This window comes from Bradyrhizobium sp. McL0615 (genome assembly GCF_049993905.1).
GTDB lineage: Bacteria > Pseudomonadota > Alphaproteobacteria > Rhizobiales > Xanthobacteraceae > Bradyrhizobium.
In genome coordinates, this window is record NZ_CP188254.1 from 8518164 (window position 1) to 8574609 (window position 56446).

51 protein-coding genes (1 of these 51 running past the window's edge) are annotated in these 56446 nt (G+C 62.3%); 19 read left to right on the plus strand and 32 right to left on the minus strand.

Going from position 1 to position 56446, the window contains the following annotated elements; genetic code table 11:
• Positions 1-39: 39 nt before the first annotated feature.
• Entirely contained in the window at positions 40-753 is a 714-nt protein-coding gene (gene radC, locus ACPPVP_RS41075) for a RadC family protein (RefSeq protein ID WP_426529516.1), read from the plus strand.
• Positions 754-791: 38 nt separating this feature from the next.
• Here radC and ACPPVP_RS41080 read toward each other — a convergent pair whose 3' ends face one another.
• Positions 792-1169, minus strand: a complete 378-nt coding sequence (locus ACPPVP_RS41080; RefSeq protein ID WP_426529518.1) for a hypothetical protein — start codon at positions 1167-1169, stop codon at positions 792-794.
• Between the two features lie 184 nt (positions 1170-1353).
• Between ACPPVP_RS41080 and ACPPVP_RS41085 the strand changes: the two genes are divergently transcribed.
• Positions 1354-1665, plus strand: a complete 312-nt coding sequence (locus ACPPVP_RS41085) for a putative quinol monooxygenase (RefSeq protein WP_426529520.1) — start codon at positions 1354-1356, stop codon at positions 1663-1665.
• Between the two features lie 215 nt (positions 1666-1880).
• On the opposite strand, the gene leuS is transcribed toward ACPPVP_RS41085, so the two are convergent.
• The 6 genes from leuS to ACPPVP_RS41115 form a co-directional block, all read right to left on the minus strand.
• Positions 1881-4400 carry a leucine--tRNA ligase gene (gene leuS, locus ACPPVP_RS41090; RefSeq protein ID WP_426529522.1) on the minus strand — a complete coding sequence of 840 codons (2520 nt, stop codon included), beginning with the start codon at positions 4398-4400 and terminating at the stop codon, positions 1881-1883.
• Between the two features lie 329 nt (positions 4401-4729).
• Positions 4730-6388, minus strand: coding sequence for a methyl-accepting chemotaxis protein (locus tag ACPPVP_RS41095; protein ID WP_426529524.1), 1659 nt, complete (start codon positions 6386-6388; stop codon positions 4730-4732).
• 31 nt (positions 6389-6419) lie between these two features.
• Entirely contained in the window at positions 6420-6740 is a 321-nt protein-coding gene (locus ACPPVP_RS41100) for a cupredoxin domain-containing protein (RefSeq protein WP_426529526.1), read from the minus strand.
• A gap of 29 nt (positions 6741-6769) precedes the next feature.
• Entirely contained in the window at positions 6770-7855 is a 1086-nt protein-coding gene (locus tag ACPPVP_RS41105; protein WP_426529528.1) for a cytochrome-c peroxidase, read from the minus strand.
• A gap of 222 nt (positions 7856-8077) precedes the next feature.
• Positions 8078-9355 (minus strand): RNA polymerase sigma factor, encoded by a 1278-nt coding sequence (locus ACPPVP_RS41110; protein WP_426538333.1) that lies wholly within the window; start codon positions 9353-9355, stop codon positions 8078-8080.
• Between the two features lie 31 nt (positions 9356-9386).
• The gene (locus tag ACPPVP_RS41115) at positions 9387-9827 is read right to left on the minus strand and encodes a YciI family protein (protein WP_426529530.1); all 441 of its coding nucleotides are present in this window, start codon (positions 9825-9827) and stop codon (positions 9387-9389) included.
• 165 nt (positions 9828-9992) lie between these two features.
• Here ACPPVP_RS41115 and ACPPVP_RS41120 point away from each other — a divergent pair, with 165 nt between their 5' ends.
• The gene (locus tag ACPPVP_RS41120) at positions 9993-10505 is read left to right on the plus strand and encodes a GDSL-type esterase/lipase family protein (protein WP_426529532.1); all 513 of its coding nucleotides are present in this window, start codon (positions 9993-9995) and stop codon (positions 10503-10505) included.
• 16 nt (positions 10506-10521) lie between these two features.
• Here the strand turns inward: ACPPVP_RS41120 and ACPPVP_RS41125 are convergent, their stop codons facing one another.
• From ACPPVP_RS41125 to ACPPVP_RS41145, 5 genes are read right to left on the minus strand one after another with little or no spacing between them, the layout of a single operon-like run.
• The gene (locus ACPPVP_RS41125; protein ID WP_426529534.1) at positions 10522-11223 is read right to left on the minus strand and encodes an AprI/Inh family metalloprotease inhibitor; all 702 of its coding nucleotides are present in this window, start codon (positions 11221-11223) and stop codon (positions 10522-10524) included.
• Entirely contained in the window at positions 11223-12212 is a 990-nt protein-coding gene (locus ACPPVP_RS41130; protein ID WP_426529537.1) for a 2-hydroxyacid dehydrogenase, read from the minus strand. Before ACPPVP_RS41130 ends, ACPPVP_RS41125 begins: the two co-directional genes overlap by 1 nt.
• Positions 12212-13000, minus strand: a complete 789-nt coding sequence (locus ACPPVP_RS41135) for an ABC transporter permease (protein ID WP_426529539.1) — start codon at positions 12998-13000, stop codon at positions 12212-12214. Before ACPPVP_RS41135 ends, ACPPVP_RS41130 begins: the two co-directional genes overlap by 1 nt.
• Positions 12997-13809 (minus strand): ABC transporter ATP-binding protein, encoded by an 813-nt coding sequence (locus ACPPVP_RS41140; protein ID WP_426529541.1) that lies wholly within the window; start codon positions 13807-13809, stop codon positions 12997-12999. The genes ACPPVP_RS41135 and ACPPVP_RS41140 overlap by 4 nt, the downstream gene beginning before the upstream one ends.
• A gap of 6 nt (positions 13810-13815) precedes the next feature.
• Positions 13816-14835, minus strand: coding sequence for an ABC transporter substrate-binding protein (locus tag ACPPVP_RS41145; RefSeq protein ID WP_426529543.1), 1020 nt, complete (start codon positions 14833-14835; stop codon positions 13816-13818).
• A gap of 147 nt (positions 14836-14982) precedes the next feature.
• Between ACPPVP_RS41145 and ACPPVP_RS41150 the strand changes: the two genes are divergently transcribed.
• From ACPPVP_RS41150 to ACPPVP_RS41165, 4 genes are all read left to right on the plus strand, one after another.
• Entirely contained in the window at positions 14983-15792 is an 810-nt protein-coding gene (locus tag ACPPVP_RS41150; protein WP_426529545.1) for a creatininase family protein, read from the plus strand.
• 152 nt (positions 15793-15944) lie between these two features.
• On the plus strand, positions 15945-16208 hold the full coding sequence (locus tag ACPPVP_RS41155; protein ID WP_426529547.1) for a hypothetical protein: 264 nt from the start codon (positions 15945-15947) through the stop codon (positions 16206-16208).
• Between the two features lie 560 nt (positions 16209-16768).
• Entirely contained in the window at positions 16769-18787 is a 2019-nt protein-coding gene (locus ACPPVP_RS41160; protein WP_426538335.1) for a carbohydrate porin, read from the plus strand.
• A 101-nt stretch (positions 18788-18888) separates the two neighbouring features.
• Positions 18889-19239, plus strand: a complete 351-nt coding sequence (locus tag ACPPVP_RS41165; RefSeq protein ID WP_426529549.1) for a DUF3147 family protein — start codon at positions 18889-18891, stop codon at positions 19237-19239.
• Here the strand turns inward: ACPPVP_RS41165 and ACPPVP_RS41170 are convergent.
• The 7 genes from ACPPVP_RS41170 to ACPPVP_RS41200 all read right to left on the minus strand — a co-directional run bounded on the left by ACPPVP_RS41170 (position 19159) and on the right by ACPPVP_RS41200 (position 29298).
• Positions 19159-22458 (minus strand): efflux RND transporter permease subunit, encoded by a 3300-nt coding sequence (locus ACPPVP_RS41170; protein WP_426529551.1) that lies wholly within the window; start codon positions 22456-22458, stop codon positions 19159-19161. The genes ACPPVP_RS41165 and ACPPVP_RS41170 overlap by 81 nt on opposite strands.
• Complete coding sequence (locus ACPPVP_RS41175; RefSeq protein WP_426529553.1) at positions 22458-23609, minus strand: efflux RND transporter periplasmic adaptor subunit; 1152 nt, start codon at positions 23607-23609, stop codon at positions 22458-22460. The genes ACPPVP_RS41170 and ACPPVP_RS41175 overlap by 1 nt, the downstream gene beginning before the upstream one ends.
• 118 nt (positions 23610-23727) lie before the next feature.
• Positions 23728-24126, minus strand: a complete 399-nt coding sequence (locus ACPPVP_RS41180; RefSeq protein ID WP_426529555.1) for a hypothetical protein — start codon at positions 24124-24126, stop codon at positions 23728-23730.
• 152 nt (positions 24127-24278) lie between these two features.
• The gene (locus tag ACPPVP_RS41185) at positions 24279-25562 is read right to left on the minus strand and encodes a hemolysin family protein (RefSeq protein WP_426529557.1); all 1284 of its coding nucleotides are present in this window, start codon (positions 25560-25562) and stop codon (positions 24279-24281) included.
• A gap of 99 nt (positions 25563-25661) precedes the next feature.
• Positions 25662-27293: an FMN-binding glutamate synthase family protein gene (locus tag ACPPVP_RS41190; RefSeq protein WP_426529559.1), complete on the minus strand. Its 1632-nt coding sequence runs from the start codon at positions 27291-27293 to the stop codon at positions 25662-25664.
• A gap of 170 nt (positions 27294-27463) precedes the next feature.
• The gene (locus tag ACPPVP_RS41195; RefSeq protein ID WP_426529561.1) at positions 27464-28336 is read right to left on the minus strand and encodes a patatin-like phospholipase family protein; all 873 of its coding nucleotides are present in this window, start codon (positions 28334-28336) and stop codon (positions 27464-27466) included.
• A gap of 188 nt (positions 28337-28524) precedes the next feature.
• Complete coding sequence (locus tag ACPPVP_RS41200) at positions 28525-29298, minus strand: ferredoxin--NADP reductase (protein ID WP_426529563.1); 774 nt, start codon at positions 29296-29298, stop codon at positions 28525-28527.
• 289 nt (positions 29299-29587) lie between these two features.
• Here ACPPVP_RS41200 and ACPPVP_RS41205 point away from each other — a divergent pair, with 289 nt between their 5' ends.
• Positions 29588-30586, plus strand: coding sequence for a hypothetical protein (locus ACPPVP_RS41205; RefSeq protein ID WP_426529565.1), 999 nt, complete (start codon positions 29588-29590; stop codon positions 30584-30586).
• Complete coding sequence (locus tag ACPPVP_RS41210; RefSeq protein ID WP_426529567.1) at positions 30586-31902, plus strand: bifunctional folylpolyglutamate synthase/dihydrofolate synthase; 1317 nt, start codon at positions 30586-30588, stop codon at positions 31900-31902. Before ACPPVP_RS41205 ends, ACPPVP_RS41210 begins: the two co-directional genes overlap by 1 nt.
• 202 nt (positions 31903-32104) lie before the next feature.
• Here the strand turns inward: ACPPVP_RS41210 and ACPPVP_RS41215 are convergent, their stop codons facing one another.
• Both ACPPVP_RS41215 and ACPPVP_RS41220 read right to left on the minus strand, forming a co-directional pair.
• Complete coding sequence (locus ACPPVP_RS41215; protein WP_426529569.1) at positions 32105-33028, minus strand: amino acid ABC transporter substrate-binding protein; 924 nt, start codon at positions 33026-33028, stop codon at positions 32105-32107.
• 12 nt (positions 33029-33040) lie between these two features.
• Entirely contained in the window at positions 33041-34330 is a 1290-nt protein-coding gene (locus ACPPVP_RS41220; protein WP_426529571.1) for a dicarboxylate/amino acid:cation symporter, read from the minus strand.
• Between the two features lie 211 nt (positions 34331-34541).
• On the opposite strand from ACPPVP_RS41220, the gene ACPPVP_RS41225 reads away from it, so the two are divergent.
• The 3 genes from ACPPVP_RS41225 (at position 34542) to ACPPVP_RS41235 (ending at position 39232) form a co-directional block, all read left to right on the plus strand.
• Positions 34542-35543 carry an NADP-dependent oxidoreductase gene (locus ACPPVP_RS41225; RefSeq protein WP_426529573.1) on the plus strand — a complete coding sequence of 334 codons (1002 nt, stop codon included), beginning with the start codon at positions 34542-34544 and terminating at the stop codon, positions 35541-35543.
• Positions 35544-35729: 186 nt separating this feature from the next.
• Positions 35730-37037, plus strand: a complete 1308-nt coding sequence (locus ACPPVP_RS41230) for a YcaO-like family protein (protein WP_426529575.1) — start codon at positions 35730-35732, stop codon at positions 37035-37037.
• A 191-nt stretch (positions 37038-37228) separates the two neighbouring features.
• Positions 37229-39232, plus strand: coding sequence for a BTAD domain-containing putative transcriptional regulator (locus ACPPVP_RS41235; protein WP_426529577.1), 2004 nt, complete (start codon positions 37229-37231; stop codon positions 39230-39232).
• 13 nt (positions 39233-39245) lie between these two features.
• Here ACPPVP_RS41235 and ACPPVP_RS41240 read toward each other — a convergent pair whose 3' ends face one another.
• From ACPPVP_RS41240 to ACPPVP_RS41265, 6 genes are all read right to left on the minus strand, one after another.
• Positions 39246-39656, minus strand: a complete 411-nt coding sequence (locus ACPPVP_RS41240; RefSeq protein ID WP_426529579.1) for a hypothetical protein — start codon at positions 39654-39656, stop codon at positions 39246-39248.
• A gap of 90 nt (positions 39657-39746) precedes the next feature.
• Complete coding sequence (locus ACPPVP_RS41245) at positions 39747-40157, minus strand: hypothetical protein (protein ID WP_426529581.1); 411 nt, start codon at positions 40155-40157, stop codon at positions 39747-39749.
• 54 nt (positions 40158-40211) lie between these two features.
• Positions 40212-41903, minus strand: coding sequence for a peroxidase family protein (locus ACPPVP_RS41250; protein WP_426529583.1), 1692 nt, complete (start codon positions 41901-41903; stop codon positions 40212-40214).
• A 64-nt stretch (positions 41904-41967) separates the two neighbouring features.
• Entirely contained in the window at positions 41968-42594 is a 627-nt protein-coding gene (locus ACPPVP_RS41255; RefSeq protein ID WP_426529585.1) for an adenylate/guanylate cyclase domain-containing protein, read from the minus strand.
• A 365-nt stretch (positions 42595-42959) separates the two neighbouring features.
• Complete coding sequence (locus ACPPVP_RS41260) at positions 42960-46127, minus strand: efflux RND transporter permease subunit (protein ID WP_426529587.1); 3168 nt, start codon at positions 46125-46127, stop codon at positions 42960-42962.
• Positions 46128-46136: 9 nt separating this feature from the next.
• Positions 46137-47243, minus strand: coding sequence for an efflux RND transporter periplasmic adaptor subunit (locus ACPPVP_RS41265; RefSeq protein ID WP_426529589.1), 1107 nt, complete (start codon positions 47241-47243; stop codon positions 46137-46139).
• Positions 47244-47537: 294 nt separating this feature from the next.
• Between ACPPVP_RS41265 and ACPPVP_RS41270 the strand changes: the two genes are divergently transcribed.
• A complete protein-coding gene (locus tag ACPPVP_RS41270) occupies positions 47538-48344 on the plus strand; it encodes a hypothetical protein (protein ID WP_426529591.1) in 807 nt (268 codons plus the stop codon).
• A gap of 42 nt (positions 48345-48386) precedes the next feature.
• On the opposite strand, the gene ACPPVP_RS41275 is transcribed toward ACPPVP_RS41270, so the two are convergent.
• A complete protein-coding gene (locus ACPPVP_RS41275) occupies positions 48387-48746 on the minus strand; it encodes a hypothetical protein (RefSeq protein WP_426529593.1) in 360 nt (119 codons plus the stop codon).
• A 153-nt stretch (positions 48747-48899) separates the two neighbouring features.
• On the opposite strand from ACPPVP_RS41275, the gene ACPPVP_RS41280 reads away from it, so the two are divergent.
• The 5 genes from ACPPVP_RS41280 to ACPPVP_RS41300 all read left to right on the plus strand — a co-directional run bounded on the left by ACPPVP_RS41280 (position 48900) and on the right by ACPPVP_RS41300 (position 52464).
• Entirely contained in the window at positions 48900-49124 is a 225-nt protein-coding gene (locus ACPPVP_RS41280) for a hypothetical protein (protein ID WP_426529595.1), read from the plus strand.
• A 17-nt stretch (positions 49125-49141) separates the two neighbouring features.
• A complete protein-coding gene (locus tag ACPPVP_RS41285) occupies positions 49142-49264 on the plus strand; it encodes a hypothetical protein (RefSeq protein WP_426529597.1) in 123 nt (40 codons plus the stop codon).
• Between the two features lie 14 nt (positions 49265-49278).
• Positions 49279-49488, plus strand: coding sequence for a hypothetical protein (locus tag ACPPVP_RS41290; RefSeq protein ID WP_426529599.1), 210 nt, complete (start codon positions 49279-49281; stop codon positions 49486-49488).
• A gap of 226 nt (positions 49489-49714) precedes the next feature.
• Positions 49715-50854, plus strand: a complete 1140-nt coding sequence (locus ACPPVP_RS41295; RefSeq protein ID WP_426529601.1) for an FAD-dependent monooxygenase — start codon at positions 49715-49717, stop codon at positions 50852-50854.
• Entirely contained in the window at positions 50851-52464 is a 1614-nt protein-coding gene (locus tag ACPPVP_RS41300) for a benzoate-CoA ligase family protein (protein WP_426529603.1), read from the plus strand. Before ACPPVP_RS41295 ends, ACPPVP_RS41300 begins: the two co-directional genes overlap by 4 nt.
• 176 nt (positions 52465-52640) lie before the next feature.
• On the opposite strand, the gene ACPPVP_RS41305 is transcribed toward ACPPVP_RS41300, so the two are convergent.
• A complete protein-coding gene (locus ACPPVP_RS41305) occupies positions 52641-53150 on the minus strand; it encodes a MarR family winged helix-turn-helix transcriptional regulator (RefSeq protein ID WP_426529605.1) in 510 nt (169 codons plus the stop codon).
• Complete coding sequence (gene maiA, locus ACPPVP_RS41310) at positions 53140-53772, minus strand: maleylacetoacetate isomerase (protein ID WP_426529607.1); 633 nt, start codon at positions 53770-53772, stop codon at positions 53140-53142. Before maiA ends, ACPPVP_RS41305 begins: the two co-directional genes overlap by 11 nt.
• Before the next feature lie 114 nt (positions 53773-53886).
• Between maiA and gtdA the strand changes: the two genes are divergently transcribed.
• On the plus strand, positions 53887-54927 hold the full coding sequence (gene gtdA, locus ACPPVP_RS41315; RefSeq protein ID WP_426529609.1) for a gentisate 1,2-dioxygenase: 1041 nt from the start codon (positions 53887-53889) through the stop codon (positions 54925-54927).
• A 236-nt stretch (positions 54928-55163) separates the two neighbouring features.
• Here the strand turns inward: gtdA and ACPPVP_RS41320 are convergent, their stop codons facing one another.
• Both ACPPVP_RS41320 and ACPPVP_RS41325 read right to left on the minus strand, forming a co-directional pair.
• The gene (locus ACPPVP_RS41320) at positions 55164-55982 is read right to left on the minus strand and encodes an ABC transporter permease (protein ID WP_426529611.1); all 819 of its coding nucleotides are present in this window, start codon (positions 55980-55982) and stop codon (positions 55164-55166) included.
• Positions 55975-56446 carry the 3' portion of an ABC transporter ATP-binding protein gene (locus ACPPVP_RS41325; RefSeq protein ID WP_426529613.1) on the minus strand. It continues 302 nt past the right edge of the window, so 472 of the gene's 774 nt are visible here — the last part of the coding sequence; its start codon lies off the right edge, out of view; it ends in the stop codon at positions 55975-55977. The genes ACPPVP_RS41320 and ACPPVP_RS41325 overlap by 8 nt, the downstream gene beginning before the upstream one ends.

Genomic DNA, 56446 nt, shown 5'->3' on the forward strand with positions numbered 1-56446 from the left:
GAGTTGCAAAAACGCGCAGCCGCGGCATGGTTACGACCGATGCCAGCCAAGACCGTTCTCTCCCCTGATCAGTCCAGCGAAACGCCGCATTATCACGGCCACCGCGAGCGCCTGCGCGAGCGCTTCTACACCGCCGGCCAGGAAGCGCTGAGCGATTACGAACTGCTGGAGATGGCGTTATTCCCGGCTCTGCCCCGGCGCGACACCAAGCCGCTGGCGAAAGCGCTGTTGAAAAAATTCGGCTCGTTCGCCGAAGTCATCCACGCGCCGGTTGCGCGGCTGCGCGAGGTCGAGGGCATCGGCGAGGCCTCGATCAACCAGATCAAATTGCTCGCGGCCGCTGCGAGTCGGGTGGCAAAGGGCGAGATCAGGCGCAAGATCGCGTTGTCGTCCTGGAACGACGTGATCGAGTATTGCCGCACCGGCATGGCCTTCGCCGACAAGGAGCAGTTTCGTCTGCTCTTCCTCGACAAACGCAACCAGCTGATCGCGGACGAAATCCAGCAGACCGGCACCGTCGACCACACCCCGGTCTATCCGCGCGAAGTGATCAAGCGCGCGCTCGAACTTTCCGCGACCGCGCTGGTCCTGGTGCACAACCACCCCTCCGGCGATCCGACGCCATCGCAGGCCGATATCCATATGACAAAGGCGATCGTCCAGATCGCGAACCCGCTCGGCATCTCCGTGCACGACCACATCATCGTCGGCAAGAACGGGCATACGAGTTTGAAGGGGCTGAAGCTGATCTAAACTTCATCCGCAATGTAACGATCGCTGGATCGCCCCCCTCACGGCTCGACCCATCGCCGCACGGCTTCAGCCGTGTCTGCCGGCGTGGTGTTGAAACAAATGCGGGTTTGCGGTGCGGCGAGGTGAACCAGATTGATGATCCGTTCGAATAGCTGCAGCCGCTCTCGCGGTTCGCGCAGGCCCGCGCCGATCACCACGCAGTCATATTGCTTTGCGCCCAGCGCCGCCGCAGCGACGGCTTCGGCCGTATCACCGAGATCAATCAGGCAGCTATCGGCCTCATATCCCATCGCGCGAAGTTTTTCGATCTGCGCATTGATGTAGCTCGTCACCAGTTCGCTCGTGAGCCCCGGGAAGGCGCTGAAGGCAACCAGGGAAGGCTCGATGCCGATCGCGAGCACGGTCGTTTTCGCCATGCGCCTGCTCCATTTCCGAAGTGGGAGATCGCTCTGGCCAACGCTTCGATGACCGGCGAAGTTCCAACATCACGGATACGACACTTCGTCACGCATCGAAACATTCATGTCATCGAAGCGGGCATGATGATGCTTCAGTCGCCGACCGGAAATCGAACCGGCGCCGGCTTCACAGGAGAGCATCATGGCAACCATCGACAATGCAAACCAGAACCTGATCGTCACCGCATTCTGGGAGGTCAATTCCGGAGAGGAAGGCGCGATCGCCGCACTTCTGAAAGACTTTCTGCCGCAAGCGCAGCGCGAGCCCGGCGTGAAGGCGTTCCAGATCCACCAGAACGTCGCCAGGCCGCGGGAGTTCTTCTTCTACGAGGTGTTCGCGGGCGAGGCCGCGTTTGCCGATCATCAGCAGACCGACCACTTCAAGAACATCATCGTCGGTCAGGCGATCCCAAAACTCGCCAAGCGCGAGCGGCAGCAGTTCCGCTTCATCTGAGGTCACAGAACCAGACCGACGATGCAGGGAGCCTGACCGTTATGCCGTAAGCTGGATTATGCCGCATGGCCGAGTTAGGCGGCTTTTGGCCATGTGGATTGGGAATCTTGATTTGGCTTTTTGGTGTGGTCGAACCAGGTGCCTGTCGCTCCTATCGTCAGGGTATTGGCGCCATACCGCGCGATTGCAGCAAAGCTCGCTCGACTTTGCTGCAATCAATTCTTCACGACAAAATTAATCAGGCGGTTTGGCACCACTACCTCCTTTACGATTTGCTTTCCATCAAGAAGGCTGGCCACACGTGGATCAGCGCGAACCATAAGAACGAGATCGGCGCCTGAGAGTCCTGACGCAGCGAGAACCTTGTGTCTCAGTTTTCCGTTGATCTGCACCACATACTCACGACGCTCATCGTCCGCCAATGCTGAATCGAATATAGGCCAGCGCTCATAGGCAAGCGACGTTTCGTGACCCAGCAAGCCCCATAATTCCTCGCAGATGTGCGGCGCGAAGGGAGCGAGCAGCAGCACAAAGACCTCCACGACGGAACGCGGCGTTCGGTCCAGCGCAGTGAGCGCGTTCGACATCTCCATGAGTTTGGAGATTGCCGTGTTGAACCGCATCGCCTCGATATCCTCGCCGACCGAGCGGATGGTTTTGTGCATGAGGTGCGTGACTTCGGCCGGTGGCTCGATCTCGCAGACCTGTTCATTCAGGCCATCCCTGTCATCCGCGACAACTCGCCAGACACGGTGAAGGAAACGACTGACACCGGCAACGCCGGACATTTGCCAAGGCTTGGCGACATCGAGTGGCCCGATGAACATCTCGTAAAGACGCATGGAATCGGCGCCGTAGATGTCGATCACCTCGTCCGGATTGACAACGTTGAACTTCGACTTCGACATCTTCTCGACTTGTTGGCTCACCGGCTTGTCGCCGGCAAACCACTGACCATCACGTTCGATCACCTCGTCAGGACGGTAATATTTCCCCGAACTGTCCTTATAGGAGTAGGCGAGGATCATGCCCTGATTGAACAGCTTCTGGAACGGCTCCTTCGTTGAGACGACACCGATGTCGTAGAGCACCTTGTGCCAAAAGCGTGCGTAGAGCAGGTGGAGAACGGCATGTTCCGCGCCACCGACATAGAGATCGACAGGCAACCAGTATTTTTCCCGCTCGGGGTCGATCGTCGCCGTGCGATTATCGGGATCGGCAAATCGCAGATAATACCAGCAAGAGCCTGCCCATTGGGGCATGGTGTTGGTCTCGCGCAGCGCTGCCAGGCCGGTGGCCGGATCGCTGGTGCGCACCCAATCCTTTGCCCGTGCCAGAGGAGGATCGCCTGCCTCTGTAGGCTTGTAGTCATTCAACTCCGGGGCCAGAAGTGGCAAGGAATCCTCCGGCAGGGGCACGATGGCGCCGTCCGATCGGTGCAGGATCGGGAAGGGCTCGCCCCAATATCGCTGTCGCGAGAACAGCCAGTCCCGCAAGCGGTATTGCATGCGGCTTTTCCCAATGCCGTGTTCTTCGAGCCAGGCGATAGCAGCCGTCTTCGCGGCCGGCGCCCCGAGGCCGGTCCAAGCACCGGAATTGACGAGCGTGCCGTCTCCTTCCCAGGCGTCTTTTTGGATATCGATTCCATTGGGAGCGTCGATGATGCCGACGATCGGCAAGCCGAAAGCCCGCGCGAAGGCGTGGTCTCGATCGTCATGCGCCGGTACGGCCATGATGGCACCGCTGCCATAGCCCATCAGCACGTAATCCGCGATCCAGACCGGGATCGGCGCACCGGTTGCTGGATTGATGGTGTAGGCCCCGGTAAACGTCCCGGTCTTTGCGCGCTCCTGCAACTTTTCGACGTCGCTGAGCGATGCGGCGCGGGCAAGATAGGCATCCACTGCACCACACTGGGCCGGGGTCGTGATGATGGACACCAGCGGATGCTCTGGCGACAAGACGATGAAGGTCGCGCCCCAGATTGTCTCGGGTCGCGTGGTATAAACTGACAGAAGCTCTCTGCTGCCATCAATAACGAAAGTGATCTCCGCTCCCTCCGATCGACCGATCCAGTTTCGCTGCATCGTCTTGATGCCCTCGGGCCAGTCCAGTTCGTCCAGATCCTCCAGCAGACGGTCAGCATAAGCAGTGATCTTCAGCACCCATTGACGCATAAGGCGTCGCTCGACGGGTTCACCTGTTTCCACATACTTGCCGTCCTTGACCTCTTCGTTGGCCAGAACCGTGCCTTGCGCCGGGCACCAGTTGACGGGCACCTCCGCCTGATAGGCAAGGCCGCGCTCGTAGAGTTTCAGGAAGATCCATTGCGTCCAGCGCACGAAGTCCGGGTCAGTAGTTGAGAGTTCGCGGCTCCAGTCATAGGAGAAGCCGAGGCGCTGCACCTGGCTTTTGAAGTTGGCGATGTTCTTCGATGTCGTGATCGTGGGGTGGACGCCGGTACGCACCGCATAGCGCTCCGCTGGCAGTCCGTAGGCGTCCCATCCCATCGGATGCAGAACATTGAAGCCTCGCATCCGCTTATAACGAGCAATGATATCGGTCGCGGTATAGCCTTCCGGGTGGCCGACATGCAGACCCTCGCCAGAGGGATAAGGGAACATGTCAAGCACATAAAATTTCGGCTTGGCGCGATCCTCGTTGGTCCTAAATGTCGCGTTTTCCTGCCAGTAACGCTGCCATTTAGGCTCAATGCGCTTCGGGTCGTAAGCCATTTCTGTCTCTATCCATTGATCTGGCCGAGGAGACAGCAACAAAAAACCCGCCTCATCGGCGGGTTGCTTCATCTAAAAAGCGCGCGCTAACCCACCACCGTCTAGTCGATGGTGCTTGGAAGCAGAGTGTGGGTAGAGCCGATAGTCATGACTACACAATTGCCATGATTTCGAATGGCTGTCCAGTTGTTGCGATATTCTTCGATCAGAACACGTCGACGGTTGTTCGCCTTATTATGCCGAACTGCCGCATGGCCAAAGGCCGCCATAACGCCGTCGCGGCGCAAAGCCTTTTGGCGGTGCACGGCGGAGCCGGGACACGAGTGGCGTCACGCCGCCACGTTCGACAGGAAGCGATCCACGGACGCCCGCAGATCGGCGGCCTGGTCCGACAGGTCGCGCGCGGTCGCCAGCACGAGGTCGGCGGAACGGTTGGTGTTCTCGGTCGCGGTGGCCGTACCCGCAATGCTCCGGGCGACGCTTTCCGTTCCGGCGGCGGCGTGGCCGATACTCCGCGATATTTCGCTCGCCGCCGCGTTCTGCTGGCTGACGGCGTCGGCAATCGAGGCCGTGAAGCGATCGATCTCATCCATGATCGAAGCAATGGCGCCGACATTGTCGACCGCCTGCTTCGTCGCCGATTGCACCTCGGCAATCTGCGAGGAAATATCCTCGGTCGCCTTGGCGGTCTGGGTGGCGAGCGCCTTGACTTCCGAGGCGACCACGGCAAATCCGCGGCCGGCCTCGCCGGCGCGCGCGGCTTCGATCGTGGCGTTGAGCGCGAGCAAATTGGTCTGGCCGGCAATGTTGCGGATGAAGCCCACGACCTCGTCGATATGCTGCGTCGAGCTGGCGAGGGCCCGTATCGTCTCGTTGGCCGTTCCGGCCATGCCGGAAGCGCGCTGCACGATCGTGGTGGCGTCGTTGACCTGCGTCTTGATCGCCTGCACGGAATCGCCGAGCTGGCTCGCGGCGGTCGCCACGGTCTGAACGTTGGCCGAGGTTTGGCCCGCGGTGGAAGCGGTCTCGACGGACTGCTTGCCGGCGGCGTGCGCGATGGAGGAAAGGGTCTGCGCGGTGTTGGTCAGTTCGCCCGTCATCCGGTCGGTGTTGGCGAGGGCTGCGGTGAACGTGGAACGGAAGGCTTCAATCTCGGCCTCGATGCGCTGCCGCCGGGTGACCTGTTGCGCATGGGTCTGGTCCTTCGAGGACATCACCGCGAGATCCTGATCGGCGCGGGCCTTCAGGCTCGCCTGCATGACGGCAAGCGATTTGAGGAGGCGGCCGAGCTCGTCACGCCGACGGACCGCGATGTCGTCAGCGAAATTGCCTGCCGCGACGCGTTCGGCGACACGCACCGCGGCCGAGATGGGCTTGCTGAGCGAATATGCAAAGGCGATGGCGAGAACCAATCCGATCAGTGCGGTGCCGATGGCGATTCCCAGCATGGTGGTGCGCGCCTCTGCGACGGACGCTTCCGCCTCGGTGCGAAAGTCGAAGCCATAGGCCGCCACCAGCTCCACGAGATCGTCGAGCGCCGCGACGGCCTCGTCGCCCTGCTGCATCAGCGAGAAGGTCGTGGGGATCTCGGTCAGGCCGCCCGGCATAGGCTTGAGGATTTTCAGTCCGGCGCCCGACCAGCCGCGAAGGCCGGCTTCAGCCTTCTCCCGTGCCGCCTTGACGGTTGCGCTCTGGACCCGGTCCCGGACCACGCTGAGATCTTCGGAAATGTTGCGAACCAGCTTCTCGAACCGGGCAACGGCTTCGGTCGTCGCCCCGTCGGTCAGGCTGCGCTGCATGATGAGACGCGCCTCGTTCAACCCGGCATGCGCCGAGCGCGCGTGGTTGATCCCCATCAAGGGGCCGTCATAGAGGCGCACCACCTGGTCGCCCGCGGTGGAAATGCCCCGAATGCCGTAGAATGCGAGCCCGCAGGCCAGCAGGATGACAACACTGAAGGCGCCGAAAATCTTGTAGCGAATAGACATCACAAATCTCCGGCAACGCGGTCTGGCGCGACTAGTCCGTAACCTTCACCATCATCTTCATCCGCGGATGGATGGCGCAGATCACCTGCACGTCGCCCGTTTCCTTGAACGTCACATCCGTCGACATGCCGGGCGCCTGCGAGCCGAGATTGAATTCGCTGCCCTTGGTGGCCGACATGATATTGTGGGGAATGCTGTCGTCGTTCACGAAGGTGAGCGCGTCGCCCTTCTTGATCGTGACGCTCTCGGAGGAGAACACCCGGCCCTGCTGATGGATCACCTGGTTGGCGGCGAGCGCACCAGCCGACAGGCCGGTGAGGATGACGAGAGCGAACAGAATGGTCTTGTGCATGGGATATCCTTGGATTGAGAGGGCTGGGATCAGCGCGGCAGGACTGGCACCGCGGTCGGACTGAGGTTGCTGGTCAGGGTTTTCATGAAGGCCACCAGATCGGATTTTTCCTGGGCGGTGAGCCCGAGTGGCTTCATCAGGTCGGAACGGCTCGGCCGGTCGACGCCGCCGCGATCGTAATGCTCAACCACCGCTTCCAGCGTGGCGAGCGATCCATCGTGCATAAAGGGGGTTCGGCGCGCGATTTCGCGCAAGCCGGGGGTCTTGAACGCGTGCTGCATCTTGATCACGCCGGGCATGAACTCGCCACGGCCGACATCCTTGCTCGGCAGCCCGATGTCCTGAAAGCCGTCATTGGTAAAATTCCAACCCTCATGGCAGGAAGAACAGAGCGCCTTGCCGTTGAAGATGGCAAAGCCGCGCTTGGCTTCCTCGGAAATCGCCTTTTCATTTCCCTCGATCCATGAATCGAACGGCGCACGCTCGGAGACCACGGTCCGTTCATAGGTCGCGATCGCCTTGGCAAGCGTCTTGGAGCTCATCGCTTCGTTCGGAAACGCCGTAGCGAACAGCGGCTTGTACTCACCGATGGAGGTAAGCCGTTCCATCAGTTGCTCGAGCGGCATGTTCATCTCGCCAGCGGCCTGGATCGGACCGAGCGCCTGCTCTTCGAGCGTCGCAAGCCGGCCGTCCCACATGAAGATCGCGCCCCACGCGGCATTGACGATGGTGGGCGAATGCCGGCCGAGCTTCGCCATGCCGTGACCGACACCGACCGCCAAGCCGTCACCCCAGCCGAAGCCCGGGCTGTGACAGCTCGCGCAGGATTGCGCCGACGTCACCGACAGCCGCGTGTCGAAATAAAGCTTCTTGCCGAGGGCGGCCTTTTCCGGCGTGTAGGGATTTTCTTTCGGGAACGGGATCGTTGCCGGCCGCTTGTACTGCGCCTTCATCGCATCGATCCCGGGTGCCGCCTTCGCACCGAGATCGATGCGGCGGGTTTCGCCGACGATGACCGCGCCGAGGCCGATGCTGGCAAAGCCGATCGCGCCAAAGCTGGCAGCAGCAACGGCTGTTGCAAACAGGGTTGATCGACGGGGGAAGAATGCCGACATGCCGCGTCCTCGAATGATGTGCCAATGGCCGCCTGAAAAACGCGGCACGAGGGCGAAAGCGCAATTCCGCAAGTGTTGGCATGACGATAATCGTCAATGGTTAATCACTGTGTTCGGAATGAGCACTCGAGATTCCGTAGTTCTACGAATCGCAGAAACACGGGCTTTTTTCAGTGGATCCAGCAATCATGGCGTGCGCAAGACGCGCTGCTCATTCAGAAATCAACGCGCGATTTCGCTGCGTCGGGCTGCTTCAACAACGCGCCGTTGCAGCAGCTCATGCTCGCGCTTGTTGCCCGCCAATCGTGCTGCAGCTTCGAATGCGGCGCGCGCTTCTGCGAAACGGGCGAGCTTGAAAAGCAGATCACCGCGCACGCTTTCCAGCAAATGGTAACTCTTGAGCGCAGGTTCGTGCGCGAGATCGTCCACGATAGCAAGTGCAGCCGCCGGGCCTTCAGCCATGCCGACCGCGACCGCGCGGTTGAGTTCGATGACCGGCGAACGCACCAGTGCCGTCAATTCGGCATAGAGTGCCGCGATACGCAGCCAATCGGTTTCGGCAGGAGTGCTGGCCCGGGCGTGGCAGGCGACGATTGCCGCCTGCAGCGCATAGAAGCGACGCGCACCGCCGAGCTCATGCGCTCGCGTCAGCGCGAGCAAGCCGCGTCGGATCTGAAGGTGGTCCCATCGCGCGCGGTTCTGATCCATCAGCAAGACCGGATCGCCGGCCGCATCGGTGCGCGTCGCGATGCGCGAGGCGTTCAGCTCCATCAGCGCCAGCAGGCCATGGGCTTCGGATTCCTGCGGCGCAACCAGCGTGAGTACACGGCCCATGCGCAGCGCGTCGCTGCAGAGCTGCGGCCGCAGCCATTCGTCACCGCGGGCGGCCGTATAACCCTCGTTGAAGATGAGATAGACGACCTCCAGCACCGAGGCGAGCCGTTCCGAAAGTTCCTCGCCGCGCGGGGTTTCGTAAGCGAGCCCGGAGTCCGACAGCGTCCGCTTGGCGCGCACGATGCGCTGGGCAATCGTCGTCTCCGGCTGCAGGAAGGCGCGCGCGATCTCTTCCGTGGTCAGGCCGCAGATCATCCGAAGTGCGAGAGCAGCGCGCGACTCGCGCGATAGACGCGGATGGCAAGCCGTGAAGATCAGCCGCAACAACTCGTCGCCGATGTCGTCGTCGAGCGCCGCGTCGGAATCGGGCATCGCCTGCTGCTCCTGCTCCAGCTCGCGTATCAGCATCTCGTGCTTGCGCCCGAGCATGTCGCGGCGGCGCAGATCATCGAGCGCGCGGCGTTTGGCGGTTGCCATCAGCCATGCGCCCGGCCTTTCCGGCACACCAGTGGCGGGCCAATGCTCGAGCGCCGCCACCAGGGCTTCCTGCGTCAGGTCTTCGGCCAGTGTCACATCGCGCAACATCCGGGACAGGCCCGTGATCAGGCGCGGCTGCTCGATGCGCCAGACCGCCAGAATGGTGCGATGGACGTCGGCGGCCGTCATCGCCACCGACTGCACTTGCCGAACGCGCGCATCAGGCGTGTGCGCGCACATTGACCTCGCAAGCATCGTCCACACCCGGCGTAGCAAAGGAACGGACTTCACATGTTCCGTCCCAGCCCGGCATGTGATCGAGGTGCAGCTGCATGAATTCCCGCGCCGCCGCGACCGCTTCTTCCTTGTCGCGCAGTTCGAAGATCGCGTAGCCGCCGATCATTTCCTTGGTCTCGACGAACGGCCCGTCGACCACGCTGAGCTTGCCGTCGGTGATGCGCACCTGCGCCCCCACAGCGACCGGCATCAGCCCGCCGCTGTCGATCATGCGGCCGGCCTTGATCTCCCGATCGGCAAGCTTGGCCATCGCCTCCATCAAAGCCGGCGTCGGGCCGCGCATGGGCTGGGACGAGGTAACGATATACATGAAGCGCATGGTGGAACTCCCGTTGAGGCGAGTTGCGGCGGTGATCGCCCGCAAAACTGTCTCGCTATGGGAGACGACGAACGGAAACAAGGCGGATCGACAGGCGTTTTGCAATTATTTTCGCAAAGGCAGCTTGCAGGAGATCGGCCCGGCGGGATGGATTGCGGCAGGCCGTGCCGGCCCTGTAGGCTGCCCGAACCGATATTCGTGGGGACAAGCATGAAACCGTGCACCAATCGATCTGGCGTCCCGGGTTTTCTGTCGATCCTGGCGGCCATCTTCATCTTCGCGTCTGCACCCGCTAGCGCAGCCACCATCGTGGCGCTTGGCGCCAGCAACACCTACGGCAAGGGTGTCGCGCGCAGTCAGGCCTATCCTGCGCAACTTGAGGCGATATTGCGGGCCAAGGGCGCCAATGTCCGTGTCGTCAACGCCGGCATCAACGGCGACACCACCGAAGGCATGTTGCAGCGCCTCGATCGAACGGTGCCGAACGGGACCAGCGCCGTCATCCTGCAGCCCGGCGGCAACGACCGCCGCAAGGGCTCGCCGGATCGAACGTCGGAAATTCAGAGCCGGCTGCGGGCGCGGGGCATCCCGGTGATCATGATCGCCAATGGCACGTTCAGGGGATTGCCGCATCAGCCCGACGGCCAGCATCTGACGCCGGAAGGCTACCACATGCTCGCCGAGCATGTGGCGTCTCAGGTCGCGGGAGTCATTGGCCGCTAAAGTGCGGCCCGCCGGGCTACTGTCCCCGCATCATGATCAGCGGATCGGCCGCGTCAGGCACCCGCCGCCACTGCGCATTGTCGTCGGCCTCGAACTGCCAGGTTTCGCCCTTGGCCGACAGCAGCAGCATCCGGCCGTGATCGAGGCGCCACTGGTTCGGCGCGAAAGCCGCGACCGCTGGATCGCATTTCGGCTTCAGGAACACCTGGAAATTATCGCCGGTGGCTTCGGTATTGGTCAGCGTCAGGCCGCAGATCGTCTGGCCGTTGCCGCGAACCATCGACCAGTCGCCGATCATCTGGTCCATCGACTTGGCGAGCGAGCGGGCGGCGGCGAGGTTCTGCAGGATGTAGACGCCCTCGCCGGTTCGCAGGCCTTCGAAGATGCCGCTCTCGACTTCGGTGAAGTCGATCACCGGCTGGCCTGCGGCATCCTGCATCCGCACGATATCCAGCCCCTTGATATTCCAGGCCGTGATTTCCTTGGTGAACGGCAGCGCCGCGGCACAGCCGGGCTCAAGTTCGAGCTTGAGCCCCTGCGGCGTCGTATCGCCCTTGAGCGTGACGACGCAGGTCTTGCTGCGCTCGGTGGTGGCAAGCTCCCATTGTCCGACCATGTCCTTCTTCAGGGTCGAGGCATCCTGCGCCGCCGCCTGCGACGCAAGCGCAAGCAGCGCCGTCAGCGCTGCGACCGTGATGCCTGAACGCCCTGACGACATCAGCGCCCCTTCACCGGGGTTTCCGGAACGGGCGTCAACGGCGCCTTGCCGGCAAACCAGTCTTTCAGATTGTCGACGACAAGCTGATCCATGGCATTGCGCGTTACTACCGAAGCTGAGCCAATATGTGGCAGCAGCACGACATTTTGCATGGCCTTCAGCTCGTCCGGCACGTTCGGTTCGTTGGCGAACACGTCGAGGCCTGCTGCGAGAATGGTGCCGGATTTCAACGCCGCGACCAGCGCTGGCTCGTCGACGACGGAGCCGCGCGCAACATTGATCAGGACGCCGCGCGGACCAAGCGCCTTCAGCACGTCGGCATTGATCATCTTGGCGGTAGCTGCGCCGCCGGGCACGATGACGATCAGCGTGTCGACCGCCTTCGCCATTTCCATCAGGTCCGGATAGTGCTGGTAGGACACGGCCGAAGACGGATTGCGCGAGTGATAGGACACCGGCACGAGCGAGGCTTCGAGGCGGCGTCCGATCGCTTGCCCGATGCGGCCCATGCCGACGATCCCGACCTTGCGGTCACGCAGCGAGCCGACGCTCAAGGGATAGTTCTGCGCCTGCCACAGGCCGGAGCGCAGATAGCGGTCGGCCTTGACGAACTCGCGCACGGTCGAGATCAGCAGCCCCATCGCGACGTCGGCGACCTCTTCGGTCAGCACGTCGGGTGTGTTGGTGACGACGATATTGTGCTCCCGCGCATAAGCGGAATCGACATGGTCGTAACCGACACCGAAGCTCGCGATGATTTCCAGCTTGGGGAAATGCGACAGCGCCTTCGCATCGGCCGGCACCATGTGATAGGTCACCGCCATGCCGCGGATCTTCGCGATCGTATCGGGCGTCAACCGTTCGAGGTCGGCGCGGCTCTCCGCCATATGCAGGACGTACTGATCCGAAAAGCCGTTTTCCAGGATCGGCCGGACCGGTCCGTAGATCAGGAGATCGACCTTTTCGGACGAAACATTCGCGGCAGCCATCAATTTTCCTTTCCAAGCGCGCTCTCATGCCAGCGCCGTAATACCAGATGCGAAACTAGCGCCAGCAGCCCATAGATGACAATCCCGGCGACGGACAACAACAATAACGCCGCGAACATTCGGGGAATGTTGAGGCGATAGCCGGATTCGGCGATCCGGAAGGCAAGCCCGGAGCCGGCGCCCGCGGTGCCTGCCGCGATTTCAGCGACCACGGCGCCGATCAGCGACAGGCCGCCCGCGATCCGCAGGCCGCCGAGGATATACGGCAGCGCCGCCGGCAATTTCAGGTACCGCAGCGTCTGCAGCCGCGACGCGCCATAGAGCTGAAACAGCCCGGCCAGATTGCGGTCCACCGAATTCAGCCCGAGCGTGGTGTTGGACAGGACCGGAAAGAACCCGACGATCCAGGCGCAGACGATGACCGCGGTCTGCTGCGGCAGATAGATCAGCAATAGCGGCGCAATTGCGATCACAGGCGTAACCTGCAGGATCACTGCATAGGGAAACAGCGAATATTCCAACCATTTCGACTGGTTGAACAGCAGCGCCAGCGCGACGCCGCCTATGGCCGCAGCGATAAAGCCTTCCAGCGTGGTGAGCAGGGTGACGCCGAGCGATTCCGACAGCACCGGCCAGTCGCCGAGGAGCGTCTGAAACACGAGATAAGGGCCCGGCAGCACGTAAGGCTGGATGTCGTTGACGCGCACCGCGAGTTCCCACAATGTCAGGCCCGCGGCGAGTACGGCCAAGGGCATCAACATGCGGCCGATATTCTGGAACGAGTTCATGCGCTGCGCTGCCCGGAATAGGACGGCGCCAGCGCGCTGGAGACCTCGCGGCAATGGCCGGCATATTCGGCCGAGGTGCGAAACGCCTCCCCGCGCGGCTCAGCCGTCAAGATCTGAAATTCGCTGGCCAAACGGCCCGGCCGCGCCGTCATCACGAGCACCCGCTGTGACAGATAGACCGACTCGAATACCGAATGGGTGACGAAGATGACGGTCTTGTGCAGCTTGCGCCAAAGATCAAGCAGATCGTTGTTGAGCCGAAAGCGCGTGATCTCGTCGAGCGCCGCGAACGGCTCGTCGAGCAGCAGGATATCGGGATCGGTAACGAGCGCGCGGGCCAGCGAGACCCGCATCTTCATGCCGCCCGACAATTCACGCGGGAATGCATCGGCAAATTCGGCAAGACCGACCTGGGCCAGCGCTTCCTCGATGCGGCTATCGGCATCAGCCGCCACTGTGTGCGCAAGCTTCAGCGGCAGGCGCACGTTTTCGCGCACGCTTGCCCACGGCATCAGAGTGGGCTCCTGAAACACGAAGCCAATGGGATGCCGCCCATCCTTCCTGTTGGCGCGATGGGAAACGTTCACCGTGCCTGAACTCGGCGCGCCGAGCCCCGCAATCAGCCGTAGCGCGGTCGATTTTCCGCAGCCGGAAGGCCCGAGCAGTGATACGAATTCGCCTTTGGCGACATCGAGATCGAGCGGCCCGAGCGCGGTCACGCCGTTGTCATAGGTCTTGGTAACCGCGCGCAGACGCACGGCAAGGCCGGCCACATCCAGATCGGTCTCGGACAAAGCGGGCTCGGCCATCTCGCGTCAGTTCTTCGGCCGCAGGTCGAGACCGACGCCCTTGTTGACGAAGCGAAGCGTATAAGCCTGACGGAAATCGATATCGCGGCGAACCACGCCGGCCCGCACCATCTTGTCGAAGAAGCTCGCCACGCGCGCGTCGGTCATCGCGCCGATGCCGTCCCGCAAGGTGTCGCCGGAATCGACGATGCCGTATTCCTTCATCTTGGCGACGGAATAGGCGAGCAACTCGTCGGTCATTTCCGGGTTCATCTTCTTGATCATCGCGTTCCCCGGCGCATTATCGCCGTAGAGATAATTGTACCAGCCGATCGCGGAAGCATCGACGAAGCGCTGCACCAGGTCCGGCTTCTTGTCGACGATCTCGCGGCGGGTCTCGATCAAGGTCGAATAGGCGTTGAAGCCGTGATCGGCGAGCAGGATCACGCCCGGCTTGAAGCCGGCCGCCTTCTCGACGGCGTAGGGCTCGGAGGTGACGTAGCCCTGCATCGCGCTCTGCTTGTTCACGATAAAGGGCTGCGAATTGAAGGTGTAGGGTTTTACCTTGCTCTCGCTGAACCCGTATTCGGACTTCAGCCACTGGAAATAGCTGGCGACGCCCTCCTTGGACACCAACAGCGTCAGCGGCTTGAGATCCTCAAGTTTTGCATTTTTGGCTTCCGGATGAGTGAGGAAGACCTGCGGATCCTTCTGAAAGATGGCGGCGACCGCGACCAGCGGCACATTGTTGGCGACCGCGTCGAACGATTGCAGCGTGTTCGCGCTCATGAAGAAATCGAGCTTGCCGGCGGTCAGGAGGATGCGGTTGTTGGTGTTGGGGCCGCCGGGCACAATGGTGACGTCGAGCCCGTATTTATTGTAGGTGCCGTCGGCGACGGCCTGGAAGAAGCCGCCATGTTCGGCCTCCGCGACCCAGTTGGTTCCAAACGATACCTTGTCGAGGGTCTGCGCATGCGCCGGCATCAGCGCCGCAGCCAACGCCAGAAGACCTGCGGTTAACGCTCGCGGCAAAAAGGCCGGGTTCATGGTTGGACTCCGTCGATCGTTCTGGCCCATGATGGGAGGCAATGGACGTTGAGAGCGTCCCCGAGGGTTTGACTCAGGGGTTGGGATCAGCACCTGGAACATCTAACAAACTACCCCGCAAATTCATCCAAAGAAACGCTTCGCTCGATGACTTCAACCGTTCCGCCCCGCGACTGGACCGAGATCCACTGGCCCGACATCGCCAAAAGTGACGCCGCACGCTGGATTGCGGTGCTGCCGCTGGCGGCGACCGAACAGCATGGCCCGCATCTGCCGCTGGAAACCGACATCCTGATCGGCGAGGCCTATCTGGCGCGCGTGCGCGAGCTGTTGCCGGCATCACTTCCCGTCACCTTTCTGCCCGTACAGCCGATCGGTATCTCCACCGAGCATATCGATTATCCCGGCACGAAGACGCTACCGACCGACGTCGCATTGAAGGAATGGATGGCAATCGGCGAAAGCGCCGCGCGATGTGGAATCCGCAAGCTGGTGATGGTGACCAGCCATGGCGGCAACAGTGCGGCGATGTCGCTGGTGGCGCAGGATCTGCGCGCGCATCATCAGATGCTCGTCGTCACCACAAGCTGGTTTCGCTTCGGCATGCCGGATGGATTGTTTTCCGAGGAAGAGACGCGGCATGGCATTCATGGCGGCGCGACCGAGACGTCGATCATGCTGGCGCGCTATCCGCAGAGCGTGCGGAAGGAAGCAATCGCCGATTTTCGCCCCACCAGTATCGACATGGAGCAGAAATTTCGCTGGCTGTCGGCGCATCGGCCGGTCCCCTTCGCGTGGCAGACGCAGGACCTGCATGAAAGCGGCGCGGTTGGCGACGCAACCCAAGCCTCCGCGAAGAAGGGCGAACAACTGCTCGATCACGGCGCGCGCGCATTCTGCGAATTGCTCGACGACGTCGACAAATTCGATCCGGAATTGTTTCTTCGTAAACCATGAACCCTCGGATTTATTCCCGTAACTCTCTGAAATATCTAAGAAATAAACGACGAAACCATATTTCCAGGCGCGTTTTCGAACCGCTTTCTGACACGCTCCGTCCAACTGGCATGCGGACCACAATGGCCGCTTAACACAGGATGGAGACTTCCATGTCGATCAAGACCAAGTTCGCCGCTCTCGCTCTCGCCACCGTTGCCGTTACCGGCACGATTGCATCGTCCACCACCCAGGCGCAGGCCAAGCCGCTCGGCTGGGGCATTGGAGCCGGCCTCGTCGGCGCCGCGATTGTCGGCACCGCCATCGCCGCCAGCAACGACGGTTACTACTACGACGGCTATCGCCGCTGCGGCTGGGTTCGCCAGTTCGACGCTTTCGGCAATTACGTCGGCCGCGTTCGGACCTGCGGTTACTGATTTCTGCGGCTGACTTGGTTTCTGTTTGAGAAGCGCTCGCTTCACGCAATCTAGTTCAGACCCTGACAACGCTTCTTCTTGTTTGACGCGTTTTCTTCACGCGAACCGGAATGCCACTTCGCTCGAAAACGCTTCTGTCGTGGATTTGCGTCCAGCACGGGCGCCTCATCCACCCCCGTGCTGAACCCGACCCGCCCGGTTGTCCCCCCGGGCGGGTCACCTTTATTGGGGGATAGGCCGGCGCCAGCACCCGGCCCGTCGCGATGTGCCCACCGTGTCTCCGAACACCCCCGCCAGTGATTTCTCCGAACCGGTCCGCCGCCGGGCCGATGTAGCAACCACGTCACGCAACGGTGTCATCTGGTCGCATCGGCAGCCCAGCTTCTTGCTATTGCGAATTACTTGCAATAAGGATCGGGAATGAACGACGGGGAACTCCGATCAATGTGTTGGAGCAGGGGTGGAACCGCAGGTATCCCACCGGGGGCGACGGGTTGATGACTTCATTTGTTGGGTGGCGGCAGGCATTCGAATCTGCCGTGATGGCAGGCAGCAGCCGCATGGGTTGCATCGGGAATGTCCGCACTGTGAATCGCGATCGCCGATCCCTGGAAAGCGTACTGGTCGGCGCCGCCTTCGGCGCGCTGGCGCTTGGCAGCTCGGCGATAGCGGCCGACATGCCGCTCAAGGCGCCCCACCTTGGCCCGGCGTTTGATTGGAGCGGCTTCTATATCGGCGGTCACACCGGCTACGGCCGCGCCTCATCGTTCGCGACGCTGGCCGACCCCACCTTCGCCACGACCAGCAGTGTGGCCAGCGGCCTGATCGGCGGCGTGCAGGCCGGATATAATTATCGCCTCTCCTCAGGCCTGTTGTTCGGCGTCGAGGCCGATCTGACCTTTCCGAACTATCTGCCGTCCAACCACGTCGTCGCCAAGTTCGCGACGGCGCGCTCTGACCTCGAAGAGCGCTGGGACTATTTTGGCACCGTGCGCGGCCGCGTGGGCTATACCAGCGGGCCTTGGCTGGCCTACGCCACCGGTGGTTTCGCGTGGGCCGGCGAACGTTTTCTCAATACGCCCACCGGCGTCGACGTCGAAGAGAAGCATATCAACGTTCGCCCCGGCTGGGCCGCGGGCGCGGGACTGGAATACGCATTCGCGCCACACTGGAGCGTGAGGCTTGAATATCTCTATGCCCAGTTCGGCAAAGCAGATGTCCGCTTCTCATCGGGAACACAGTACAATTCAACGCTCGACTTCCAGCAGATCCGCATCGGCCTCAACCGCAAGGTCGATTGGCCCGGATCGAAAAGCTGGACACCGAAGACGGACCTGACCGATACCGAATCCGACCGCTGGGAAATTCACGGCCAGACCACCTATCTGGGTCAGGGCTACCCGGCATTCCGCGCACCCTATACCGGCACCAACAGCCTGACCCCGGCGCGGCAGTATCAGGCCACCTGGAGCAACAGCCTCTTTCTGAACGCCAGGCTCTGGGAAGGCGGCGAGGTCTATTACAATCCCGAACTGCTGCAGGGCTTTGGCCTGAGCGACACCGTCGGTCTCGCCGGGTTTTCCAGCGGCGAGGCGCAGAAATCGAACTTCCCCTACCCGCACTACAACACCTCGCGGCTGTTCGTGCGCCAGACCTTCGGATTCGGCGGCGAGCAGGAAGAACTTGCCAGCGGGCAACAGCAGCTGGCGGGCAAGGCCGACGTCAACCGGCTGACGCTGCAGGCCGGCAAGTTCTCGGTCGGTGACGTCTTTGACGGCAATTCCTACGCCAAGGACACCCGCAGGGATTTCATGAACTGGTCGATCTGGGCTCCCGGCGCGTTCGACTATGCCGCAGACAAGCTCGGCCTCACCTACGGCATGACCGCCGAGCTCAACCAGAAGAATTGGGCCCTGCGTGGCGGCTATTTCCTGATGGGCGCGGTATCCAACTCCAACAATTTCGATACGCAGGTGTTCAGCCGCGGACAGTATGTCGCCGAACTGGAGACGCGATACACGCTGTTCTCCCGTCCGGGCAAGCTGCGCACCATCGGCTGGGTAAGCAGCGCCAATTCCGGCAGCTATCGCGACACGCTGAACGATCCGGCGCTCAATCTCGATATTTCGCTGACGCGCACCGGCCGCCCCAAATACGGTTACGTCTTCAACGTCGAACAGTCGGTCACCGACGACATCGGCCTGTTCGGCCGCTGGAGCTGGAACAACGGCAAGACCGAGATCATGTCATTCACCGACATCGATGCCTCCTTGTCGCTCGGTACCTCCATCAAGGGCACCAAATGGGGACGGCCGGACGATACGATCGGATTGGCCGGCGCGGTCAACGCGCTGTCGCGCGACCATCGCGACTTCATCGCCGCCGGCGGGCTCGGTCCGCTGATCGGCGACGGGCAGCTTAACTACCGCAAGGAACGCATCCTCGAGACCTACTACGCCTACGCGCTGAACAAGCAGATCACGCTGACGGCGGACTACCAGTTCGTCACCAATCCCGCGTACAATGCCGACCGCGGCCCGGTCCACGTGTTCTCCGGGAGGCTGCACGGAGAGTTCTAGTTTGCGTCGTCCCTGCCAAGCACGGGGATACGTAGCGCAAGAATCTGGAGCTTCGTTTCGATTCAATCGGAGCGGGGCTCCAGTGCCTGATCGAGGCACCCATGCTCTACTTTGTGATCAAATGCGCGTTGTCCGGCATTATCATCGCGGCGGTGTCGGAAATCGCCAAGCGTAGCCCGGCGTTCGGCGCGCTCATCGTATCGCTGCCGCTGCTTTCGCTGTTGAGCTTCCTCTGGCTCTGGCGTGACACCGGCGATGCGGAGCGCATTGCCGGTGTCTCGGAAACGACGTTCTGGTACGTGCTGCCGTCGCTGCCGCTGTTCCTGATATTGCCGGCGATGCTGAGGGCAGGCGCCGGCTTCTGGCCCAGCCTAGCGGCGAGCTGCGCGGTAACGGTGATCCTCTACTTCATCACCGCCTGGGTGCTCGCCAGGTTCGGCATCCATCTCTGAAACGGCTGGTTTTCCCGGCCCCGCATTTTTCCCTTCCGCGCCAACGAGACGATAGAGCGCCGGCAGCACGAACAGGGTCAGGAACGTCGCGGTGATCAGCCCGCCGATCACGACGGTCGCCAGTGGCTTCTGAACTTCCGCTCCGGTGCCGGTGGCCAGCGCCATCGGAATGAAGCCGACGGATGCCACCAGGGCCGTCATGGCAACCGGTCTCAATCTTGTGACCGCGCCCTCGATGATCGCCTCCCGCGGCGGCTGGCCGCGCTCGATGAGCTGCTTGATGAAGGTCAGCATCACCAGCCCGTTCAGCACGGCGACGCCGGACAATGCGATGAAGCCCACCGCGGCGGAGACCGAGAACGGCATGCCGCGCAGCCAGAGCGCGACGATCCCGCCCGACAGCGCCAGCGGCACCGCGCTGAAAACCAGCAGCGCGTCGCGCGCAGAGCCAAGCGCCGCGAACAGGATCAGAAAGATCATCACAAAGCAGGCCGGCACCACGATGGTCAGGCGCTCTCGCGCCGAGGCGAGGTTCTCGAACTGCCCTCCCCAGGTGATCCAGTATCCGGGCGCAAGCTTCACGCCTTGCGAAATCTTCTCCTGGGCTTCGCGCACCACCGAGCCGATGTCGCGGCCGCGCACGTTCGCCGTCACCACGACGCGGCGCTTTCCGTTTTCGCGGCTGACTTGGTTGGGCCCCTCCGTGAACGTCAGTGAGGCCACATCGCGCAGGGGTATGGTCATGCGCGACGGCGCCCCGCCCTCGCCCGGCAGCGGCACCGGAAGGCCCAGGATCACGTCGGCATTGGCGCGCGGAGCATCCGGAAGCCGGACCACGATCTGGAAACGGCGGTCGCCCTCGAACACCAGCCCGGCCTCCCGCCCGCCGATCGCGGTACCGATCACGTCCTGAACCGCGGCAATGCTCAAGCCCCGCCGCGATATCTCTTTCTTGTCGATGCCGATTTCGACGAACGGCAGCCCCGTCACCTGCTCGACCCTGACGTCCTGGGCGCCATGAATGCCCCGCAACAGGCCGGCCACTTCGTTGGCCGATTTCAGCATCGGCTCGAACTCGTCGCCGAATATCTTGACCGCCATATCCTCGCGAACACCGGCGATCAGCTCGTTGAATCGCATCTGGATCGGCTGCGAGAAGCTGAAACTGGTGCCCACCAGTTTCTGCAGTTCGGGCTCCATGCGTTCGATCAGTTCGGCCTTTGTCAGCGATGGATCGGGCCATTCCTCCTGTGGTTTCAGGATGACGTAGGTGTCCGCAGCATTCGGCGGCATCGGATCGGCGGCGATGTCGGGCGTGCCGACGCGGGAGAACACGAACGCCACTTCGCGAAACTTCGAAACCGCCCGTTCGAGATCGAGCTGCATGGCCTGCGATTGCGCCAGCGAGGCGCTTGGAATCCGCCGCGCCTCGATCACGAGGTTCTTTTCGTCGAGCGTCGGGTTGAACTCCTGTCCGAGCGACAGGAAGACCATGACGCTCAGCGCAAAGGCCGCAGCCCCGACACCCAGCACAAGGCCCGGCACCTTCAATGATCGCGTGAGCGCCGACCGGTAAAGATCGGCAAGCCCACGAACCAGCCGGTTCGGCTTTTCCTGCACACGCCCGGTGACGGCGATCGCGATCATCGCCGGAACGAATGTCAGCGACAGCACGAACGCCGACAGCAAGGCGATGATGACGGTCAGCGCCATCGGCTCGAACATCTTGCCTTCGACGCCGGAAAACGTCAGCAGCGGTATGTAGACCAGCATGATCACCGCCTGTCCGTAGACGGATGGCGCAACCATCTCCTTGGCGGCGAGCCGCACCGTCTCCAGCCGTTCGGTAAGATCGAGCTGGCGGCCGAGCTGGTGTTGCCGGTTGGCGAGATGCCGGAGACAGTTTTCAGTGATGATGACGGCGCCGTCGACGATCAGGCCGAAGTCGATCGCGCCGAGACTCATCAGGTTGGCGCTGACTCTTGCCTGCAGCATGCCGGTGACCGTCAACAGCATCGCGGCCGGAATCACCAGCGCCGTGATCAATGCCGCGCGAAAATTTCCAAGCAGGGCGAACAGAATGACGACGACGAGGAGCGCGCCCTCCGCCAGGTTCGTGGCGACCGTGTAGATGGTTGCGTCGACCAGTTGCGTCCGGTTCAGCACGGTCTTTGCGACGATCCCGGGCGGCAGCGCCTTGTTGATCGCTTCGATCTTTGCAGCGGCGGCGGCGGACACCGTCCGGCTGTTGCCGCCGATCAGCATCAGCGCGGTGCCGAGCACGGTCTCGTGCCCGTCGAGGCTGGCGCTGCCGGTCCGCAGTTCACGCCCGATCGACACCTCGGCCAGATCCTTCACCCGCAGCGGCGTGTCGCCGCGAGTGGCGACGACGATCTCGCCGATCTCGGAGATATCCTCGATGCGCCCGGCGGCCCGCACGACATAATTCTCGCCGTTGCGCTCGACATAGTTCGCGCCGCGGCTGGCATTGTTGGCCTCTACCGCCTTGACGATGTCGGTGAACGAAATGCCATAGGCGATCGACTTGGCCGGATCCGGCGCGATCTGGTACTGCTTGACATAGCCGCCGATCGCATCGGCGCCGGCGACCCCCGGCACGTTGCGCATCTGCGGGCGGATAATCCAGTCCTGCACCGTGCGCAAATAGACCGCGCGCTCGAAATCGTTGCGCAGATACCGGCCTTCCGCCGTGAGATAGCTGCCGTCGCTCTGCCAACCCGGCTTGCCATCGGCAACCGGCGTATCCGTTGGCGGCTTCTGATATTCGACCGCCCACCAATACACTTCGCCCAGCCCCGTCGAGATCGGGCCAAGTTTGACCTCGGCTTCAAGCGGAAGCGATTGCCGGATCTCCTGCAGGCGCTCATTGACCTGCTGCCGCGCGAAGTAAATGCTGGTCTTGTCGCGGAACACCGCCGTCACCTGGGCAAAGCCGTTGCGGGAGAACGAGCGCGTGTATTCGAGGGTCGGCGTACCGGCCAGGATATTTTCGATCTGGAACGTGATCTGCTTTTCCATCTCGACCGGCGTCAGCGCCGGTGCGATGGCATTGATCTGGACCTGGTTGTTGGTGACGTCGGGAACGGCATCGATCGGCAGCTTGTTGAGCGACCAGACGCCAAGCGCGCAGGCAACCGCGGTCAACAGCACGATGAACCAGCGGTGACGGACCGAAAGGTCGAGGATTTTCTCGATCATTAGTCGTCCGCCTTTGCTTTTCCGAGATCGGACTTCAGGACAAATGTGTTGAGGACGGCGACGATCTCACCCGGCTTGAGGCCGCCGATCACCTCGACGGCATCTTCGGTCATCGCTCCCGCCTGCACCGCGCGCGCTTCAAATCCCTCCGGCACCTGCACGAAGGCCACAAGCTTTCCATCGATCGCCTGCAACGCATTTCGCGGCAGCAGCAGCGCAACGGCGCGCCGGTCGACGGGAATGCTTGCGCCAACGAAAGATCCCGGACGCCAGCGGCCGTCGGTGTTGTCGAGCGAGACGATGACCCGCGTCGTCCGTGTCTCCTTGCTCACCATCGGGCTGATGAAGATGGTCTTGCCGCTGGCCTTTGCGCGCGCAGAATCTTCGATTGCGATGTCATCGCCCTCCTTCAGGAGCGCAAGATCCGGCGCCGAGGCGACGAGTTCGACCCAGACCGACGACAGATCGGCGACGACGTAAATCTCCTTCTCCTGCTGATCGCCGCCGACCGGCGCGCCGAGATCGACCCGGCGCTCGATCACCCGGCCTGATATCGGCGAGCGCAGCGCGTAGCGCCGCATATTCGCGACCGGCTGTTTCGGAAGCTCGGCGATCTCCGCCTCGTCAACATCCAGCGCGGAGAGTTTCTGGCGCGCCAGATCGTGCCGCAGCTTCGACAGGGAAAATGCGTTCTCGGCGCGGAGGAATTGCTGCTCGGCGGATATCTTCTTCTCGAACAGCGACCGCTCGCGCTCGAACAGGGTCGTTTGCAGCTCGAGATTGGCCCCCGCCGTCAGGAATTCGCTCTTGGCGTCCGCGACCTCGCGGCTTTCCAGGTAGGCGACGACCTCGCCCTTTTGCACGATATCGCCGAGGCGCTTGCGCAGCTCGACCACGGTTCCGATCACCTTGGCCGGCACATGACCGATCCGGTCGGAATCCATCATCACATTGCCCGGGACGCGCACCGTTCGCGAGAGCATGCCGGGCCCGGCGGGCGCCACCTCGATCCGCAACGCAGCGATTTGCGCTGGCGACAGTTTGATCAGGCCTTCGCGGCCTTGCTGGCTTTCAGGCGCGGCCGAGACCGGCTGCATGCACGCCAGGCCGAGCCCCACAGCGAGCGCTGGCAACTTCCTTGATATCGACATCTAAATTGTTCCTACGAGAAAGCTCGCGCTGCGCGGGCGACGGCGGATAGGCCGACGACCGACGCGGCGCATGGACACCGTTCGAATCCATTCGCTGGGCGCAGATGCGCCAGCCGCTTTAGATGCAGGTAATTCTTGGGGGACGTTCGGGGGTCGGCTGCGCCAGCCCTTCGACAGAAAGGCTTGCCGGCAGCGGGACGCTTTCCGCCTTCAGCTCATGAATCACAGCTGGAGTTTCGACGGCGGGCAATCCCGCCGATCCGATATCGGCCGCGTGAACGTGCGGAATGACTTTATTCTCGTCGTGCTCCGGCAGGCCGCAGGATCGGTCATCACCGAGGCAAACGATCGCTACGGCTGGGGAAGCGGCCTGTGCGATCTCCACTTCATGATGAACGCTCTCGCTCACCGACACGGCTGCTCTCGCACCGAACGTCAGGGTCAGCGCGATACACAACATCGTCAGCCAGCGCGACCGGGAACCAGTCAGCCTCGGCTTCCTGCGGAGGGCGTTCATGCCGGTCTATATAGATCGTCGAGCCAGGGCCGACAACCGCCGAACGATCCGGAGGTGCGGCAATCTGAAGCCGGGAGTCCCTAATTGCGACAATTCGCTCGAGTGATGAAGCCGCGAAAAGGCCGGTCCGGTTACCTCGTCCACGGAAAGCATCACGCCATTTTGGCAGCCAGCACCTTGTCGATGCGCCGGCCATCGAGATCGAGGACCTCAAAGCGCCAACCCTCTGCCTCGATACGATCGCCGACATCGGGTATCCGACCGAAATGGCTGAGCAGAAAGCCTGCAACGGTCTGGTAGTGACGGGACACCGGCAATTCGAAGCGGAGCAGCGAGGCAAACTCGACGGCCGGCATCCAGCCCGAAATCAAATACGAACCGTCATCGCGTTTGACGGCCGCCGCTTCCGGGGGCCCCTCCTCCGTGTGAAAACCGCCGACGATCGATTCCAGAATGTCTGCGCTGGTGACCACACCCTGGAACGCACCATATTCGTCATGGACCAGCCCCATATGGACGGCGGAATCGCGCAGGATGGCCACGACGTCCCTCGCGTCGAGAAACTCCGGAATGATCGGCGCCGGGCGGACCAGCTTGCCGACATCGGGCGTCTCTCCCGACAGATAGCAGTCCAGCATGTCCTTGGCGTTGACGATCCCGACCGCGGCATCGGCCGCCGGATCGAAGACCACGAAGCGGGAATGGCTGCTGGCAGCGAGCGCGGATCGGACGGCTTGCAGGTCGTCGGTCAGGTTGATCATGCTCACCTCGCGACGCGGCGTCATGACGGCACCGACGGGAAGATCGCCGAGGCGCATGACGCCCGCGATCATTTCCTTTTCGCCGGGTTCGAGCACGCCGGCATTCTCCGCTTCGACGACGAGGGTACGGATTTCATCCTCGCTGACTTTCTCGCCGGCCGCGCCGCGCTGGCCCAGCAGCCACAACAATGCCTTGCCGGACCGATCGAGCAGCCAGACGGCGGGCAACGAAATCGTCGCAAGCAGCGTCATGTAAGGCGCCACCCGCACCGCCACCAATTCCGGGTCGCGCAAGGCGATCTGCTTGGGGACCAGTTCGCCGATGATGAGCGACGCGTAAGTGATCACGGTGACCACGACGCCGACGCCGACGGCGTCCGCCACGCCTTGCGACCATCCGGCCCCGACCAGCAAGTTGGTCAGACGCAAGCCAAGGGTGGCGCCGGAAAATGCGCCCGACAGCACGCCGATCAGCGTGATGCCGATCTGCACCGTGGAGAGGAATTTTCCGGGATCGGATGCCAGCGCCAGCGCGCGGCGAGAGCCCTTGACGCTTCTTTCAGCCAGCGCCGCAAGCCGCGCAGGCCGCGCCGACACGATGGCCAGCTCCGACATGGAGAGCAGGCCATTGGTGACAATCAGGACCGTGACGATCCCGAGTTCAAAGTAGAGCATTATCGCTTTCTTGCGGGTTCCATTCCGATACGCCGGGGAAACCTTATCAGAAACCCGTCCCGGCAAGGCTCAACGGAGCGTGGAATACCGCCAAGATTTTCATCCCACCGGCTGGAACGAATCCGCGCGTGCCATCGCCCAGGCATCGCGAAAACGCGGATCCTGGGTGCCTTCGAGCAACTCGCCCGGCCGCAGCGACGGATAGAGTTTTGCGAATGACATCACCTCGGTGCTCGAGGTTCGCTTCGAGAAGTGGATCGGCCGCAGCTGCTGCGGGTGCTCGAGGCCGGCGGCGGCGAGCAGCTCGGACAGCGCGTGCAGGGTGGCGTGATGATACATGTAGACCCGCTCGGTCTTGAGCGGCACCACCAGCGCTCGCGCCCGGGAGGGATCCTGCGTGGTCACGCCGGTCGGACAGCGATCGGTGTGGCAGCTCAGGGACTGGATGCAGCCGAGCGCGAACATGAATCCGCGCGCGGAATTGCACCAGTCGGCGCCGATCGCCATGGCGCGCGCCATGTCGAAAGCGGTCGCGATCTTGCCGGCGGCGCCGATCTTGATGCGGTCGCGCGCGTTGATGCCGATCAGCGCATTGTGGACGAAACTGACGCCCTCGCGCATCGGCATGCCCAGATGGTCCATGAATTCCAGCGGCGCCGCGCCGGTGCCGCCCTCATTGCCGTCGACGACGATGAAGTCCGGATAAATGCCGCTCTCCAGCATCGCCTTGCAGATCGCGAGGAATTCCCAGGGATGGCCGATGCACATCTTGAACCCGGCCGGCTTGCCGCCCGACAGCCTGCGCATCTCGCCGATGAATGCCATCATCTGCAGCGGCGTCGAAAACGCGCGGTGGGTGGCCGGCGAAATGCAATCCTCTCCCATGGGGACGCCGCGGATTTTGGAGATCTCCTCCGACACCTTGGCTGCCGGCAGCACGCCGCCATGTCCGGGCTTGGCGCCCTGGCTGATCTTGAGTTCGACCATCTTGATCTGGTCGTCGGACGCGACGCGGGCGAATTCTTCCGGATTGAACGAACCATCGCGGTTGCGGCAGCCGAAATAGCCGGAGCCGATCTCCCAGATGATGTCGCCGCCGTTTTCGCGATGATAGGGACTGACGCCGCCCTCGCCGGTGTCATGCGCGAAGCCGCCCTTCCTGGCACCGGTATTCAGCGCCCGCACGGCGTTCGGGCTGAGCGCGCCAAAACTCATCGCCGAGATGTTGAAGACCGATGCCGAATACGGCTTGGCGCAATCCGGGCCGCCGATGGTGAGACGGAATTCCGAGCCGCTAAGCGCTTTCGGCGCCACCGAATGATGCATCCATTCGTAACCCTCGCGGTAGACGTCTTCCTGGGTGCCGAACGGCCGCTTGTCGAGTTGCATCTTGGCGCGCTGATAGACCAGCGCCCGGGTGTCGCGGGAGAACGGCATGCCGTCCTTCTCGCTCTCGAAGAAGTACTGCCGCATCTCCGGGCGAATTTCCTCGAGCAGGAAACGAATATGCGCAGAGATCGGATAGTTGCGCAGAACCGCGTGGTTCTTTTGCAGGAGATCGCGGATGCCGAGAAATGTGAGGGCGCCGAAAATCACGATCGGGATCAGCAGGACTTCCCAGATCTTCGGGTTATGGTCGAAAACCCCGATGCCGATCAGCAATGCGGTAACGACAGCGCAGATCGTCAGTACGATGAAGCGTGGCGAGAACGGCAGCAGCAGTGTTTCCATAGAACCCTCAGCCAAATTATTCTTGCCGGCCGGCAGCTTAGTCCAACCGACACGGCAAGCCCATACGATATACGGGCCGGCGCTCGCGGATGTGACAATGGGAGCCAAAAATATTCGCGGGCTCGGTCCGGCGCTTTTGCAGTGCAGCGTAACGCCCCGGCGCCCATTGTTCAGTGGCTGTGCAGGCGCATCTCATGCGGAATCTTGCCCTGCTGGAGGCCATGCTCGGCCAGCCAGGCGTCGGTGGAGAGAATGGCGCGGTCGATATGATCTGATGTTCGCGAGAAATCGTAGGGTGAACCTACCAGCGGGCATAGCGGCGGCACCACGAAATACTCGCTGTCGGGCCCGAGCATTTCGAGCTCGCTGACCAGTTGCCGGGCGATCAGGAGCGTCAGCGCGTGCAACGCGTTGGCGACCGCCCCGATCGGCGGCGCCTCGTTCGCGCAGGCGTGCCCGGTCGGCAGGATGATCAGGCGCCTGGCGCCCTTCTTCACGGCGGCCTGTATCGGCGTGTTGCTGGAGATCGCGCCGTCGGCAAGATAGTAATTCTTGTAGCGGATCGGCGAGAAAGCGCCCGGAATCGCGGTGGACGCAACAATCGCCTCCGCCGTCGATCCCTCCGACAACACCACGCTGTCGCCGGAGACGATGTCGGTGGTGACGATATGCACCGGCAGCTTCGCCTCCTCCAGATTGCGATAGGGGATGTGATCCTCGATCAGCTTGCGGATGCCGTCATGGGAGATCAGGAAATCGCGGTGCCACAGGAAGCTCAGCACTGTCCGCCAGTTCATCGGAAAAACGTCGTTCCGCTGCAATCCCCGCCAGACGGCGGCAAGGCGCTGCACGCCATCGAGCGTGGGATCGCCGGCATAGAACGCACCGTTCAGCGCGCCGACGCTGGAACCAACCACCATGTCCGCGGCGATGCCGTGGGCGACGAGCGAATGCAGCATGCCGACCTGGATGGCCCCAAAACTGCCGCCGCCGGCAAACACAAAGGCGGTCTTCGCCGGACCGATCTCGTCGCGCACCGACACGCACACACTCCCTCATCGCCGCGTCGGCAACAGGCCGCGCGACGTTGGGGAGTGACTATAGCAGTGGGGGAACGGGGTGGGCTACTAGGGGGTACACCGTCATTCCGGGATGGTCCGAAGGACCAGACCCGGAATCTCGAGATTCCGGGTTCGATGCTTCGCATCGCCCCGGAATGACTGCGGTGGTCTCAGCGCTCGACGAACGCCTTCTCGATCACGAAATGGCCGGGCTTGTTGCCGCTGCCTTCGATGAAGCCGCCGGATTCGAACATCACCTTCAGCTCTTCCAGCATCCCGGGGCTGCCGCACATCATGACGCGATCGCTCTCGATGTTGAGCGGCCCCTGGTGGATGTCGTTGAACAACTGCTCGGACGAGATCAGGTCGGTGATGCGGCCGCGGTTGCGGAACGGCTCGCGGGTCACCGTCGGGTAATACAGCAATTTCTCCGACAGCAGCGGTCCGAACAGTTCATCGTCGCGCAGCTTGGCGACGAGTTCCTCGCCATAGGCGAGTTCGGAAACCTGGCGGCAGCCGTGAACCAGCACGATGGTCTCGAACCGCTCATAGACGTCGGGGTCCTTGATCAGGCTCGCGAACGGCGCGAGGCCCGTGCCGGTCGACAGCAGCAGCAGGCGCTTTCCAGGAATCAGATTGTCGGTGATCAGCGTGCCGGTCGCCTTGCGGCCGACCAGGATCTCGTCGCCCTCGCGGATCTTCTGCAGCTTCGAGGTCAGCGGTCCGTCCGCAACCTTGATGGAGAAGAATTCGAGTTCTTCCTCGTGATTGGCGCTCGCCATGCTGTAGGCGCGCAGCAGCGGCCGGCCCTCGACCTCGAGGCCGATCATCGCAAACTGGCCATTCTCGAAACGAAAACCGGAATCGCGGGTCGCCCGGAAGCTGAAAAGCGTATCCGTCCAGTGGCGGACGGAAAGGACTTTCTCTCTATAGAACGCGCTCATGTGTTTTCGTTTTCCCTGACGTCTCGATGTAGAACGTTTCGGTTTTCGGGCCTCGAAGTGCCAAAAATCAGCGAAATTACCCGCGATTTGGCGCTTCATTTGCGCACGGCACAGACATAGTCAATATGACCTACAGCACAATCGATAACTCGGAATGGCTGTCGTTCTATTTTGCAAAAGGGTTCGATTCGCTTCGTTAATGCTTTCTCGCGCAATTAACTTGCTGAATTCGGCATCGATCTGGCAATAAATGACCACGTCAAATTAAGAACGTTTCAAAAGAGATCGCATGCGAAGCCCAGCTGAGTTTCGAACGGGAAAACCGGGCTTCTATCCGGACCAGTCGGTCTATGCCGAGTTCGCCTGCGCCGAATTCGGGCTCCATTTTCGCGACCTCGACAGCGGGTCGGGACTGCTGTTCAGCGTCGCCTCACGCGACAGACTGCTGCATTTCGGCGCCGGCCGGTGCTCCTGGTATCCGCAGAACAGCGCGACCGCTTCGACGCTGGCGTCCGACAAGCACTTTGCAAGCAGTATCCTGCGCGAGGCCGGCGTGCCCGCGCTTGGCGGTGAATACTTCTTCCTGCACGACCGCCACCGCGCGCATCGCCCCGCCGGACATGAGCGCAGCGATGCCATCGACTGTTTCAGGCGATTGGGCGGAGCAGCCTTCGTCAAGCCGCTCACGGGATCGCGCGGCGATTTCGCGCAAGCCGTTCACGGCGAAGCCGCGCTGGCTCGGCATCTCGACGACGTCGTGAAGTATTACGACGCGGTGCTGATCCAGCCGATCGTCGAAGGGACGGAGTACCGCGTATTCCTGCTCGACGATGACGTGCTCTATTGCGCGCGAAAATATCCGCCGTCTGTCACAGGCGACGGCGTGCACACGGTTCGTGAACTGCTCGCCGTTCATAACGACACCCTGCGCGCCCGCGGCTTGTCGCCTGCTTCGCTGCCCGATCGCGATCCGTCGCTGGACGCGATACCTGCAAGGGGCGAACGGCGGGAGATTCCCGGGCGGATGAATCTGAGTGCGGGAGGTACGATGGTGCTGGCGGATGCGCCATCCGAAAAGGCCATTATCCAGGCGCGGCAGGCCGCGCGCGCGATCGGACTTCGCGTCGCGGCGATCGACATGTTCGTCGATATCGGCGGCAAGCCGGATGCAAACGAGATCATCGAGGTCAATTCCAACCCGTCGATCCGGCTGCTGGAAGATTCCAATCGCGGCGACCTGATCCTGAAGATCTGGCATCACAGCTTTGTCGCGATGGGACTGCTGTAATGTTCGACCTGCCGAAATATGGCGACGGTATCTGCCTGGCGCGCATGGCGGCGTTGCTGGAAGCACTCGGAATCGATCGCGCGCGGCTGCAACGCACGTCGGTGGTGGTGACCGGCTCGAACGGCAAGGGCAGTACGGCGGCGATGTGCGCTCAAACCGGCCGCGCCTATGGCCTTCGGACCGGCCTGTTCACATCGCCGCATCTCGTCCGTTTCAACGAACGGATTCAGGTCGATGGCGCCGAGATCAGCGACGAGGAGTTTGGGCGCCTGCAACGGCGGACCGAAGCTGCCATCGCCGATATTTCAAAATGCCTTGACGAAAAATTCGGCGCGTTCGAAGCGCTGTTCGCACTCGCTTGTCTGCACTTCCAGGAGAGCGGATGCGATTTCGCCGTGTTCGAGGCCGGCATCGGCGGCCGCTACGATCCGGTCCGCCTCGTCGGCGCGCAGGAGACCTGCGTCACGTCGCTCGATTACGAGCATGTCGAACTGCTCGGCAGCTCGCTTGAACTGATCGTATCGGACAAGAGCGACGCCTGCGCTGCCGGCGGTACCATCGTCTATGGCGAGAACTGCCGGGGCCTGCGGCCGCATCTCGTCGAATACAATCGCGGGCGCGACTGCACGCCGCTGTTCGTCCGCGACGATATCCGCATCGACAACGAGGTAACGGCGGCATCAGGCCAGCATTTCGACTTCCAGTTCGGGTACCACGATTTTCGCCGCCTCGAACTCAATCTCCCCGGCGCGTTCCAGTTCAACAACGCGGCCATTGCCGCCAGCCTGTTCCTGCTCTGGCTGCGGCGCGAACAGCCGCGCAAGGGGCCGGACCGGATCGAGGCCGCGATACGCGCCGGCCTGCGCGAGGCGCGCTGGCCCGGCCGCCTCGAGGTCATCGGTCAGGACCCGCCCACCGTGATCGACGTCGGCCATACTCCCGACGGGATCCGGCAATCGCTCGCAAGCCTGCTGGCGATCCATGGCGCCGGGGACTGGATCCTCGTCACCGGTGCGTCGGGGGACAAGAAAACGGACGAAATCGTAGGCGCGCTGGCGCCGTCGTTTGATACGATCATCTGCACGGCAGCCCATCACAAGGGGGCGGACGCGCAACGCATCGCCGCCGCAGCCGCGCGCGCCAATCCCGCGGCGATCCGCCATGTCGCCGCCTCGATCGAGGAGGCGGTGCGCGTCTCGCAGAAATTGGCCAAGGCGAAGCAGCGAAGAATCTATGTCGCCGGCGGGCTGTTCCTGGCGATCGAGTATGCGACTGTCGCAAAGGGCGGCCGCGCGGAAGATTTAAAATTCTTCTGACCGTATTGCCGCGCGACGCGCGCGAGGAACTGCGCCAGATTCGTAGGGTGGGCAAAGCGCAGCGTGCCAACCATCCGACCACTTGCTCGCTGACAGATGGTGGGCACGTCGCTTACGCTCCTCTGCCCACCCTACGGCACTGGATTTCATCGTGAGGGCGGCCTCTTGGAAGACGCGCTCCTCACCATGACGAGCAAAATCCCTAGTTGCTTCCGTGCTTGTCGTCGAGCACCTTGAAGGCTTCCTCGAGCTGCGGCGAGATCGCGACGCCGAGCTTCTCTCCCGTCGGCAGCCGGGCGACGAACCATTTATTGTAGAGCGGAATCAGGTCGCGGCCCGAACCCAGTTTCTGGAAGGTGCGCTCGACCACGGCCTTCAACTGCGGCTCACCCTTGCGGAACATGATGCCGTAAGGATCGTAGGACAAATACTCGCCGGTGACCTTGAACTGACCCTGCGCCTTGTGGCGCGCGATCAAGCCGTAGAGCAGAATGTCGTCGGTCGCGAACGCATCGGCCTTGCCGTCCACCAGCATCTGATAGGACTGCTCGTGGTCCGGCGACGTCGCGATGTTCAGGCCCAGCGAAAACTTCTTGTCGATCGCGTGCATCGCCTGCTCGTTGGTGGTGCCTTTGGTCACGACCACGGTTTTGCCCTTCAGATCCGTCGGCGCCGAGATGGTGGACGCCTTCGGCACCATCAGCTTGGTCCCGGCCACGAACATCAGCGGCGAAAACGCCACCAGTTTGGCGCGTTCGGCATTGGCCGTGGTCGATCCGCATTCGAGATCGATCTTGTTTTCCGTCACCGCCGGAATGCGGTCGTCCGAGGTCACCTTGACGTATTCGACCTTGAGGTTGGCGTCGTCGACCTCGACGCCGATCTCCTCGACGATGGCCTCGCACAGTTCGAGGCTATAGCCGATCGGCCGGTTGGAGTGGTCCAGGAACGAGAACGGCGGCGAGCTCTCGCGATAGCCGAGACGCACGACATGCGTTCGCTTGATGTTGGCAAGCGTCGGGCTAAGCCCTTCGCCGGCGGTCTGCGCTGGCGCGGATGTCGCCAGCAGACAGGCAGCCAGCAGAAGGCCGCCTGCCCCGATCGGCTTGTTCCGGAATCGATGCATGCATCTCTCCCACTAATGTGCTGGCACGGCGTCGCCCGGAACGGCATCGGTGGGCACGACGTCATCAGGTCCGAGCTCATGCTCGGCCTTCAACTCGCCCTCCCATTTCGCGACCACAGCGGTCGCCAGCGAATTGCCGATCACGTTGGTGGCGCTGCGTCCCATGTCGAGGAACGTGTCGATGCCCATGATCATCAGCAGGCCGGCCTCCGGAATGCCGAACTGGCTGAGCGTCGAGGCGATCACCACCAGCGACGCCCGCGGCACGCCGGCAACACCCTTCGAGGTGATCATCAGCGTCGCCAGCATCGCAAGCTGCGTGCCGAGCGGCATGTCGATCTGGTAGGTCTGCGCGATGAAGATGCTCGCGAAAGTGCAATACATCATCGTGCCGTCGAGGTTGAACGAGTAGCCGAGCGGCAGCACGAAGGCCGAAATCCGCGACGAGGCGCCGAAACGATTCAGGCCTTCCAGCGTCTTCGGATAGGCCGCCTCCGACGACGCGGTCGAGAACGCGATCATCAGCGGCTCACGGATCAACCGCAGCAGATGGCTGTATCGCGGCCCGATCACGATGAAACCGACCACGACCAGGATGCCCCACAGGATCATCAGCGAGAGATAGAAGCCGCCCATGAACACGATCAGCTTCCACAGCACGCCGAGACCGTTCTTCGACACGGTGGCCATGATCGCCGCCCATACCGCGATCGGCGCGAACAGCATCACATACCCGGTCACCTTGAGCATGATGTGGGCGAGATCGTCGATCAGCCCCATGATCGACTTGGCGCGCTCCGGCAGCGCGCCGAGCGCGACCGCGAAGAACACGGCGAACACCACGATCTGCAGGATTTCGTTCTGCGCCATCGCGTCTGCGATCGAGGTCGGGATCAGATGGGTCAGGAACTTTTCGATCGAGAATGCCGAGACCGGCAGACCGGTCGACTGCGCCTTGTCGGGCAGCGCGCCGGGAAAGTTGGAGCCGGGCTGCAGCAGGTTGACCATCACGAGGCCAAGCAACAGCGAGACAAAGGAGGCGCTGACGAACCAGCCCATCGTCTTGGCGAACACGCGGCCGAGCTTGGAGCCGGAGCCCATATGCGCGATGCCACCGACGAGCGTGGCGAACACCAGCGGCGCGATGATCATCTTGATCAGGCGCAGGAACAGCATGGCGATCAGGTTTACGTCTGCGGCGATTTCCACCCGGCTGTCGGGCATATAGTTGAAGACGATGGTCCCCATCACAATGCCAAGTGCCATCGCGATCAGGATGTATTGTGTAAACCTGCTGGACATTCTCGCACCCCCGTATTTCCGGCGATGTGAAGTTTGCCAGATTTGAATGGGGACGCAACAAGCTTGCGGCATTTTGCACGCTTGCCAGAATGTTCCCGTTGTGAATTGCGCGCGCGGCCGTTAGCGTCCCCGCAGCGCACAATCTGTGCAGTTGATCGCTTCAAGCACAGCCAACTGCATCAAGAACGGTCAAGCTGAGGGGAGATACGCCATGAATGACACCGTCAATCGCCAGATCCTGCTCGTGGAAAAGCCGACCGGCAAGCTCGGGCCCGAGCATTTCAAGATGGTCAACGGGAAGATGCCCGAGCCGAAGGACGGCGAGGTGCTGGTGAAGGCGCGCTATATCTCGCTCGATGCCGCCAACCGGGCATGGATGCACGGCGCGACCTACCGCGCCGCCGTCGAGGCCAACACCGTGATGGCCGGCGGCGGCATCGCCGAGGTCGTCGCCTCGAAGGCCTCGGGGCTTGCGCCGGGCGATATCGTGTTCGGCGATACCGGCTGGCAGGATTACGCTGCCGTCCCCGCCAAACATCTCACCAAAATGCCGAAGCTGGAGCCGATGACGCATCTGCTCAGCGTCTACGGCATCGCCGGCCTCACCGCCTATTTTGGCCTGCTGCATGTCGGCAAGCCGAAGGAGGGCGAGACGGTCGTCGTGTCGGCCGCGGCCGGATCGGTCGGGTCGATCGTCGGGCAGATTGCAAAAATCAAAGGCTGCAACGTCATCGGCATCGCCGGCGGCAAGGACAAATGCCAGTGGCTGACGTCCGAACTCGGCTTCGACGCCGCGGTCGATTACAAGGACGGCGCCACCTTCAAGGCGCTGCGATCAGCGGCGCCGAAGGGCATCGACGTCTATTTCGACAATGTCGGCGGCGACATTCTCGAAGCCTGCCTTTCGCTGATGAACAACCGTGGCCGCATCGCCTGCTGCGGCGCGATATCGCAATATGACGGCGTGCCGTCGGCGCACGGTCCGCGCGGCGTGCCCGGGCTGATCGTGGTGAAGCGCCTCGTCATGCAGGGCTTCATTGTGATGGACTATATGGATCAGAGCGCTGCGGCGTTGGCCGAGCTGCAGTCCTGGGTCGCCTCGGGCAAACTGAAGGTGCAGGAAGACGTGATCGACGGAATCGAGAACACGCCGAAAGCGCTGATCGGCCTGTTGGCCGGCGAGAACCGCGGCAAGCGGATGGTGAGGGTGTAGCCGACACCAGGCGGAGGCCGGTCAGATCGACCATGCCCCCCGGAGCGGGATTGCGACCTGGTTTCGCCGGGCCCGGCAGCCGCGGCAGAATTTGGGGTTGCCAGCGGTAGCCGCTAGACTTTGACTGGGTTGCGTCAGGGCGCGCAAAGCCCTGACACAGGTTCACGCTCTGAATCGAGGCCCGTCATGGTCCAAGCGCAAGCTCGCCCGGCATTCCTGGAAGTCGATTTGACTTCCGCGCAAGGCGTTGCGCTTCGGCACTCGGTCTCGGAAAAGTATGGCCCGAAGATTGTGGAGGCTGCGAGCCTCGCGGGCCGGATGTTTCTGTTGCGCTCGCCATGGGCGCCGGGACTGCGCTTTATCGGCGCGGAGACCCGGCGTGCTCCTGGCGAAGACGGATCCGCCGAGGTTTCGTTCAGTCTGAGCGGATCGGGGGAAACGCTCGAAGACGCATTTGTGTCGTGCGTTGGAGAGGGCATCGACCGGTTGGCGCAGGTCGAATGCCCAACTGACGTTATCGCCATCGCGAATCTGGCAGAGGTGGCACATCGTACCTGGCCCGCCGCCGTCGCCGCAATCGAGCAGGACATGGCCCAACAGGGACTGCCCGCAACGACACCGCTTGCCTGGGTCAGCGGCAAGCCGCTCGACACCGGCTCCACCCGGCCCAGCGACGGTCATGACGTCCTGCTCCCGGCCGATTGGTGCCTGCGCCGCGCCACCGGCCAGCAGCGCTTGAGGCCACGCACGGCGCTCAGCGTTGGCGTGGCGGCCGGTCCCACCTTCGATTGGGCCGCCTCACGCGCGCTGCTGGAGCTGATAGAACGTGACGCGGCAAGCCTGTGGTGGACGGGTGGGCGGCGCGGGAAAGCCGTGCCGCTCGATCATCCGGCGATGGCGGAGATTCAGCGGTTGGTCGGGACCTTGCGGCAACATGCACATGATCGCATCTCATGGCTGCTCGACCTCGCCACCGATATCGGAATTCCCGTCATTGCAGCATTATCCTGCGACACGGACGGCAAGCAACTTGCCTATGGGCTGGCGGCGCGCCTGTCGCTTGAGGACGCCGCGCGCGCGGCAATTCTCGAACTTTGTCAGACCGAGCTTGCAATCCTGCTCGCACAAATCAAGCGAATGGAAGCCGGCGAGAGCAATCTTTCATCATCGGATCGCGCCCATCTCGAACGCGGGGCTACGATCCGGGCGGATCAATGCGAGTTGTTGCATCCACTCGGTCATTGTCCGACGCAACCCGAGAGAGCCGTGGAGCCGGAGCTTCCAGCAATCGCCGGTGCGTTAGCCCGGTGCGGCATTGACGCAGCCCTTATCGACATGACCCGGCCGGAGTTCGGTATCCCGGTGGTGCGCGCCGTGGCTCCCGCGTTGCAGCCGATGCCGTCCGACACCGTGACGGACCGACTGCGGCGCGTCCTGAAGGACTACGGCGGCGGCGATCGCCATACGGGCGGAGCAGCCTTGATCGTACCCTAGCCATAATGGAACAATCGCCCTCGGTGTGATATGAGCGTCGGGACCAGCGCGATAAATCGTGGAAAGGCCCCATGGGGCTGCAGGGCGTAGTTCCACCCGGTACAGATGATAGTGGCGCAACGAGCTCCATTCTATCGATCCATTTGCTCGGCAAATTTTCATTGCATGTCGGTGATCATGAAATCGAGCTTTTGAGCCGCAAGACCAAAGCCTTGCTTGGATATCTGGCGCTGACCGAAGCTCAGGAAGAGAGCCGCGAAAGGCTGATCGGGCTGTTCTGGAGCGAGGCACCGGAAGAGCGGGCGCGGGCGTCCTTGCGCCAGGCGCTCCACGAGATCCGCAATGCGCTTCAGCCCACCGGCTTCGACGGATTCCAAACCGACAAACTTGTTATCGGGCTCGATCGGGCGAGGATACGCGTGGATCTGATCGATGTCCTCAAGGACGCGGCGGGCGGCTCGCCGCATCCGAGGCTGCTGCAGCAGCAAGACCTGATCGACGACATTCTCGGCGAAGTTGAAAGCAGCGATCCCGCCTTCCAGACGTGGGTACTGGCCAGGCGTCAGACCATCCGCGATCAACTGATCCGGAATTTCGAAGGCACGCTGCGCGCCCAGATCAAGGTAACCGAGATCGGACGGGATATCGCCGTCGCGATCATCAATCTCGACCAGACCCACGAGGAGGCCTGCCGATATCTGATACGGGCGCACATCGCGGACGGTGCGATTGGAAGTGCACTCAAGGTGTACAAGACGCTGTGGGATCTCCTGGACGCCGACTACGACGTCGAGCCGACCCAACAGACACAGGATCTGGTTGCCGAGATCAAGGCGGCGCTGCCATTCAGCGGCGCATCAGGCACCGGCGGAGTGCCCGTCGAGCACACGGGTGTTCCGACCGGAGACAAGCCAGGAGCCTTGTTGCCGAAAGCGGGGCCTTCGTCTGGCTTGAACGTGGATCCGCTACTGGCCGCCCGTGAGGCCAGGCTCATCCTGTCGGTTGGACCGTTCGTATTATCCGGCACCGATCCAAAGCGGGACTATCTGGCTCAGGGTTTCCGGCGTGAATTGATTGCCTGCTTCGTGCGATTTCGGGAATGGCATATCCGGGATTGGACGAGCCCTCCCGCTGACAGCCCGCTGAAGAGCCCGAGGGATGAGTTTATCCTTGATGCGAGCGGCTTCGAGACGCGCAAGGCGCTTCATCTGGTGCTGACATTGCGCGACGGCACGACGGGCACATACCTCTGGAGCGAAAGCCTGACGCTGACGCTGGAAAACTGGCACCAGGCGCAACAGAATCTGGTGCGGCGCATTGCTTCCGCCCTCAATGTTCACGTTTCTGCGGAGCGGTTGAGCAGGATCATGAGCCGCCAGGTCGCCGACCTGAAAGCTTACGACATCTGGCTGTTCGGGCAGGCCACGCTGCTTGGTTTCGATCCCCAGCGCTGGGACAACGCGGCGGATTTATTCCGGCAGGTCGTGCGGTTGATGCCGGATTTCGCGCCGGCTTTCTCCAGTCTGGCCCAGTTGAACAACTCCTATCACATCGTCAAGCCGGGCACGCCGCGCGACGCCGATCGCACGATGCAGGCCCTCGCATACGCGCAGGAAGCCGTTCGGCTGGACCCCCTCGATTCACGCAGCCAGCTCTGCCTCGGATGGTCGCACGCGATGGCCAAGCGCTATGAGCAGGCAATGATCTACATTCCACTGGCGCAAGGCCTGAACGACAACGATCCCTGGACGCTGGTGTCGGCGGCGAATTGCTACGCGTTTTGCGGATACGACAAGGAGGCCGCCGAGATCGTCGATTCCATGCTGGAGCGAAAGGCGACCATTGTCCCTCTGCAGTGGGCTTACCATACCGCAGTACGCTTCATGATCGGAGACTATGAGGGTTGCGTGGCCGCGGCCGATTTCGCCGGCGATCTCAATCCGAACGTTCCGGGCTGGAAGACCGCAGCGCTTTATCACCTGGGTCGAAAGGAACACGCGGCCGCCGAACTCGAGCGGTTCTTCACCGTCGTTCGAGCCCGGTGGTCGGTGCAGGAGGCGGCGACGCCGGCCGCAATGACGCGCTGGCTTCTCCACCTTTTCCCGATCGCACGCCCTGAGAGCTGGGAGCGCCTGCGCGCCGGCCTCGCCGGCGCCGGCGCGCCCACCGACGGCCTGTTTCATCATCAATGGTGAATCGGCCGGCCTCTCAGCCGCAATTTCTGATCGAATAATCGCCGATCCGGGCGGCATGCAGATCGAGAAGCTTCGCCTTGTCCATCTTCGGCAACGGCATATGGAAGAATTCTTCATAGAAGCGCGGCATCGGATATATCACGTCCGTCGCCTCGAATTCTGCTTCGGTGGCTTCGACCATCGACTTCGGCGGCAGCTTGATCACCACGGTCTGGCCGCTGTATTGAATGATTTCCAACCCCACCATACCGTCGGGGAACGATATTCGCAGCCCGATATCCGTGGCCTGCGCGAGCAGGTCCGCAAGCGTTCGGGGTATCGGAGGCGCCGGCCTGCCGCGCACGATATAGTTTTCTCCCGTGGCCCACGACTTCACCAGTTTGCCCCAAAGGATTTCGTCGCTGATTTCCAGCTTGGTGCCCATCATGCCCTCCAATTTCTCGATTGACTGGATCGATTGCAGAACGGCCCGACGACTGCCCTCCGCGTCAGAGCCGGTCGGAACGACAGCCGGTCAGCCGCAGTTCCGAATTGAGTAGTCTCCGATCCGGGCGGCATGAAGCTGGAAGAGTTGGTCGTGAAGCAGCGGCGGGAGCGGGATGCCGAAGAAATCCTCGTAGAACTTCGGCATCGGATATTTTGCATTCGGCTCGTTCAACTTCGCTTCGGTTTCCTCGACCATGGCTTTCGGCGGCAGCTTGATCACGACGGTTTGCGGGCTGTACTGAATCACAGCCAATCCCACCATTCCGTCGGGAAATGTTATCGACAGGTTGATCCCGGCAGCGGTCGCCAACAACTCATCGAGTGTTCGCGGAATTGGAATCGGGGCAGCGTTCGGATCGACATAGTTCTTGCCGGTCGCCCACGATTTCACCAGCTTGCCCCAAAGCACGTCGTTTCCGATCTCCAGAGTGGTACCCATGTTCAGCCCTCCATCGTTGGATGTGATGCAGACCGCCTCCGGCCTGCTGTGCTTTCATTGCGCGGGATCGAGGAGTCCTCGTGACTCCATGAACGTCAGAAGATCTTCGAAAGTTTCGACCTCAGGCATGTTGTTGAGCGCCGTCCCTGCAACGCCCAACCTCTCGAACGGCTCAAATTGTTCTTTCAAATTGAGAAGTGGATCGTACTGCCATTTCGAGACTTGCAGCGGATACTTCACCATCGCCCCCACCATCGTTTCCGCGATGATGATCGAGCCGAGCACGCCAAGACGCTCACCATTGTGGCTGGTGTGCGCTTCATACAGGGCAAAGAACGGCAGCGGCGGGTCCTGCGCAATTGCCGCGATGTCTTCGGGCTCCAGCTGTTCGGATATGCCGTCGGAACGGCCCGTGGCCTTCAACCACGTCGTCAAACCGGGAACGAGCCCGTCATAGGCTGGAAGGAACTGGGCGAGTTCGGGCTTCTTGCTGCGGAGCTCGTCAATGAGCTTGGGCACCGACCAGACCCTTCCGAACATGGCGCTGACGAGATCGCGGTTCGGCAGTCCGGGACTATCTTCCTCGCTCAGGGGCCCGAAGAAGAACTCGCTTCTCGCGAGCGAGGAAAAATTCGGACGAAGCCGCCGGCTGAGATTCTTCGGCGCGCCGCTGCCGTTGATCTGGAAGAAGTTCTCCCATTTTACGGTCCATTCCTCGCTCAATGGCGTAAAGCCTGGAGAGCGCCGCGAATTGATGACCATCGCACGGGCGGATTCGATCAGGCCGTTGCCGTTCACATCATAGCGATTCCGAATCATTGCGTGTCCGAACCGAAATGCACCGTGCGAAAACTCGACCGGAATTCGATCAAGCAGGGCCGGATCGGAGGCGAGCTTGCTCTTGTCGATCCTGGGCAGGAAATAATATCGGTATACCGAAGGATCCAGCAGACGATAGAGCACGTCCTTGACGATGATCCTTCGATACAGCAGCGCCAGGATGAACCGCGCGCATATGAAGTTTCGATAGGCCTCGGGTGCGGTCGACGGAGGAAGTACGGCGTCCAGCTCGTCGATGATGAAGTTATGCATCCGGAGAAACAGCAGCGTCATTTGGGAAATGAGCGCCTGATCCTCGTTGCGGGCATCGGCGACCAGCGCCTCCGTGCGCAGGCAACGCCCGCCAATCCCGTCATCCCTGACGTCGACCGGCACGGCGCGTCCGATGTCGGCAAACGGCATATTGTTGGTGGACCCGGATCGATTCCGCGTGCGACCGCAACGAAATCGCGTGCGCGGCATGAAACCGCGCGACTGCGCGCATAGCCGGCTGTACTCGTAGGCCTGCGGCGCAACGTCGGGGCCGCCGCCATAAATGGTTTCGAGCGTCAACGGCAACTGCCTGGCGTTGTGGAATCCAAAGCGTCGGCCCTCGCTGACGGCAAGAGAGACTGACGTGTTCACCATATCGTGGGCGATGAACTGAAGCAGGTAGGTGTATCCCGAGGGAAGGTTGGAGTTTGTCTCCTCCTCCGGCCTGTCTTCGCTCAAATCCGGCTCGCGGCTGATGCGCGCCGACAGTTTGCGCATCAGTTTGCGCAGCTCCTGCGGGTCCTTCCCCGCCCCAAACATCGAGGATGCCGGTAGCGGAAGGAGATTCCGCATTCCGCCAAGATCGCCATCCGCATTCAGCAATGTCGCGCCGTCCAGGATTTCGGGAATCGTCGAAAGATTTAGTCCATGCATGGCTTCGGCCTCCGCTGTTGAACGATAGAAAATCACGCCGGCATCAATTCAGCGTCAAAGGGCTTTAAACCAGTGATTCTGCTGAATTTTCATGAATTGACTCACCCGGAACGCGGCACTGAAAGACGCGTATCGGATGGCACATATTCCTGAACTGCTGGACGCCCAGATCCTCCAGCGGCAAGTGGAGACTGGGGCCAACCAACTCTGCGACCTTTTCCGTCATCGCGATTCCACCTGCCGGCGCAACAGTTTGCAGCCGCGCTGCGACGTTGACGTCGTGCCCGTAGATGTCTTCCCTGTCGGCGATGATGTTGCCGCAGCTCAGACCCATGCGGAAGACGATGCGGCGATGGACGCTCTCGCCCTTGCAGCGTTCGACCATCCTCTCCTGAACCGCGATCGCACACTGCGCCGCGTCGAGGGCAGTCTCGAATTCGGCCAATATGCCGTCGCCGGTGGATTTCGCGAACCTGGCGCGGTATTCGGCAATCTTTGGATCGATCAACTCGCGACGGTGAGCCTTGTAGAGAAGGTAAGTTTGCTCCTGGTTCAGGCTCGTCAGCCGGGAATACCCGACGACATCGGCGGTGAGGACCGCGGCCCATCTCCGCTCCGGCAACTGCGGACCGTCCGCGATTCCGGGCATTGCCGCCAACGCTCCTGCCGTAGTGAAATGCTCCGTACGCATCTTCTACCTCGCACCATTTGAGCGACCCGCGCCTGCTGCGGCGTTGCCTTGACAGCTTGCTGCTCGCCGTCTCGCGAATTGCGGTCACCTTGGCAGGGCGCCATCATTCGAGCGTTAGTCGGGGGAGCGGGAGCGTCATCTGATCAGCAGGCGCGCCAATGCCTGGGAAGCCGGCGCTTTCGATCTCTGTGCCAAATCAGGATTGGTCGGCTCTCTGCGCGTGCGGCAGAATAAATCGTCAGAGCCAACGAAATGGCCGCCGGAGAGACATCCGGCGGCCAGCAACTTCTTGGGAAATGGTGTTCAGTACCAGGAGCGAACGGTCAGCCTGAATTCGCCGTGGCGACGTTTGATCCGATACGGCGTCAGGATCCCGTCCCGGTGTGAGGGATCGCTTCCGGCGCCTGCGCCTTTCCCTTCCGTTCTTTCAGCCAGTTCTCGAACCGCTGCACCACGACAAAGAACGTCGGCACGAACAGCACGGCGAGACAGGTCGAAGCCAGCATGCCCGAGAACACGGTGATGCCGATCGACTTCCGCGCATTGGCGCCGGCGCCGGTGGCGAGCACCAGCGGCACTACCCCGAGGATGAAGGCGAACGACGTCATCAGGATCGGCCGGAAACGGGCGCGCGCCGCCTCGACCGCGGATTCCAGGAGCGGCTTGCGTTCGCGCACGTGCAGTTCCAGCGCGACCTCGACGATCAAAATGGCGTTCTTGGCCGACAGCGCGATCAGGAGGATGATGCCGATCTGGGTATAGAGGTTGTTCTCGATTCTTAAGCCCGTCAGCACCGCCATCGGACCGAGCAGCGACAGCGGCACCGCGAGAATGACCGAGATCGGCGCGAGCCAGCTTTCATATTGCCCGGCCAGCACGAGATAGACGAGCAGCAAGGCCAGACCGAACGCCCAGTAGATCTGGCCGCCGACGACCTTCTCCTGATACGACATTGCCGTCCACTCGAACCCCGCACCCGGCGGCAAGGTCTTGGCGGCAATCTCTTCCATCAGCGTCATCGACTGGCCGGAACTGTAGCCGGCGGCCGGCAGGCCGATGATGGTCGCGGCAGGATACAGATTGTACAGGCTGATCAGCGACGGGCCGACCGCCGGCGTGATCTTGGCCACCGTGCCGAGCGGAATCATGTCGCCATTGCTGTTGCGCACCATCATGTTCTGGATATCACGCGGCGTCAGGCGGAATTGCGCGTCTGCCTGCGCATAGACCTGGAAGGTGCGGCCAAACTTGTTGAACTGGTTGACGAAGGTCGAACCCATGTAGGACGACAGCGTCGAGAAGATCTGATCGGTCGTGACATGCAGTGTCTGGGTCTTGATTCGGTCCACCTCGATGTCGAACTGCGGCACCATCGAGCGGAACGGCGAACTCACCCGCTGGAGCGCGCTTTGTGTCGACGCATTGGCGACGATCGCACTGGTGATCGCCTGCAACTTGCTGAAGTCGGAATTACCGTCGCGGAGCTGGACCTGCATCGCGAAGCCCGCGGCATTACCGATGCCCTGGATCGGCGGTGGCGGGACCACCAGGATCCGCGCCTCCTCGATCACGGAGAGCTTCTCGTTCAATCCGACGAACAGCGATCGCAAATCCTCGCCCTTGCCGCGCGCGCTCCACTCTTTCAGGATCAGATAGGCGACGCCCGCATTGGCGAGGCTGGAAGAATTGTCGAGCGCGGAGATGCCGGCAATGGTGATGACCTGGTCGACGCCCGGGGCCTTGCCGGTTATCTCGCTGACCTGGGTAAGCACACGCTGGGTTCGCTCAAGCGACGCACCATCGGGCAATTGCACGGCGACAAGGAGATAGCCCTGATCCTCGATCGGAATGAAGCCGGTCGGCACCCGCGACAGGCCGAAGCCGGCGATGCCGATCAGGATCAGCGCGCAGATGACGGAAACATTGCTGTGCGCGACCAGACGGGTGATCAGCCGGCTATACCAGGCCTCGACGCGATTATAGACGGCATTGAAGCCGCGATAGAAGAAGTTGCGCTGCTCCGGCGGTACCGGCCGGCGCAGCCACAGCGCGCACTGCGTCGGCTTCAGCGTCGCCGCGTTGACGGCGCTGAGCAGTGCGGTAGCGGCAATCACCAGCGCGAACTGGGCGTACATCTGCCCGGTCAATCCCGGCAGAAACGCCGAGGGCAGGAACACCGAGATCAGCACCAGCGTGATGCCGACGATCGGCGCGAACAGCGCGTCCATGGCGCTGATCGCGGCATCGTGGCCCGACATGCCCTTCTCGATATTGTGCGCGGCGCCCTCCACCACCACGATGGCGTCATCCACCACGATGCCGATCGCCAGCACGATCGCAAACAGGGTCGAGATATTGACGGTGAAGCCCAGCGCCGCCATCGCCGCAAAGGCGCCGATGATCGTCACCGGCACCGTGGTCGCGGGCACCAGCATCGCGCGCCAGTCCTGCAGGAAGATCAGGATCACGACGAGAACGAGCAAACCGGCCTCGATCAGCGTCTTGTAGACCTCATTGATCGATTCCGAGACGAATTTGGTGGTGTCGAACGGCGTGTCATAGGTCACGTCCCGCGGAAACGTCTTCGCCAGCTCCTGCATCTTCTTCTCGACGGCCTGCTGGACCTCGAGCGCGTTGGCGCCCGGCGACTGGAACACGCCGATGCCGGTGGACGGCTTGTTGTTGAGCGAGAACGCCTGGCTGTAGGTCTGGGCGCCAAGCTCGACCCAGCCGACATCGCGGACGCGCGTGACGTCGCCACTGGTGCCGGTCTTGACGACCACATTCTCGAACTCGCTGGGCTCAGCGAGCCGCCCGCTGACGTTCAGCGTATACTGGAATGCCTGCCCCGCCGGCGCCGGCGGTGCCCCGACCTGGCCCGCGGTGACCTGCTGGCTCTGCTGCTGGATCGCGGAAATAACGTCCTGCGGCATCAGGCTGCGCGCGTACAGCTTGTTCGGATCAAGCCAGACCCGCATCGAGTACTGACCGGCGCCGAACACGGTGACGTTGCCGACACCGGGCAAACGCGACAGCTCATCGCGAATGTTGATGGTGGCGTAGTTGCTCAGGAACAGGCTGTCATAAGTCGCGTTTGGCGAGCTCAGCGTCACAAACAGCAGGATCGCCGTCGATCTTTTCTGCACCGTGACGCCCTGGCTCTGCACCGATTGCGGCAGTTGCGAGAGCGCGCTCGACACCCGGTTCTGCACCAGTACCTGTGCGAAGTTCAGGTCGGTGCCGATCTTGAACGTGACAGTCAGTGTATAGGTGCCGTCGGAGCCGCTGTAGGACTGCATATAGAGCATGTCCTCGACGCCGTTGACTTGCTGCTCGATCGGCAGCGCCACCGTGTCGATCACGGTTTTCGCGCTGGCACCGGGATAGCGGGTGGTCACCTGCACCGTCGGTGGCACGACGTTGGGATACTGCGCGACGGCGAGGCGAAACAAGCAGACGCCGCCGATCAGGATCATCAGGATCGCGATAACGTTGGAAAGGACGGGCCGTTCGATGAAAAATTTCGAAATCATGGCCGACTCCTATTTGGCCGCAGCCGGCTGCGCTTCGATCTTCTTCAGCTGTGGATCGACCTTCTGGCCGGGAATCGCGCGCAATAGCCCCGCGGTGACGACGCGGTCGTCGGGCTTGAGACCCTCCTCGATGACGCGCAGTTCGCCCTCCAGCGGCCCGGTCCGCACCTTGCGCTGCTCGACGACGTTCTCGCCGTTCACGACCAGCAGATAGCGCCCAGCCTGATCGCTGCCGAGCGCCACGTCCGGCACGAACAGCCCATTCTGCTCCTGATCGATAGGGACGCGAACGCGCACAAAGAATCCCGGCAGCAACGTGCGGTCGGAATTTGGCAGCACGCCGCGCACCGGAAGCGTGCCGGTCGACTGGTTGAGGGTCGCTGCCGCATAATCGAGCCTGCCCTTGTGCGGAAAACCGGTTTCGGTCTGCAAGCCGACCTCGACCGGCAACTGCCTGAGATCGTCTGCCGTCAGCCCGCGGCGGCGGGCTTCCGCCCGGATCCGCAGCACGTCCTGTTCATTGACGTTGAAATTCACCCAGATCGGGTCGAGCGCCACGATGGTGGCGAGCGGGGTCGGCGATGACGCGCCGACCAGTTCGCCGACGGAGACGAGATGTGCGCTGACGACGCCGTCGAACGGCGCCGTCACATTGGTATAACCGTAATTGACCGCCGCGATCTTGGTATTGACCTGGGCCTGCAGCAGGTTCGCCTGCGCGTTGTCGCGGGTCGACGTCGACGTATCCAGCGTGGCCTGGGAAACGGCCTGCCGCTGGACCAAATCCTGCTGCCGCTTGAAGTCCGCCTCCGCCTGTCTCACCGTTGCCTGCGCACCTGTTTCCGCAGCCTGCGCCTGTTCGAGCTTCAGCTTGTAAGTATCAGGCTCGATCGTGAACAGCGACGTGCCTTCCTTCACGAAGGCGCCGTCTTTATAATTGATCGATTGCAGAAAGCCCTGCACGCGCGCGACCAGATCGACATTCTTGATCGCGGCCGTATTGCCTGTCGCCTCGAGATAGCGCGTGAACGACCGCTGCACCGGCACCGCCACATCGACTTTCGCCGGCGGAGGCGGAACAAAAGTATTTTGTTCGCAGGCACTTAAGATGCCCATGGCGGCAACGGCGAACGCCGCGCGCCGGATCGAAGCGCCCCCCTGTCCGATTGTGCGGTGCAGACAAGGGTGTGCTGGCGAACGCATGGACTTCATTTTTCCTGCCTCAATCGGTTTGTTCAGAAAATTTTCTATTCAGAAAAAGACGTGCGGCGCTACCCCATGAAAATAGCAACAATCCGCTTGCAGTGAAACCCGAAAGCGAAAATGATGCGGGCCGTTACAATTTTTGCTGCGAAATATTTACAGCGGTCGAAGCGGCGGCTTCCTGCAACGGAAAAAGGATTTATTCAAATGATCAACACGCTGAAACGTGCGACGAAGCTTGCGCCGTGGCTTTCGGTCGCCGCAATATTGGCAACCGCAGCACCCGCGTTGGCGCAGGCGCCGAGCCAGGCGCAGCGCGACGCCATCAAATCCCAGTGCCGCTCCGACTATATTGCGCATTGCTCCAGCGTGCCGCCGGGCGGCGAGGCCTCGCTGCAATGCCTGCAGAAGAACATGTCGAGCCTGTCATCAAGCTGCCAGAGCGCGGTGCGCGCGGTAGAGGCGCCGGCGGCGGCCAAGCCGGCAGACACTGCGGCGCCCAAGGCCGCAGCGCCGGCGGCCGCAACGGCAGCGCCTGCGAAAACCGCCGAGCCAAAGGCTGCAGCCGCAGCACCGACGGGACAGCCGACCAGCGCGCAAGTTTCCGCCATCCGCAGCGCATGCCGCGCCGATTATCCGAAGGTCTGCGCGGGCGTGCCGACCGGTGGCGCACCAGCGCTGCAATGCCTTGAGAAGAACAAGGCGAAACTCTCGGCCGGTTGCGAGAAAGCCGTCTCCGCCGCCAGCGGCGGTGGGGCACCGGCGGCAGGTGCGGCTCCGGCCGCAGCGGGAGCAGCAGCCGCTGCTCCGGCGGCACCGACCGTGATCGTGCTGCGGCCGATGCGCCCGCGTGAAGAGCTGCTCGTGCTGCGCTCGGCCTGCGGCGCCGACGTCCGCTCGATTTGCGGCGGCGTGCAGCCTGGCGGCGGCCGGATCGTGCAATGCCTTGCAACCAACGCCGCCCAGCTCTCGCCGGCCTGCAAGGACGTGCTGTCCCAGTTCGCGGCACGATAGAACGCACGGCGATGGCTGCCCGCGATTGACCGGCTTTGCCGGTCACTCTCCTCCGCGAAAGGCAAGGATCAGCTGAACGAGGCGAACCGAGAGGGCGACATAGAGGATCGTCATCGCGATTTGGTACGCAATATGCCAATTGAGCCTGGCGAGCTTGTAGAGACCGTCGAGGAAGTTCAGCAACAGGAGGATGACGCCGAACAGCATGACGCCGCGGCCGATGAGACCATGGCGCAGATAGCCGAACAATACGATCGCTGGCTCACTGCTCGAGACATGGGCGCCGGCCGATACGATCAACGTTCCGATGATCATCTTCTCGACGTAAGAAAATATTTCCTTGGAGACCGGTTCGACATGTTCAGAATAGAACGACAGCCATCTGGTCCTGACCTGCGGCATAAGATTTTCCTTGGACTTTCCTTGGGTTTTTCCTGCAACAATAAATAGGCGCTTCACTACAGCGGGTCCGCGATCAAGAAGCAAGAAGGCCGGCCATTCCGATCCGCCGATACTCGCCTCAACCGTCGGCCGCTTCGACGAAGGGAGAAAACGATGCTACGCACCATCCTGACCGCCACCGCCCTGCTCTGCGTGTCGCAGGCCGCTTTCGCGCAGGAGATGACCGCCGAACAGCGCAGCGCCTGCATGGGCGACTACGAGAAATATTGCAAAGGCGTTGCCCCGGGCGGCGGACGCATCATCGCCTGTCTCGCCAAGGAGAGCGACAAGATCACCCCGGCCTGCAAGAAGGTGCTGGCGGCGGCCGAGAAAAAATGACGGGATGGCCGGCGTGCATGCTGGCCGCCAACCGAAACGAGATCGGCGTGCGCGCACGCCGCGACAGGCATCCGCAGAACTTTTTGCGAACTAACTTTCAAGAAAAAGACTTTCAAGACCTGAACATCAACCAGTACTAGTCCGGGAGACCAACATGCGTTCCTTCCTGCTGATCGCCGCCGCCGTGCTGTCCTTTTCCGCCACCATGACGTTTGAAACCACCGAGGCCAATGCGGTGGTCTGTGCCCGTGGCGTCGTTCGGGCCGGCTGCGCCGGAGCTCGCGGCGCCGTCGTCGTTCGCAAGCCTGTCGCGGTCTGCAGGACCGTGGTGGTGAACGGCGTGGCGGTTCGCCGCTGCACCTAAGCTCGCAGCGCTTCCATCGAAGGCCAGTCACGCCGGATTGCCGCAGAGCGGACAACCGTTCGCGGACAGAACCGGCCGGGCTGAACAGGCCGGCGGCGCCCGGTTCTGACGCGGGTCGGGACCGGATGCTTCTTCGGTCCCCGGTCATTTTTCTGTAGCGCAAATTTCCGGCGCGGATTAGTCTCCACTTCAAATTAGTAAGTATACTGTCGATTGGGAGGAAGACGTGCGTATCGCCGTCATCGGCGGAGGCCCCGGCGGCCTCTATTTCGCCTATCTCTGGAAACGGCGTCATCCGGACGCGCATATCGATCTGTTCGAACAGAACCCCGAAGGCGCGACCTGGGGCTTTGGCGTGGTGTTCTCCGAACAGGCGCTGGAATTTCTGCGCGCCGACGACCCCGAGACGGTGGACGCGATCACGCCGCGAATGGAGAGCTGGAAGAACATCACGCTCAATCTGCATGGCCAAAGCGTCGAGATCGACGGCATCGGCTTTTCCTCGATCGGCCGGCTCGAACTCCTGACCATCCTGCAGCAGCGCGTGCGCGCGGCGGGAATTGCCGCGCGATACAACACCACGATCCATTCATTGGACGAGCTCAAAGGGTACGACCTGATCGTCGCCGCCGACGGGCTGAACTCGCTGGTGCGCCGCGGCTTCGAGAAGGAATTTTGCGCCTCAGTTTCGCATTCGACCAACAAATTCGCCTGGTATGGCACCAGCAAACGTTTTGCCACGCTGTCGCAGACGTTTGTGAAGACCAATCTGGGATCGTTCAACGCCCACCACTATCGCTATTCACCTGCCATGAGCACGTTCCTGGTCGAATGCGATGCGGCGACCTGGCAGGCCTATGGCTTCGAGCACAAGACCATCGAGCAGTCGCAGGCGATCTGCGAGGAGATATTCGCAAGTACGCTGGACGGCCATGCGCTGGTCTCGAACAAATCGGTGTGGCGCAATTTCCCGTGGATCTGGAACGAGAACTGGTCGCACGGCAACATGGTGCTGATCGGCGACGCCCTGCATACCGCGCATTTCTCGATCGGCTCGGGCACAAGGCTCGCGATCGAAGATGCGATCGCGCTGACCAAGGCGCTGGAAGCGGAGACCGAGATTCTCGCTGGCCTCGCCCGCTATCAGGCCGAACGCAAGCCGATCGTACAGAAGCTGGTGACGGCGGCGCGCACCAGCGCCGACTGGTACGAACATTTTCCCGAGCACATGAAGCTCGACCTGATGGATTTTGGCTACAGCTACATCACGCGCTCGGGGCGGATCGCCGACGCGCGGCTGCGGGCGATGTCGCCGGAATTCATGGCACGTTACGAGGCGGAAAAGAAGATCGGGAGCCAGGCATGACGTCACAGATTTCCGACATGGTCCCCCGCGACAATCCCGGCGCGCGCGAGATCGGCTTTGCGATTCCGGAAAACTATAACGCCAGCCGAATCCTGTTCGACAATCTCAGCCACAGCCGCGGCGACCGGCTGGCGCTGACCGGCCCCGCCGGTACGCGCACTTATGCAGAGCTCTGCGCCGAGGCTTCGCAGTGGGGGCATGGCTTTCAGTCGCTCGGCCTGAAGCGCGGCGACCGCATCCTGATGTTCCTTGATGACACGCCGGTGTATCCCGCGGCGTTCTTCGGCGCGGTGCGGGCAGGCTTTGTGCCGCTGTTGATCAACACGCTGACGCCGCCGGATTTGCTGCAGTTTTATCTTTCCGACGCCGGCGCGGCCGTAGCGGTCGCGGAGGCCGAGTTCACCTCGCGGTTCAATCCGGAGGCCTGCAACGACACGCCGCTGGAGACCCTGATTGTGGTCAACGGTGCGGCGGGTGAACACGCCGTCTCAAAGTCGTTCATGGCGCGGCACTGGCTGCACGGCTTCTCCACCGATCTGCGCGAAGCCGACACCAAGCGCGACGACATGGCGTTCTGGATGTATTCATCCGGTTCGACCGGACGCCCCAAGGGCATCGTGCATCTGCAGCACGACATGGCCTATAGCGAGCAGGCATTCGCACGCAGCGTGCTCAAGCTTGGCCCCGATGACATCTGCTTTTCGGTGCCAAAAATTTTCTTCGCCTACGGTTTTGGCAATGCCATCACCTTCCCGTTCTCGGTCGGCGCGGCGACGCTGCTGCTGCCCGGCCAGCCGAAGCCCGCAACGATCTTCGAGGCGATCGAAAAGTATCGGCCATCCGTGTTCTACGGATTGCCGACGCTCTACACCTCGCTGACCAAGGCCGATGGCGCTTCAGCCGCCGATTTCTCATCGTTGCGGATGGCGCTATCGGCAGCCGAAGTGCTGTCGGCGGACGTCTTCAATGGCTGGAAGGCGCTGACGGGGCTGGAGATCATCGAGGGCCTCGGCTCCACCGAAGCGCTGCACATCTACCTGTCCAACCGCCCCGAGAAGAAAAAGCTCGGCGCCGCGGGCCTGCGCGTGCCCGGCTATGAAATCCTGCTAAGGGATAAAGACGGCCGCGAGGTCGGCGACAACGAGGAAGGCATTTTGTGGGTGCGCGGCGATTCCAATACGCCGCTGTACTGGAACCGGCCCGACAAATCGGCGGAAACGATCCGCGAGGGCGGCTGGATCTACACCGGCGACCGTTTTCTGCGCGATGCCGACGGCTTCCATTTCTTCCGCGGCCGCGCGGACGATCTGATCAAGATTTCGGGCCAATGGGTCTACCCGCTCGAGGTCGAGCTCTGCCTCGCCGAGCACCCCGACATCAGGGAATGCGCGGTGTTCGCCGCCGAACTGCCGGACCGGCGCATGACGCTGAAGGCGGTGGTGGTGATGAACAAGGGCGATTTCGATATGGGGGACGCCACGAAGACGCTGCAGGATTTCGTCAAGGCAAGGCTGTTGCCCTACAAATATCCTCGCGAGATCCGGTTCATCGCGGAATTGCCGAAGACGGGTACCGGCAAGATCGACCGCCAGGCGCTGATGCGGATGTAGCCACGACAAACTCGGTGTCGTCCCTGCGAACGCAGGGACCCATAACCACCGATGCTCGTCGTTCCGATCGCTGTAGCCCCAGCGTGCCTAACACCGCTTCCTGTGGTTATGGGTCCCGGCTCAAGGCCGGGACGACAGCGGAGTTTTTGCCACTAACTCCCCGTTACTGGCGCCCCTCACCCCGCTTTCCCCAGATGCTCCAGCGCATCCTCGGCGCGCAGCGGCACGCGCGAGGCTTCATTGTTGAGATCGACGAGCTGCGTCAGCAGCGCCAGCAGGGTTTTGCGGTCGGCCGGCTTCAAGGGCTGCAGCATCCTCAGTTGCGCGTGCTCCACCGAGGACATGATGTCGCGCAGCATCGCCGCTCCCGATTTGGTCAGATAGAGCAGCTTGACGCGCTTGTCCTCGCGCGAGGGCTTGCGCTCGATCAGCGCCTTGCTCTCCAGCCGCTCGATCACGTTGCCGAGCGTCGAGCGGTCGAACGCGATCACCGCCGACAGCCGCGTGGCGTCGATGCCGGGATGAGTGTGGATCGCCACCAGCGCCGCATATTGCACCGGCGTCAGGTCGAACGCCCTGCACTCCTCGACGAAGATCGAGACCGCGATCTGCTGCATCCGGCGAAACAAATAGCCGGGCGCAGTGTACACCGCGTCCATCGTGATCGCTGAGGGTTTACTCGGCATCGGGCTGCCTGTCCGGTGCGGCGTCCAGGAACGCCTTCATTTCTCTTGCCGCAGTCTCGGCCTTCAGCAGACGCGGATAGGCGGAGACATCCACGCCGAAACGCCGCGCATTGCCGAGCTGCGGCACCAGGCAAAGGTCGGCAAGCGAGGGCTTGTCGCCGAAGCAGAACGGGCCCGCCTCGTGTGCGACCAGCTCTTCACAGGCGGACAGGCCCTCGCGATTGGCCCAGGCCGCCCATTCCGTCACCTTGTCTTCGCCCACGCCGAGCTGGCGCAGCCGGGTCAGAACCCTGAGATTTTGGACGGGATGCGTATCGCAGGCGAGCGCCATGGCGAACGCGCGCACCTTGGCGCGGCGCAACGGATCCTTTGGCAGCAGCGGTGGATCGGGATGGGTCTCGTCCAGCCATTCGATGATCGCCAGCGACTGGGTCAGCACCGCGCCGTCGTCGCCCTCCAGCGTCGGCACCAGCCCCTGCGGGTTGATCGCGAGATAGGCGGGCGCGCATTGTTCGCCTTTACGAAGGTGATGCGGCAGGTGATCGGTCGGCAACCCCTTGAGGTTCAGCGCAATCCTGACCCGGTATGCCGCTGCGCTGCGGAAATAGCCGTGCAGCTTCATCGGAACCTCCCTCGGATTTTGTCGTTTTGCCCCGGCGAGGGGGCCGTGATTGACGATATCCACATTGAAAGTATACTGTCAATTGAGAGACGATAAAAATACGGGAGGCTGACCATGGAAGCCGTGCAGAAGACCCCGGAACGCGAAGCGTTCTACAAGAAGATCGACGGCGAGAATCTCTCCGCGCTGTGGAACGTAATGAACGATCTGATCACGCCCGAGCCGCGAAGCGCCTGCCGGCCCCACCTCTGGAAATTCGATTCCATCCGCGACTACATGACCGAAGCGGGCAAACTGATCACCGCCAAGGAAGCTGAGCGGCGGGTGCTGGTGCTGGAAAATCCGGGCCTGCGCGGCCAATCCAAGATCACGACGTCCCTGTTTGCCGGCGTGCAGATGGTGGTCCCCGGCGATGTCGCCCCGGCGCACCGCCACAGCCAGTCGGCACTACGCTTCGTGCTCGAAGGCAAGGGTGCCGCGACCGCCGTCGACGGCGAGCGCACGCTGATGGAGCCGGGCGATTTCGTCATTACGCCCTCGATGACCTGGCATGACCATTCCAACGAGACGAATGAGCCGATGTTCTGGCTCGACGGACTCGATATCCCGATGGTGCAGTTCTTCGACGCCTCCTTTGCCGAAGGATCGAACGAGGACCAGCAGAAGATCAGTAAGCCCGCCGGCGACAGCTTTGCCCGCTACGGCCACAATCTGCTGCCGGTCGACGGGAAGCGGTCGTCAAAAACCTCGCCGATCTTCAACTATCCCTACAGCTATACGCGCGAGGCACTGGAGCGAGCTAAGACGCGCGACGAATGGGACGCCTGTCACGGGCTGAAACTGAAATTCTCCAATCCCGAGACCGGCGATTTCGCGATGCCGACCATCGGCACTTTCATCCAGCTATTGCCGAAGGGCTTCAAGACCGCGCGCTATCGCGCGACCGACGCCACCGTGTTCGCCGCGATCGAAGGCAAGGGCCGCACCCGGATCGGCGACCAGATTTTCGAGTGGGGCGCGCGCGACCTGTTCGTGGTGCCGAGCTGGCACTGGGTCACGCACGAAGCCGAGACGGACTCGGTGCTGTTCTCATTCTCCGACCGTCCGGTGCAGCAGAAGCTCGATTTATTCCGCGAGGATCGCGGGAATGCGTGAGATGTTCCGTCGTCCCTGCGAACGCAGGGACCCATAGCCACCGGTCTTCGTTGTTAAGGAAGCCGTCGACTACTTTGCCTTATCGAGAAATCACGCGGTATGGGTCCCTGCGTTCGCAGGGACGACAATGGATTTGTGGGGTGGGCAAAGGAGTGTTAGCGACGCGCCCACCATTCTTGCGGAGAGCAAAGTGGTGGGCACGCTTCGCTTTGCCCACCTACGGCCCTGCGCGCGCCTCACCGCCAATGCAGCAACCGCGCTTCCAGCACGTTGATCAGCTTCCCCACCGCCAGCCCGAACAGCGACAGGATCACGACGCCGGCCAATAGTTGATCGGTCTGCATCAGATTGCCGGCCTGCAGCACGAACGCGCCGATGCCGAATTGCGCGCCGATCATTTCCGCGCTGACGACGAGCAGCAGCGCCACGGAGGCGGTAATACGAAAGCCTGCGAGGATCGATGGCAGCGCACCCGGCCAGACCACGCGGCGGACGATGGCGTGGAACGGCACATTGAAACTCTGCGCCATGCGGATCAAATTGCGCGGCACGGCGTCGACACCACTATAGACCGAGAGCGCGGTCGAGAAGAACACCCCCAACGCAATGGTCGCGATCTTCGGCTCCTCGCCGATCCCGAGCCAGAGGATCAACAGCGGCAGCAGCGCGATTTTTGGAATCGGAAACAGCGCCGAGATGAAGGTTATGCCGACGCCGCGCGCCAGCGTTGACAGGCCGATCGCAAAACCGACGATAACGCCAGCCGCGGTGCCGAGCAGCCAGCCCGAGCTGATGCGAACGATCGACGCCGATACGTGCTGCCAGAGCGCGCCTGAGATCGCGAGCTTGTAGATCGCGACTGCGATCGCCGAGGGCGCCGGCAGGAACAGCGGATTGACCCAGCCGGCGCTGCCGGCCAATTGCCACAGCGCGATGACAAGCGCGAGCGCGATCCAGCCCGAGGCGCGCCCCGCCGTTGGCATAAAGCCGGCGCCGCGAAATGCGACCGGCCGGGTCTCGGTTGCGCGATCGTCCTGCGGTGCGCGCTCAAGCATGCTGCACCTCGCGCTCGGCATCGATCGCCTCCTCGCGGATCAGCGACCACAGATCGTTCTGCAGCGCCAGCAACCTGCCACGCGCATCGATCGCACCGCGCTCGGCGCGCGTCATCGGGATTTCGACGATCTCCCTGACGCGGCCGGGGCGGCGCGACAGCACCACGATGCGATCGGCAAGCCGCACCGCCTCTTCCAGATTATGCGTGACATAGACCGCGCCCATCGCGCCGTCCGCCAACAAACGAATGAAGTCCTCCATCAGCAATTCGCGGGTCTGCGAATCCAGCGCCGACAACGGTTCGTCCATCAGGAGAATCGCCGGCCGCACCGCGAGCGCGCGGGCAATGCCGACGCGTTGGCGCATGCCACCCGACAATTGCTTTGGATAGGCGGCGCGGAAATCCGACAGGCCCGTGCGCTTCAGCGCGTCATCGACGACGGTGCGGCGGGTGGCGGCGTCG

Excerpts from the sequence above, each read along its gene's own strand:
- radC (WP_426529516.1), top strand. The coding sequence starts at position 40 with ATGCCAGCCAAGACCGTTCTCTCCCCTGATCAGTCCAGCGAAACGCCG.
- ACPPVP_RS41080 (WP_426529518.1), bottom strand. The coding sequence starts at position 1,169 with ATGGCGAAAACGACCGTGCTCGCGATCGGCATCGAGCCTTCCCTGGTT.
- ACPPVP_RS41085 (WP_426529520.1), top strand. The coding sequence starts at position 1,354 with ATGGCAACCATCGACAATGCAAACCAGAACCTGATCGTCACCGCATTC.
- leuS (WP_426529522.1), bottom strand. The coding sequence starts at position 4,400 with ATGGCTTACGACCCGAAGCGCATTGAGCCTAAATGGCAGCGTTACTGG.
- ACPPVP_RS41095 (WP_426529524.1), bottom strand. The coding sequence starts at position 6,388 with ATGTCTATTCGCTACAAGATTTTCGGCGCCTTCAGTGTTGTCATCCTG.
- ACPPVP_RS41100 (WP_426529526.1), bottom strand. The coding sequence starts at position 6,740 with ATGCACAAGACCATTCTGTTCGCTCTCGTCATCCTCACCGGCCTGTCG.
- ACPPVP_RS41105 (WP_426529528.1), bottom strand. The coding sequence starts at position 7,855 with ATGTCGGCATTCTTCCCCCGTCGATCAACCCTGTTTGCAACAGCCGTT.
- ACPPVP_RS41110 (WP_426538333.1), bottom strand. The coding sequence starts at position 9,355 with ATGACGGCCGCCGACGTCCATCGCACCATTCTGGCGGTCTGGCGCATC.
- ACPPVP_RS41120 (WP_426529532.1), top strand. The coding sequence starts at position 9,993 with ATGAAACCGTGCACCAATCGATCTGGCGTCCCGGGTTTTCTGTCGATC.
- ACPPVP_RS41125 (WP_426529534.1), bottom strand. The coding sequence starts at position 11,223 with ATGTCGTCAGGGCGTTCAGGCATCACGGTCGCAGCGCTGACGGCGCTG.
- ACPPVP_RS41130 (WP_426529537.1), bottom strand. The coding sequence starts at position 12,212 with ATGGCTGCCGCGAATGTTTCGTCCGAAAAGGTCGATCTCCTGATCTAC.
- ACPPVP_RS41135 (WP_426529539.1), bottom strand. The coding sequence starts at position 13,000 with ATGAACTCGTTCCAGAATATCGGCCGCATGTTGATGCCCTTGGCCGTA.
- ACPPVP_RS41140 (WP_426529541.1), bottom strand. The coding sequence starts at position 13,809 with ATGGCCGAGCCCGCTTTGTCCGAGACCGATCTGGATGTGGCCGGCCTT.
- ACPPVP_RS41145 (WP_426529543.1), bottom strand. The coding sequence starts at position 14,835 with ATGAACCCGGCCTTTTTGCCGCGAGCGTTAACCGCAGGTCTTCTGGCG.
- ACPPVP_RS41150 (WP_426529545.1), top strand. The coding sequence starts at position 14,983 with ATGACTTCAACCGTTCCGCCCCGCGACTGGACCGAGATCCACTGGCCC.
- ACPPVP_RS41155 (WP_426529547.1), top strand. The coding sequence starts at position 15,945 with ATGTCGATCAAGACCAAGTTCGCCGCTCTCGCTCTCGCCACCGTTGCC.
- ACPPVP_RS41160 (WP_426538335.1), top strand. The coding sequence starts at position 16,769 with ATGGGTTGCATCGGGAATGTCCGCACTGTGAATCGCGATCGCCGATCC.
- ACPPVP_RS41165 (WP_426529549.1), top strand. The coding sequence starts at position 18,889 with ATGCTCTACTTTGTGATCAAATGCGCGTTGTCCGGCATTATCATCGCG.
- ACPPVP_RS41170 (WP_426529551.1), bottom strand. The coding sequence starts at position 22,458 with ATGATCGAGAAAATCCTCGACCTTTCGGTCCGTCACCGCTGGTTCATC.
- ACPPVP_RS41175 (WP_426529553.1), bottom strand. The coding sequence starts at position 23,609 with ATGTCGATATCAAGGAAGTTGCCAGCGCTCGCTGTGGGGCTCGGCCTG.
- ACPPVP_RS41180 (WP_426529555.1), bottom strand. The coding sequence starts at position 24,126 with ATGAACGCCCTCCGCAGGAAGCCGAGGCTGACTGGTTCCCGGTCGCGC.
- ACPPVP_RS41185 (WP_426529557.1), bottom strand. The coding sequence starts at position 25,562 with ATGCTCTACTTTGAACTCGGGATCGTCACGGTCCTGATTGTCACCAAT.
- ACPPVP_RS41190 (WP_426529559.1), bottom strand. The coding sequence starts at position 27,293 with ATGGAAACACTGCTGCTGCCGTTCTCGCCACGCTTCATCGTACTGACG.
- ACPPVP_RS41200 (WP_426529563.1), bottom strand. The coding sequence starts at position 29,298 with ATGAGCGCGTTCTATAGAGAGAAAGTCCTTTCCGTCCGCCACTGGACG.
- ACPPVP_RS41205 (WP_426529565.1), top strand. The coding sequence starts at position 29,588 with ATGCGAAGCCCAGCTGAGTTTCGAACGGGAAAACCGGGCTTCTATCCG.
- ACPPVP_RS41210 (WP_426529567.1), top strand. The coding sequence starts at position 30,586 with ATGTTCGACCTGCCGAAATATGGCGACGGTATCTGCCTGGCGCGCATG.
- ACPPVP_RS41215 (WP_426529569.1), bottom strand. The coding sequence starts at position 33,028 with ATGCATCGATTCCGGAACAAGCCGATCGGGGCAGGCGGCCTTCTGCTG.
- ACPPVP_RS41220 (WP_426529571.1), bottom strand. The coding sequence starts at position 34,330 with ATGTCCAGCAGGTTTACACAATACATCCTGATCGCGATGGCACTTGGC.
- ACPPVP_RS41225 (WP_426529573.1), top strand. The coding sequence starts at position 34,542 with ATGAATGACACCGTCAATCGCCAGATCCTGCTCGTGGAAAAGCCGACC.
- ACPPVP_RS41230 (WP_426529575.1), top strand. The coding sequence starts at position 35,730 with ATGGTCCAAGCGCAAGCTCGCCCGGCATTCCTGGAAGTCGATTTGACT.
- ACPPVP_RS41240 (WP_426529579.1), bottom strand. The coding sequence starts at position 39,656 with ATGGGCACCAAGCTGGAAATCAGCGACGAAATCCTTTGGGGCAAACTG.
- ACPPVP_RS41245 (WP_426529581.1), bottom strand. The coding sequence starts at position 40,157 with ATGGGTACCACTCTGGAGATCGGAAACGACGTGCTTTGGGGCAAGCTG.
- ACPPVP_RS41250 (WP_426529583.1), bottom strand. The coding sequence starts at position 41,903 with ATGCATGGACTAAATCTTTCGACGATTCCCGAAATCCTGGACGGCGCG.
- ACPPVP_RS41255 (WP_426529585.1), bottom strand. The coding sequence starts at position 42,594 with ATGCGTACGGAGCATTTCACTACGGCAGGAGCGTTGGCGGCAATGCCC.
- ACPPVP_RS41260 (WP_426529587.1), bottom strand. The coding sequence starts at position 46,127 with ATGATTTCGAAATTTTTCATCGAACGGCCCGTCCTTTCCAACGTTATC.
- ACPPVP_RS41265 (WP_426529589.1), bottom strand. The coding sequence starts at position 47,243 with ATGGGCATCTTAAGTGCCTGCGAACAAAATACTTTTGTTCCGCCTCCG.
- ACPPVP_RS41270 (WP_426529591.1), top strand. The coding sequence starts at position 47,538 with ATGATCAACACGCTGAAACGTGCGACGAAGCTTGCGCCGTGGCTTTCG.
- ACPPVP_RS41275 (WP_426529593.1), bottom strand. The coding sequence starts at position 48,746 with ATGCCGCAGGTCAGGACCAGATGGCTGTCGTTCTATTCTGAACATGTC.
- ACPPVP_RS41280 (WP_426529595.1), top strand. The coding sequence starts at position 48,900 with ATGCTACGCACCATCCTGACCGCCACCGCCCTGCTCTGCGTGTCGCAG.
- ACPPVP_RS41285 (WP_426529597.1), top strand. The coding sequence starts at position 49,142 with ATGCTGGCCGCCAACCGAAACGAGATCGGCGTGCGCGCACGCCGCGAC.
- ACPPVP_RS41290 (WP_426529599.1), top strand. The coding sequence starts at position 49,279 with ATGCGTTCCTTCCTGCTGATCGCCGCCGCCGTGCTGTCCTTTTCCGCC.
- ACPPVP_RS41300 (WP_426529603.1), top strand. The coding sequence starts at position 50,851 with ATGACGTCACAGATTTCCGACATGGTCCCCCGCGACAATCCCGGCGCG.
- ACPPVP_RS41305 (WP_426529605.1), bottom strand. The coding sequence starts at position 53,150 with ATGCCGAGTAAACCCTCAGCGATCACGATGGACGCGGTGTACACTGCG.
- maiA (WP_426529607.1), bottom strand. The coding sequence starts at position 53,772 with ATGAAGCTGCACGGCTATTTCCGCAGCGCAGCGGCATACCGGGTCAGG.
- gtdA (WP_426529609.1), top strand. The coding sequence starts at position 53,887 with ATGGAAGCCGTGCAGAAGACCCCGGAACGCGAAGCGTTCTACAAGAAG.
- ACPPVP_RS41320 (WP_426529611.1), bottom strand. The coding sequence starts at position 55,982 with ATGCTTGAGCGCGCACCGCAGGACGATCGCGCAACCGAGACCCGGCCG.